66 protein-coding genes (2 of these 66 cut by a window edge) are annotated in these 57,671 nt (G+C 38.2%); 6 read left to right on the forward strand and 60 right to left on the reverse strand.

Features of this window, described 5'->3' with window-relative positions; translation table 11 throughout:
• From dinG to FXW34_RS09625, 11 genes are all read right to left on the reverse strand, one after another.
• Positions 1-2,219, reverse strand: partial view of an ATP-dependent DNA helicase DinG gene (gene dinG / locus FXW34_RS09575; protein ID WP_147533761.1) — the 5' portion only. 586 nt of this gene lie to the left of the window's left edge; 2,219 of the gene's 2,805 nt are visible here — the first part of the coding sequence; its start codon is at positions 2,217-2,219; its stop codon lies off the left edge, out of view.
• Positions 2,220-2,377: 158 nt separating this feature from the next.
• Positions 2,378-2,767, reverse strand: a complete 390-nt coding sequence (gene panD / locus FXW34_RS09580; protein WP_147533762.1) for an aspartate 1-decarboxylase — start codon at positions 2,765-2,767, stop codon at positions 2,378-2,380.
• Between the two features lie 29 nt (positions 2,768-2,796).
• Positions 2,797-3,642 carry a pantoate--beta-alanine ligase gene (panC, locus tag FXW34_RS09585; protein ID WP_147533763.1) on the reverse strand — a complete coding sequence of 282 codons (846 nt, stop codon included), beginning with the start codon at positions 3,640-3,642 and terminating at the stop codon, positions 2,797-2,799.
• Positions 3,642-4,478 carry a 3-methyl-2-oxobutanoate hydroxymethyltransferase gene (panB, locus tag FXW34_RS09590; protein WP_147533764.1) on the reverse strand — a complete coding sequence of 279 codons (837 nt, stop codon included), beginning with the start codon at positions 4,476-4,478 and terminating at the stop codon, positions 3,642-3,644. The genes panC and panB overlap by 1 nt, the downstream gene beginning before the upstream one ends.
• Positions 4,479-4,705: 227 nt before the next feature.
• Positions 4,706-5,692 (reverse strand): biotin--[acetyl-CoA-carboxylase] ligase, encoded by a 987-nt coding sequence (locus FXW34_RS09595; protein ID WP_147533765.1) that lies wholly within the window; start codon positions 5,690-5,692, stop codon positions 4,706-4,708.
• Entirely contained in the window at positions 5,677-6,876 is a 1,200-nt protein-coding gene (locus FXW34_RS09600; protein ID WP_246140957.1) for a CCA tRNA nucleotidyltransferase, read from the reverse strand. The genes FXW34_RS09595 and FXW34_RS09600 overlap by 16 nt, the downstream gene beginning before the upstream one ends.
• A 1-nt stretch (position 6,877) precedes the next feature.
• Positions 6,878-8,014 carry an N-acetyl-alpha-D-glucosaminyl L-malate synthase BshA gene (gene bshA / locus FXW34_RS09605; protein WP_147533767.1) on the reverse strand — a complete coding sequence of 379 codons (1,137 nt, stop codon included), beginning with the start codon at positions 8,012-8,014 and terminating at the stop codon, positions 6,878-6,880.
• Positions 8,011-8,763 (reverse strand): bacillithiol biosynthesis deacetylase BshB1, encoded by a 753-nt coding sequence (gene bshB1 / locus FXW34_RS09610; RefSeq protein WP_147533768.1) that lies wholly within the window; start codon positions 8,761-8,763, stop codon positions 8,011-8,013. Before bshB1 ends, bshA begins: the two co-directional genes overlap by 4 nt.
• On the reverse strand, positions 8,730-9,137 hold the full coding sequence (mgsA, locus tag FXW34_RS09615) for a methylglyoxal synthase (RefSeq protein ID WP_147533769.1): 408 nt from the start codon (positions 9,135-9,137) through the stop codon (positions 8,730-8,732). The genes bshB1 and mgsA overlap by 34 nt, the downstream gene beginning before the upstream one ends.
• A gap of 89 nt (positions 9,138-9,226) precedes the next feature.
• Positions 9,227-10,027: a 4-hydroxy-tetrahydrodipicolinate reductase gene (dapB, locus tag FXW34_RS09620; RefSeq protein WP_147533770.1), complete on the reverse strand. Its 801-nt coding sequence runs from the start codon at positions 10,025-10,027 to the stop codon at positions 9,227-9,229.
• Positions 10,020-10,376 carry a nucleotide pyrophosphohydrolase gene (locus FXW34_RS09625; RefSeq protein WP_147533771.1) on the reverse strand — a complete coding sequence of 119 codons (357 nt, stop codon included), beginning with the start codon at positions 10,374-10,376 and terminating at the stop codon, positions 10,020-10,022. Before FXW34_RS09625 ends, dapB begins: the two co-directional genes overlap by 8 nt.
• Positions 10,377-10,574: 198 nt before the next feature.
• On the opposite strand from FXW34_RS09625, the gene FXW34_RS09630 reads away from it, so the two are divergent.
• Complete coding sequence (locus FXW34_RS09630) at positions 10,575-11,447, forward strand: YitT family protein (RefSeq protein ID WP_147533772.1); 873 nt, start codon at positions 10,575-10,577, stop codon at positions 11,445-11,447.
• Between the two features lie 85 nt (positions 11,448-11,532).
• Here FXW34_RS09630 and ypjB read toward each other — a convergent pair whose 3' ends face one another.
• The 30 genes from ypjB to FXW34_RS09780 all read right to left on the reverse strand — a co-directional run bounded on the left by ypjB (position 11,533) and on the right by FXW34_RS09780 (position 38,013).
• A complete protein-coding gene (gene ypjB / locus FXW34_RS09635) occupies positions 11,533-12,327 on the reverse strand; it encodes a sporulation protein YpjB (RefSeq protein WP_147533773.1) in 795 nt (264 codons plus the stop codon).
• Between the two features lie 61 nt (positions 12,328-12,388).
• Positions 12,389-12,985, reverse strand: a complete 597-nt coding sequence (lhaT, locus tag FXW34_RS09640; RefSeq protein ID WP_147533774.1) for a lipoprotein heptaprenylglyceryl N-acetyltransferase LhaT — start codon at positions 12,983-12,985, stop codon at positions 12,389-12,391.
• 80 nt (positions 12,986-13,065) lie between these two features.
• Positions 13,066-13,833, reverse strand: a complete 768-nt coding sequence (locus tag FXW34_RS09645) for a menaquinol-cytochrome c reductase cytochrome b/c subunit (RefSeq protein WP_147533775.1) — start codon at positions 13,831-13,833, stop codon at positions 13,066-13,068.
• Between the two features lie 58 nt (positions 13,834-13,891).
• Positions 13,892-14,566 carry a menaquinol-cytochrome c reductase cytochrome b subunit gene (qcrB, locus tag FXW34_RS09650; protein ID WP_147533776.1) on the reverse strand — a complete coding sequence of 225 codons (675 nt, stop codon included), beginning with the start codon at positions 14,564-14,566 and terminating at the stop codon, positions 13,892-13,894.
• A gap of 15 nt (positions 14,567-14,581) precedes the next feature.
• Entirely contained in the window at positions 14,582-15,082 is a 501-nt protein-coding gene (locus tag FXW34_RS09655; RefSeq protein WP_147533777.1) for a Rieske (2Fe-2S) protein, read from the reverse strand.
• Positions 15,083-15,223: 141 nt separating this feature from the next.
• Complete coding sequence (locus tag FXW34_RS09660; protein WP_147533778.1) at positions 15,224-15,691, reverse strand: YpiF family protein; 468 nt, start codon at positions 15,689-15,691, stop codon at positions 15,224-15,226.
• A 144-nt stretch (positions 15,692-15,835) separates the two neighbouring features.
• On the reverse strand, positions 15,836-16,381 hold the full coding sequence (locus tag FXW34_RS09665; protein WP_147533779.1) for a ReoY family proteolytic degradation factor: 546 nt from the start codon (positions 16,379-16,381) through the stop codon (positions 15,836-15,838).
• Between the two features lie 52 nt (positions 16,382-16,433).
• Entirely contained in the window at positions 16,434-17,693 is a 1,260-nt protein-coding gene (locus FXW34_RS09670; protein WP_147533780.1) for a tetratricopeptide repeat protein, read from the reverse strand.
• A 17-nt stretch (positions 17,694-17,710) separates the two neighbouring features.
• Positions 17,711-18,607 carry a hypothetical protein gene (locus tag FXW34_RS09675; RefSeq protein WP_147533781.1) on the reverse strand — a complete coding sequence of 299 codons (897 nt, stop codon included), beginning with the start codon at positions 18,605-18,607 and terminating at the stop codon, positions 17,711-17,713.
• A gap of 382 nt (positions 18,608-18,989) precedes the next feature.
• A complete protein-coding gene (gene aroA, locus FXW34_RS09680) occupies positions 18,990-20,279 on the reverse strand; it encodes a 3-phosphoshikimate 1-carboxyvinyltransferase (RefSeq protein ID WP_147533782.1) in 1,290 nt (429 codons plus the stop codon).
• Between the two features lie 31 nt (positions 20,280-20,310).
• Entirely contained in the window at positions 20,311-21,417 is a 1,107-nt protein-coding gene (locus tag FXW34_RS09685; RefSeq protein WP_147533783.1) for a prephenate dehydrogenase, read from the reverse strand.
• A gap of 34 nt (positions 21,418-21,451) precedes the next feature.
• Positions 21,452-22,555 (reverse strand): histidinol-phosphate transaminase, encoded by a 1,104-nt coding sequence (gene hisC, locus FXW34_RS09690; protein WP_147533784.1) that lies wholly within the window; start codon positions 22,553-22,555, stop codon positions 21,452-21,454.
• 54 nt (positions 22,556-22,609) lie between these two features.
• A complete protein-coding gene (gene aroH, locus FXW34_RS09695; RefSeq protein ID WP_147533785.1) occupies positions 22,610-22,984 on the reverse strand; it encodes a chorismate mutase in 375 nt (124 codons plus the stop codon).
• Between the two features lie 20 nt (positions 22,985-23,004).
• Positions 23,005-24,075, reverse strand: coding sequence for a 3-dehydroquinate synthase (aroB, locus tag FXW34_RS09700; protein WP_147533786.1), 1,071 nt, complete (start codon positions 24,073-24,075; stop codon positions 23,005-23,007).
• A complete protein-coding gene (aroC, locus tag FXW34_RS09705; RefSeq protein ID WP_147533787.1) occupies positions 24,075-25,247 on the reverse strand; it encodes a chorismate synthase in 1,173 nt (390 codons plus the stop codon). The genes aroB and aroC overlap by 1 nt, the downstream gene beginning before the upstream one ends.
• 224 nt (positions 25,248-25,471) lie before the next feature.
• Complete coding sequence (gene ndk, locus FXW34_RS09710) at positions 25,472-25,918, reverse strand: nucleoside-diphosphate kinase (RefSeq protein WP_147533788.1); 447 nt, start codon at positions 25,916-25,918, stop codon at positions 25,472-25,474.
• Positions 25,919-26,009: 91 nt separating this feature from the next.
• Positions 26,010-26,972 (reverse strand): heptaprenyl diphosphate synthase component II, encoded by a 963-nt coding sequence (gene hepT, locus FXW34_RS09715; RefSeq protein WP_147533958.1) that lies wholly within the window; start codon positions 26,970-26,972, stop codon positions 26,010-26,012.
• A 75-nt stretch (positions 26,973-27,047) separates the two neighbouring features.
• Entirely contained in the window at positions 27,048-27,749 is a 702-nt protein-coding gene (locus FXW34_RS09720; protein ID WP_147533789.1) for a demethylmenaquinone methyltransferase, read from the reverse strand.
• A 3-nt stretch (positions 27,750-27,752) separates the two neighbouring features.
• Complete coding sequence (locus FXW34_RS09725) at positions 27,753-28,580, reverse strand: heptaprenyl diphosphate synthase component 1 (protein WP_147533790.1); 828 nt, start codon at positions 28,578-28,580, stop codon at positions 27,753-27,755.
• Between the two features lie 205 nt (positions 28,581-28,785).
• The gene (gene mtrB, locus FXW34_RS09730) at positions 28,786-29,022 is read right to left on the reverse strand and encodes a trp RNA-binding attenuation protein MtrB (RefSeq protein ID WP_147533791.1); all 237 of its coding nucleotides are present in this window, start codon (positions 29,020-29,022) and stop codon (positions 28,786-28,788) included.
• A 242-nt stretch (positions 29,023-29,264) separates the two neighbouring features.
• Entirely contained in the window at positions 29,265-29,537 is a 273-nt protein-coding gene (locus FXW34_RS09735) for an HU family DNA-binding protein (protein ID WP_147533792.1), read from the reverse strand.
• Positions 29,538-30,410: 873 nt separating this feature from the next.
• Positions 30,411-30,695 (reverse strand): hypothetical protein, encoded by a 285-nt coding sequence (locus FXW34_RS09740; RefSeq protein ID WP_342780700.1) that lies wholly within the window; start codon positions 30,693-30,695, stop codon positions 30,411-30,413.
• A 101-nt stretch (positions 30,696-30,796) separates the two neighbouring features.
• Complete coding sequence (spoIVA, locus tag FXW34_RS09745; protein ID WP_147533793.1) at positions 30,797-32,275, reverse strand: stage IV sporulation protein A; 1,479 nt, start codon at positions 32,273-32,275, stop codon at positions 30,797-30,799.
• Between the two features lie 281 nt (positions 32,276-32,556).
• The gene (locus FXW34_RS09750; protein WP_147533794.1) at positions 32,557-33,270 is read right to left on the reverse strand and encodes a hypothetical protein; all 714 of its coding nucleotides are present in this window, start codon (positions 33,268-33,270) and stop codon (positions 32,557-32,559) included.
• Between the two features lie 29 nt (positions 33,271-33,299).
• A complete protein-coding gene (locus FXW34_RS09755) occupies positions 33,300-33,497 on the reverse strand; it encodes a DUF2768 domain-containing protein (protein WP_147533795.1) in 198 nt (65 codons plus the stop codon).
• A gap of 295 nt (positions 33,498-33,792) precedes the next feature.
• Positions 33,793-34,854, reverse strand: a complete 1,062-nt coding sequence (locus FXW34_RS09760; RefSeq protein WP_147533796.1) for an NAD(P)H-dependent glycerol-3-phosphate dehydrogenase — start codon at positions 34,852-34,854, stop codon at positions 33,793-33,795.
• Between the two features lie 13 nt (positions 34,855-34,867).
• On the reverse strand, positions 34,868-36,178 hold the full coding sequence (gene der / locus FXW34_RS09765; protein WP_147533797.1) for a ribosome biogenesis GTPase Der: 1,311 nt from the start codon (positions 36,176-36,178) through the stop codon (positions 34,868-34,870).
• A 188-nt stretch (positions 36,179-36,366) separates the two neighbouring features.
• Entirely contained in the window at positions 36,367-36,552 is a 186-nt protein-coding gene (locus FXW34_RS09770; protein WP_147533798.1) for a capping complex subunit for YIEGIA, read from the reverse strand.
• Positions 36,539-37,447: a YIEGIA family protein gene (locus tag FXW34_RS09775; protein WP_147533799.1), complete on the reverse strand. Its 909-nt coding sequence runs from the start codon at positions 37,445-37,447 to the stop codon at positions 36,539-36,541. The genes FXW34_RS09770 and FXW34_RS09775 overlap by 14 nt, the downstream gene beginning before the upstream one ends.
• Positions 37,444-38,013: a YphA family membrane protein gene (locus FXW34_RS09780; RefSeq protein WP_425457420.1), complete on the reverse strand. Its 570-nt coding sequence runs from the start codon at positions 38,011-38,013 to the stop codon at positions 37,444-37,446. Before FXW34_RS09780 ends, FXW34_RS09775 begins: the two co-directional genes overlap by 4 nt.
• A 147-nt stretch (positions 38,014-38,160) precedes the next feature.
• Between FXW34_RS09780 and FXW34_RS09785 the strand changes: the two genes are divergently transcribed.
• Positions 38,161-38,316 (forward strand): YpzI family protein, encoded by a 156-nt coding sequence (locus tag FXW34_RS09785; protein WP_147533801.1) that lies wholly within the window; start codon positions 38,161-38,163, stop codon positions 38,314-38,316.
• Positions 38,317-38,445: 129 nt separating this feature from the next.
• Here FXW34_RS09785 and fni read toward each other — a convergent pair whose 3' ends face one another.
• The 14 genes from fni to FXW34_RS09855 all read right to left on the reverse strand — a co-directional run bounded on the left by fni (position 38,446) and on the right by FXW34_RS09855 (position 51,167).
• Positions 38,446-39,501: a type 2 isopentenyl-diphosphate Delta-isomerase gene (fni, locus tag FXW34_RS09790; RefSeq protein WP_147533802.1), complete on the reverse strand. Its 1,056-nt coding sequence runs from the start codon at positions 39,499-39,501 to the stop codon at positions 38,446-38,448.
• 12 nt (positions 39,502-39,513) lie between these two features.
• Positions 39,514-40,653 carry a 30S ribosomal protein S1 gene (gene rpsA / locus FXW34_RS09795; RefSeq protein WP_147533803.1) on the reverse strand — a complete coding sequence of 380 codons (1,140 nt, stop codon included), beginning with the start codon at positions 40,651-40,653 and terminating at the stop codon, positions 39,514-39,516.
• Positions 40,654-40,799: 146 nt separating this feature from the next.
• Entirely contained in the window at positions 40,800-41,381 is a 582-nt protein-coding gene (locus FXW34_RS09800) for a lysophospholipid acyltransferase family protein (RefSeq protein ID WP_147533804.1), read from the reverse strand.
• A 2-nt stretch (positions 41,382-41,383) separates the two neighbouring features.
• A complete protein-coding gene (gene cmk / locus FXW34_RS09805; RefSeq protein ID WP_147533805.1) occupies positions 41,384-42,058 on the reverse strand; it encodes a (d)CMP kinase in 675 nt (224 codons plus the stop codon).
• A gap of 140 nt (positions 42,059-42,198) precedes the next feature.
• A complete protein-coding gene (locus FXW34_RS09810) occupies positions 42,199-42,378 on the reverse strand; it encodes a YpfB family protein (RefSeq protein WP_147533806.1) in 180 nt (59 codons plus the stop codon).
• A gap of 102 nt (positions 42,379-42,480) precedes the next feature.
• A complete protein-coding gene (gene ypeB, locus FXW34_RS09815; protein WP_147533807.1) occupies positions 42,481-43,830 on the reverse strand; it encodes a germination protein YpeB in 1,350 nt (449 codons plus the stop codon).
• Between the two features lie 14 nt (positions 43,831-43,844).
• Complete coding sequence (locus FXW34_RS09820; RefSeq protein ID WP_147533808.1) at positions 43,845-45,086, reverse strand: cell wall hydrolase; 1,242 nt, start codon at positions 45,084-45,086, stop codon at positions 43,845-43,847.
• 110 nt (positions 45,087-45,196) lie between these two features.
• On the reverse strand, positions 45,197-45,925 hold the full coding sequence (gene prsW, locus FXW34_RS09825) for a glutamic-type intramembrane protease PrsW (RefSeq protein WP_147533809.1): 729 nt from the start codon (positions 45,923-45,925) through the stop codon (positions 45,197-45,199).
• Positions 45,926-46,042: 117 nt separating this feature from the next.
• Positions 46,043-47,014: a YpdA family putative bacillithiol disulfide reductase gene (locus FXW34_RS09830; protein WP_147533810.1), complete on the reverse strand. Its 972-nt coding sequence runs from the start codon at positions 47,012-47,014 to the stop codon at positions 46,043-46,045.
• Positions 47,015-47,165: 151 nt separating this feature from the next.
• Complete coding sequence (locus FXW34_RS09835) at positions 47,166-48,443, reverse strand: Glu/Leu/Phe/Val family dehydrogenase (RefSeq protein ID WP_147533811.1); 1,278 nt, start codon at positions 48,441-48,443, stop codon at positions 47,166-47,168.
• 208 nt (positions 48,444-48,651) lie between these two features.
• On the reverse strand, positions 48,652-49,230 hold the full coding sequence (locus FXW34_RS09840; RefSeq protein ID WP_147533812.1) for a genetic competence negative regulator: 579 nt from the start codon (positions 49,228-49,230) through the stop codon (positions 48,652-48,654).
• Positions 49,231-49,330: 100 nt separating this feature from the next.
• Positions 49,331-50,089 carry a metallophosphoesterase gene (locus FXW34_RS09845; RefSeq protein WP_147533813.1) on the reverse strand — a complete coding sequence of 253 codons (759 nt, stop codon included), beginning with the start codon at positions 50,087-50,089 and terminating at the stop codon, positions 49,331-49,333.
• Positions 50,090-50,097: 8 nt separating this feature from the next.
• Positions 50,098-50,478, reverse strand: a complete 381-nt coding sequence (locus FXW34_RS09850) for a hypothetical protein (RefSeq protein ID WP_147533814.1) — start codon at positions 50,476-50,478, stop codon at positions 50,098-50,100.
• Positions 50,479-50,534: 56 nt separating this feature from the next.
• Positions 50,535-51,167, reverse strand: coding sequence for a CBS domain-containing protein (locus FXW34_RS09855; RefSeq protein ID WP_147533815.1), 633 nt, complete (start codon positions 51,165-51,167; stop codon positions 50,535-50,537).
• Between the two features lie 226 nt (positions 51,168-51,393).
• Here FXW34_RS09855 and FXW34_RS09860 point away from each other — a divergent pair, with 226 nt between their 5' ends.
• The 3 genes from FXW34_RS09860 (at position 51,394) to FXW34_RS09870 (ending at position 52,880) form a co-directional block, all read left to right on the forward strand.
• Complete coding sequence (locus FXW34_RS09860) at positions 51,394-51,639, forward strand: spore coat associated protein CotJA (RefSeq protein ID WP_147533816.1); 246 nt, start codon at positions 51,394-51,396, stop codon at positions 51,637-51,639.
• The gene (locus FXW34_RS09865; RefSeq protein WP_147533817.1) at positions 51,620-51,880 is read left to right on the forward strand and encodes a spore coat protein CotJB; all 261 of its coding nucleotides are present in this window, start codon (positions 51,620-51,622) and stop codon (positions 51,878-51,880) included. The genes FXW34_RS09860 and FXW34_RS09865 overlap by 20 nt, the downstream gene beginning before the upstream one ends.
• A gap of 430 nt (positions 51,881-52,310) precedes the next feature.
• The gene (locus FXW34_RS09870; protein ID WP_147533818.1) at positions 52,311-52,880 is read left to right on the forward strand and encodes a manganese catalase family protein; all 570 of its coding nucleotides are present in this window, start codon (positions 52,311-52,313) and stop codon (positions 52,878-52,880) included.
• Positions 52,881-52,916: 36 nt separating this feature from the next.
• Here FXW34_RS09870 and FXW34_RS09875 read toward each other — a convergent pair whose 3' ends face one another.
• The 5 genes from FXW34_RS09875 to FXW34_RS09895 all read right to left on the reverse strand — a co-directional run bounded on the left by FXW34_RS09875 (position 52,917) and on the right by FXW34_RS09895 (position 57,354).
• Positions 52,917-53,375 carry a YpbF family protein gene (locus FXW34_RS09875; RefSeq protein ID WP_147533819.1) on the reverse strand — a complete coding sequence of 153 codons (459 nt, stop codon included), beginning with the start codon at positions 53,373-53,375 and terminating at the stop codon, positions 52,917-52,919.
• A 130-nt stretch (positions 53,376-53,505) separates the two neighbouring features.
• The gene (locus FXW34_RS09880; protein WP_187118903.1) at positions 53,506-54,189 is read right to left on the reverse strand and encodes a LysM peptidoglycan-binding domain-containing protein; all 684 of its coding nucleotides are present in this window, start codon (positions 54,187-54,189) and stop codon (positions 53,506-53,508) included.
• On the reverse strand, positions 54,182-54,790 hold the full coding sequence (locus FXW34_RS09885) for a CPBP family intramembrane glutamic endopeptidase (protein ID WP_147533821.1): 609 nt from the start codon (positions 54,788-54,790) through the stop codon (positions 54,182-54,184). The genes FXW34_RS09880 and FXW34_RS09885 overlap by 8 nt, the downstream gene beginning before the upstream one ends.
• 9 nt (positions 54,791-54,799) lie before the next feature.
• On the reverse strand, positions 54,800-56,299 hold the full coding sequence (locus tag FXW34_RS09890) for a RecQ family ATP-dependent DNA helicase (RefSeq protein WP_147533822.1): 1,500 nt from the start codon (positions 56,297-56,299) through the stop codon (positions 54,800-54,802).
• A complete protein-coding gene (locus FXW34_RS09895) occupies positions 56,296-57,354 on the reverse strand; it encodes a YpbB family protein (RefSeq protein WP_147533823.1) in 1,059 nt (352 codons plus the stop codon). The genes FXW34_RS09890 and FXW34_RS09895 overlap by 4 nt, the downstream gene beginning before the upstream one ends.
• Positions 57,355-57,641: 287 nt before the next feature.
• On the opposite strand from FXW34_RS09895, the gene FXW34_RS09900 reads away from it, so the two are divergent.
• A protein-coding gene (locus FXW34_RS09900; protein ID WP_147533824.1) for a ferredoxin crosses the window boundary here: on the forward strand, positions 57,642-57,671 show its start. Its footprint extends 219 nt past the window's final position; 30 of the gene's 249 nt are visible here — the first part of the coding sequence; the start codon lies at positions 57,642-57,644; its stop codon lies off the right edge, out of view.

Below are 57,671 nucleotides of genomic sequence, written 5' to 3' on the forward strand. Positions count from 1 at the left end.
TGCTGTGACACAGTATTGATTTCTGGTAAATCCTCTGGAATGATTAATTGAATTTGCTGTTCATAATCAAACGGAGATGGAATGACTCGATTTATCGTAGGCAATTGACTGATTCCAAGCTCACGTTCTATGTAGTCAAACTTATTCTTCACTGTTAATGTTGCAGAGGTCACGATGACTGATTTCTTTTTATTAAAAAAATGTTCTTGTAAATATTCACCGACACTTACAGGATAAGCATATATAGTCGTCGAATTTTGGACTGAACGCAAATCAAGTTCAATCCAGCGTACGTTTTGTTGAACTGGCATTAAAAATACTGTTTTTATAGCCTCGCGAAGCACATTTAGTTGCTCTAAAACAGCAACAGCCTCCTCGAGAATACCTTTTTGAATACTTGATAAGACAGCAGCTTTAGACTGAACTTCCTCGATAGCAGAAGAAAAATACTCTATGGCATCCTTCAATAAAAATGAAAACCGCTCTGCTTCGGTTATGAGCGCATTCCATTCCTTTCCGTCTTCATCACCTTTAATTCTCAATGAAACTCGATTATAGCTGGTCTGCATATTTCGCTGTTTGTGCTGCGAAAAAATCACAACAATTTTAAAGAATTCATCCATAACATATTGCAGTTCTCCGATAAGATTGTTTATTTCAAAGGAGTACTTTGTAGGAATCGATATATTCAAATCTCGTAAAAGGTGATTAAATCTAAAAAATAGTTGTTTCTGTTCAATTGACCCAATTTGACCAAATAATAATCGGCATGTCAAATAATCTATTGTCAAACCGAAATGCTTCCCTGCCGCCTTCTCAAAGTGATGGCCTTCATCGATTATACAATAATCATAAGGAGGAAGAACTGGTTTTTCAGCAACTAAATCTGACAGAAGGAGTGCATGGTTCGTTATGATTAGGTTTGCAACTTGTGCTTGTCGCTTAGCCTTTTGGTAAAAATCATAAGGGAGCCAATGCTTGGCGTTCATAAATAAGTCATGATCATGATTAATTTTATTCCAGAAAATATGACCGCCACTCGATAAATTCAGTTCGTCGACGTCACCCGTTTCTGTCTCTGTTAACCACACTAAAATTTGCATCTTTGTTAAAAGAGTATCGTAATTATCCTCTTCATCATGTAGGTTCTGCTCAAATTTAGCCAAATTTAGATAATGGTTCCTCCCCTTTAATAAACAGGAATTTACTGCTGTCGGGAACATTCTTTTTAAGAGGGGAATGTCCTTTGTCATGAGCTGATGTTGTAGCTGGGTTGAAAGCGTACTGACAATAACTTTACCATTTGTTTGCTTTGAAAAAATCGCAGCAGGGATTAAGTAAGCAAGAGATTTGCCTACTCCAGTTCCAGCTTCAATCACAGCATGCTTTTCGTTGGTCAAAGCTTCAAATACTGTATCCATCATCGCAAACTGCCCACCACGTCTTTCATAAGCAGAAAAAGCATTTTTTAGGAGTTCTTCTTTCGCTAACTCAGTAACAGGATATGAAAATTCAGTGGTCGTTTGTTCTGAAACATGGTCTTCCTCTGATCTTTTTAGGGCTAAGCCACGATAGATTTCAAGCTGTGAAGGTAAATACTCAACCTTTTGTTGCTTCGTAATCGTGATATCTTCAAGAAACATTTGAATATCACTTTTTAAACCACCAGACAGTTTTGCCAATTGGGTTATTGTTACACGCGGAAAAGCCTCTATACGTGTTAGCAGCTTAAGAAAAAGCTCTGCCGTTACATAGGCATCGCTATCAGCTTGATGTGGTCGATCATGCTGTAGGCCTTCCTGTAGGGCTAAATCGTTTAATTTATAGCTATCGGCTGTAGGGTACAAAATTCGAGCAAGTTCAACTGTATCGAGAACAGGTCCGAAGAAACCTTTACACCCTGCTTCAAGTAATTCTTCCTGTAAAAAAGACAAATCAAATAACACATTATGAGCCACAAAGTATCCATTTTCTAAGATGTCAGACACCTTTTGCGCTATTTTACAGAATTCAGGGGCATCTGATACCATTTCATCATTAAGTCCCGTAAGTTCTTCAATAAATGTTGGGATTTTTTGTTGAGGATTGATCAGAGAAGAAAATTGCTCTGTAATTTTTCCATCTTCGATGACAACCGCTGCAAATTGAATAATTTTATCGCCACGTTTTGGTGAATTCCCAGTTGTTTCTAAATCCACCACAACATATTTATTTACCATGTAATACACCTCAAACCTTCATTCAAAACCAACGGTATCATACTTATGGAAAAATCAAAAGAACATCTATTATCTTTTTTCCACAAATCTAACACCCTTAAACTAACTTTCTCAGCTATTCGGCTATTGCATAAGAAAAACCCCCTAAAAAGTGGGGGTTATACGTTCATAACAGTAGCTTCAGGCTCTGCATTTATCATTTCAACAATTTGATTATACTCATTCATAATTGCAACCTTAGGCTTGTGATCTTTAACTTTCTCTTCTGAAACGAGTACATAAGAGATAATAATTACTACATCCCCTTCGTGAACAAGTCGAGCTGCAGCACCATTTAAACAAACAACTCCACTGCCTCTTTGACCTGGGATGATATAGGTTTCAAAACGCGCACCATTATTATTATTTACAATTGCCACTTTTTCGTTTGGAAGCATGCCAACAGCGTCTAAAATATCTTCGTCAATCGTAATGCTACCCACATAATTTAAATTTGCTTCAGTAACACGAGCACGATGGATTTTTCCGTTCATCATTGTGCGAAACATAATTTTCCCCCTATTTGGACCCTTTAGTCCTATAATTGAATAATAAGATTGTCGATTAAGCGGACTTTGCTAAAGCGAACTGCTACCGCTATAATGATCTTTCCATTTACTTGTTCAATCACCTTTAGTTCTGGATAGGAATAGATTTCAATGTAATCGACAATTCCATCTGTATTTTCATTAATATGTGATTCAACGATTTTAACAAGTGAATCCGGATCCTTTTCCCCCGTATCAATCGCTCGTTCTGCTATTTTTAACGCTTGATAGATGGCCGGTGCCTGTTTTCTTTCTTCAGGTAATAAGTTCACATTACGCGAGCTTTTAGCTAATCCATCTTCCTCACGTACTGTTGGAACAGGAACGATTTCTATCGGAAAGTTATAGTCATTTACTAAACCATCGACTACTGCCACCTGTTGAGCATCCTTCAAACCAAAATAAACGCGATTAGGTAACACAATATTAAAAAGCTTTGTCAATACTGTAGCCACTCCGTCAAAATGCCCAGGTCTTGATGTTCCACATAACACATCGGTTCGATCTTTAACGACTGCAATAACCGATGGCTTAGTTGGATACATTTCCTCTGCAGCTGGGTGGAATATATAATCAACCCCGTGATTGACTGCCACTTGCTTGTCTCGCTCAAAATCACGCGGATAAGAGGCGAAATCTTCTTTCGGACCGAATTGAAGCGGGTTGACAAATATGCTTAAAACAACCACATCGTTTTCTTTTCTAGCCTGATCCATTAATGATGCATGTCCCTCATGTAAATAGCCCATTGTTGGCACGAAACCAATCGTTTTTCCTGCTGCCTTTTCCTTGAAGAGATCCGTTCGCAAATCACTTATTTTAGTATAAACCTTCATCACTTGCCTCCATATAAGCCGACTAGTTCCTCTTGCTTCATTGTAAAGCTATGTTTCTCAGTAGGGAACAAGCCAATTTTAACCTCTGTAACATACGAATTGATTCCTAAAGTCATCAATTCGTTGCTATCAGCGTATTGTTTAACAAATTTAGGTGCACGATCCACTCCGAAATTAACAACATCATGAAAGACAAGAACTTGTCCATCACAGTCAATGCCAGCTCCAATTCCAATCGTTGGTATCGTTATACGTTGTTGAATCTCTTTTGCTAATTGCTTTGGTACACATTCCAGCACAACTGCAAATGCTCCCGCTTCTTCGCACTTAAGAGCGTCTTCAATGAGCTTTTGGGCCTGCTTAGCATCTTTACCCTGAACTTTATAACCACCAAGAACCCCTACTGACTGAGGTGTCAATCCTAAATGGGCAACAACTGGTACACCAGCGTTTGTAAGAGCTTGTATTCCTTCAAGAACGAAAGTATCTGCACCTTCAATTTTAACTGCATGAGCACCCGTTTCCTGTAGCAGTCTTGCTCCATTCACCAACGTGTCTTTCCTGGATAAATGATAACTCATAAAAGGCATGTCCACTACAATAAAAGTGTCCCCCGCGCCTCTTTTTACTGCTTTTGTATGATGAATCATATCCTCCATAGTTACAGGAATCGTAGAATCATAGCCTAATACTACCATTCCTAATGAATCTCCTACAAGGATCATGTCAACGCCTGCTTTTTCGGCAATTTTTGCTTGTGGATAATCATAAGCAGTTAGCATGACAATCTTTTCATTAGTTGCTTTCATTTTCAAAAAATCTGTCGTTTGCTTCATCATCTTTCCTCCATTTCTTTGGAAAGAGGAGACAAAACAATAAAAAATCCTTCTTATGGCAGAAGGATTGTATAAGCGTGTTTTGTTTGTTTTATCCCTCTGTCCTGGTCCGTTATGGATCTAGGCAGATATCCATTATTAAAATATAATTGATAAATTGGTGCAGTTCTTTCGATACTACCCAAAAAGATTATATCAGAAGTATATTAAGTTTGGCTACAAATTTCTTAATTTTCTGAGAGATCAATGTCAGCTGAGTAAACATGATGTATTTTACCAGCCTCATCCTCAATTAGCAAGACACCATCTTCCGTAATACCTAAAGCTTTACCACGAATATTTTCATTAATCGTTCTAGCGATAATCGTTTTTCCTATGCTAATCGCGTAGCTTTCCCAAAGTAGCTTAATCGGAGTAAAGCCATCCTCCAAGTATAACAAATAAAGCTTCTCAAAATTGGAAAGGACACTTCGAATCATTTGTGCTCTTGATATTTTTTCTCCAGATTCAATCGCCAATGATGTGGCAATATCACGAAGTTCTTCAGGGTAATCCGTTAACTGTTGATTCACATTTATCCCCACTCCGATTATGATGGCAAAAATTTGGTCAGCTTCTGCTTGAAGTTCAGTCAGAATTCCAGTCACCTTTTTGCCGTGAAGTAATATATCATTTGGCCATTTAATTTCTGGAGATAGCTTTGTAACCTCTTCAATCGCTCTTACCACAGCTACGGCGGTAATCAAAGTAAGCTGCGGTGCCTTTTGGATAGGAATATTCGGTCGTAAGATCATACTCATCCATACACCTGTATATTTAGGTGAATGCCAAGCTCTGTTCATTCTCCCCCGACCTGTTAATTGCTCTTCCGCTATAACTACAGTACCTTCAGGTGCATTTTCATAAGAAAGTGTTTTAGCAATTTTTTGCGTTGAATCAACACTTTCCTGATAATGGATGTTTTGACCAAGAAATTTTGTCGTTAAACCTAACCGAACTTCATCGGCAGAAATTTGATCAGGCGTCTTTATGATGCGGTAACCTTTTCTTTGAATCGCTTCCAGTTCAAAACCATGTTTACGCAACTCTTCAATATGCTTCCAAACTGCAGTTCTGGAGCAGCCGATTAAATCAGCTAAATATTGACCTGAAAGATAATCACCGTTCGCTTCAGTAAAGGCATCAAGTAGCTTTTTTCTCACCTCAGATTGCATAAATTCACCCACTCCCTTATTTTTACTTGTTCATTTTCTAATCTACCCTCAAGAATTTCTTCCTCTATTTTCGTTAACGTTTCCTTAATCCAGGGACCTGGTGGCCTATTCAACAGCTTCATTAAATCTGTACCAGTTATGTTCAATTCCTGTTTTGATTTTATTGGCAAAGAATGATAGCGTTTTAGCAAGTTATTTATGTCTGCTTCTGTATTTTTACCTTGTAAAACGTTAAAAACTCTCTCTGAATTTATCATGTAAGATTTTCCGGCTGCGTACAATGCTTGATTGTCCCAGTTATTTTCTAATCGGAAACACAGCCAGTGTACTATCTGTCTGATATCACGGATTTTTTTACCTGGTAGTTTCCAGCTTCTTAAAAAAGATTCCAAACTGCTTGACTCTATTTCAATTAAATGTACTAACAAGGTCCACATTTCATCTATTGATAATTCATGATTATCAAATTGTGCAACACGATCTATTCTTTTATGATAAGTCTTTAACACCGGTAAATAGTAATCTAAATTCGTCATACACAAGAATTGAAGCGCTTCATTACGATTATTACCTACCAAAAGCTTCTCAAACTCAGCACATTTTCTTTCCACAGCAATATGGGTTAATAAATGACCCATATTTTCAAGTGCCTTAAAACACTCGTCATCTAAGCTAAATGAAAGCTGACTAACAAAGCGAATTGCCCGCATCATTCTTAAAGCATCTTCTGTAAACCGATCCTCGGCTCTGCCTACTGTAACTATTTTCCGTTCAGAAATGGCTTTTCTACCAAAGAATGGATCAATGATTGCACCGTCTTTATTCATCGCCATGGCATTCATCGTAAAATCACGACGCTTTAGATCCTCATTTAGCGAACGTATAAATTGTACTTCATCTGGTCTTCGAAAATCCTTATAGCTCGTTTCCGTGCGAAAGGTGGTAATTTCATAGCTGCAACCATGATAAAGGACTAGAACCGTACCATGTTCAATCCCTACATCTACAGTATGAGGAAATATTTGTTTAATTTCTGCTGGCGTTGCCGATGAGGCTATATCCACATCTGAAATTGGCCGATTGAGCAGGTGGTCTCTTACTGCGCCACCAACAAAATAAGCTTCATATCCGGCATCTTCAATTTTAGTTAGTATAGGAAGCGCGTTTCTAAATAAAGGATTCACATTATTCACCATGCTCTAACAAACTATAGTATATATCTTCATATTGAGACACTATTTGTTCTGCAGCAAATTTCGTCTTTGCTGTTTTCATAGCGTTTTCTGAAAACTGCTGATGGAGTTCATCATTACATAGAAGCTCTACCGCTTGTTTGGCACACATTTCTATATCACCTAATTCACATAGGAAACCATTTTCACCGGCGATTATCACTTCAGGAATCCCACCAACATTTGTCCCTATGCACGGAACACCACATGCCATCGCTTCTAGTGCTACTAGACCAAAGCTTTCTTTTTCAGACAACAACAGCATTAAATCACTGATAGAATATAGCTCTTCTAAATTTTCCTGTTTCCCCAAAAAACAAACCTTTTCGCGAATTCCCAATGAACAGACAAGCTTAGAGACTACTGACATTTCCGGACCGTCTCCTACTAACAGGAGCCGTGCTGGAATTTTATCAGCAATTTTAGAAAATGCCATCACAACATCTGGAACCCGTTTAACCGAACGAAAATTCGACACGTGTATGACGACTTTTTCTTCATCACGGATGTTAAATTCATCACGTAAATGCTGAGAATCCGTCTTTTGATAAACCCTTGTATCAATAAAATTATAAACCGGATGAATATATTGATTGGGATGCAATAATTCATTCGTTTGTGAAATCAATGCATTTGACACAGCCGTGACGTAATCTGATTTTTCAATTCCAAATTTTATCGCATTTGAAAGCGATGGGTCATGTCCTAAGACAGTAATATCCGTCCCATGCAACGTGGTCACAATCTTTAAATCTCGCTCACACATTTGCTTGGCAAGGATGCCACACACTGCGTGTGGAATAGCATAGTGTACATGTAAAAGATCAAGTTCCTCCATGTTAGCTACCTCTGCCATTTTACTCGCAAGCGCAATATCATATGGTGGATATTGGAACACAGAGTACTCATTTACATCCACCTGATGATACGATATATTGTGATACATTTTTTTTAAACGAAAGGGCATACTCGAGGAAATAAAATGGATCGTATGTCCTCGTTCAGCTAACATTTTCCCAAGTTCTGTGGCCACCACACCCGACCCTCCGATGGTCGGATAGCAGGTGATGCCAATCTTTAATTTTTTCATTGCTGTTCCCCTAACAAGTCATAATCAACTAGGAATGGTCGTTTAACCTTAAAACCTTCGGCATAGCGAATTCCAACCTCTTTACCAAAAAGCCTTTCCCTCGCTTCAACCGATTCAATATATCCGTTTACAAGCGGGGTATCGACGGTGTCAGTACTTCGTTCAAATTGACTTTGATAAGTTTCTAGGGAGGCGCGCTTTTTATCAAAAAACTCTGATATATTAATAACGAAATCCGGTTTATGAAAACCATTTATCATGTAAAAATAAAGATTATTTGGTTTATGAGCTGGATATTTGCATTCAAAATAGAAATTTCTTATTCCCGCAGAAAAAACCGCCTCTTCAATAAGGCGGGCACAATTTCCATGATCAGGATGACGATCATCAAAATATGGCGCAAAAACTAGCTTTGGTCGAAAATAACGAATCACTTCGACCACCTTTTTCATACTTTCATCATTAATATAAATGCCACGATCAGGAAGGTCTAACGTCTTTCTGATGTGCACGCCTAAGACATTTGCCGCTGCTTTCGCTTCAATCAGACGCCGTTCAACTGTTCCATTCGAAGAAAGCTCAGCTTTTGTCAGGTCACATATTCCAATTGTCTTTCCTTGTGCTGCATATTTCGCTATTGTTCCTGCCATTCCAATTTCAACATCATCTGCATGGGCACCAAATGCTAATATATCTAGATGAATATTTTGTTGGTTTATGATCGGCTTTCGTTGACTATTTTTCTCCATTCCATATCGCCCCGCTCTAATCCTTTAATTAGTACTTCTGCAGTCCCCATATTGGTAGCAAGTGGCACAGAGTATACATCACAAAGTCGAACAAGCGCCTTTACATCAGGTTCATGTGGCTGCGCAGTGAGCGGGTCTCTGAAAAAGAAGACCATATCCATTTTGTTCTTTGCAATTAACGCTCCTACCTCTTGATCTCCACCGAATGGACCAGATTGAAATCTTTCTACATCAAGGCCTGTCGCCTCCATCACTCTCAATCCTGTAGTTCCTGTTCCAAATAAGGTATGCTTCGCAAAAATGGCTTCATATGCTATTACAAATCTGACAAGATCATCTTTTTTCTTATCGTGTGCGATTAAGGCAATATTCATTACCGGATTCCCCATTCTTTATTTATTGGCCGATAAAGAAGACATGTTGATTTCCACTGCAATCAACCATATTCTTTAGCTCAAAAAAATTATTCAATTATGTTTTCTAAACCATAAACCAGTGTTTCAAGGTTCATGACTGTGTCAACTGCAAGTTTTACTCCTGACATAAATGAAGCGCGATTGTAGGAATCATGACGAATCGTCAACGTTTGTCCCTCTGAACCGAATAATACCTGTTGATGGGCAATTAGACCTGGTAAGCGCACGGAATGAATATGCATCCCGTCAAAATTAGCTCCTCTAGCACCTTGAATCGTTTCCTTTTCATTATGATGACCCTGCTGCTTTTCTTCTCTTACTTCGCTAATCATTTGTGCAGTTTTTACTGCAGTACCTGATGGGGCATCTAATTTTTGATCATGATGAAGTTCAATAATTTCAACATCTTGGAAGTATTTTGCCGCTAGCTTCGAAAACTTCATCATTAACACTGCACCGACCGCGAAGTTTGGTGCGATAATGCAGCCTAGTTCTTTTTCCTTACAAAGATCATCTAATTCTGCTAAATCATCCACTGAAAAACCAGTTGTCCCGACTACAGGCCGTACTCCATATTGAAGTGCTGTTTTTGTATGGTACATTCCAACCTCGGGTGTGGTTAGGTCAATTAAAACATCTGGTTTGTGCTCTTGGAAACATTGCTCGATATTATCGTAAATGGGTGTTTCAAGTCCAGTAAATCCATCAAGTTCAGCTAATGTTTTTCCACTGTGCTTATGGTCAATAACAGCTACTAATTGATAATTCTCAGTGCGAGCAACAAGCTGCACTGCTTCTCTTCCCATTCGTCCACGCGGACCTGCAACAACAATCTTAATATTACTCATTACCTTTGTTCTCCTCTTCCTTATGTATGGTTGTCCAACGATTTTTATCGCGGGTTTTAAACTTATTCATAACTATGTTATGTGCTTGTTCTAAATCAATATTTAGAGAATTAGCAAAACAAATTAATACAAAGAGCATGTCCCCTAATTCTTCTTCAATTTCTTTTTCTTCTTCCGTAACTTTTTTAGGTTTTTCTCCATAGTAATGATTGACCTCTCTGGCTAGCTCTCCAAGCTCTTCCGATAGTCTAGCAAGCATCGCGAGCGGGCTGAAATAACCTTCTTTAAACTGAGTTATATAGGCATCGACCTCTGCCTGAAGCTCTCTCACTGTTTTGTCGTTTTGCATGCGTATAAATCCCCCTATATAAACAGAAAATTCTCATACCATTCTTAATGTTAGCTAAAACTTATTCTATTTACAAATCTTATTTTCTCATAAAAAGTGAGGTTTATAAAATGAAATGGTAGTATAACTGTTAGAAGTTATATTTTTATAATGAAAATGCTTTTCTAAGATAAAAATAATAAGCGTGGAGGAATGAAGATGTTTTTAGGACCTAAGTTAAGAAATATTATTTTTATTATGCTTGGCGCTGCTATATATTCTTTCGGGATCGTTCATTTTAATATGCAAAACAATCTTGCTGAAGGCGGGTTTACCGGTATTACTTTAATGCTATACTTCATGCTGAAGTGGGATCCATCCTACACTAATTTAATCTTGAATATCCCGTTATTTTTCGTCGGCTGGAAACTGCTTGGTCGCTCAACGTTATTGTATACGATTATCGGAACGCTAGCTGTTTCTTTATTTTTATGGATTTTTCAACGCTATCAAATTCAAATGCCATTAAAGGATGATTTAACATTGGCTTCTCTTTTTGCTGGGGTATCAATTGGGGCAGGCTTAGGGATTATTTTCCGCTATGGAGGAACAACTGGCGGAGTTGATATTATCGCTCGACTTGTTTATAAATTTGTTGGCTGGAGTATGGGAAAAACAATGTTTCTCTTTGATGCTTGCGTCATTATCCTATCGCTGATTACATACTTAAATTATAAAGAAGCGATGTACACTTTAGTTGTCGTATTTGTCGGAGCAAAGGTCATTGATTTTATGCAAGAGGGTGCTTATTCAGCTAGAGGAGCAATGATTATTTCAGAATTAAACAGCCAAATTGCCGACAAAATCATGGCCGAAATGGAGCGTGGTGTCACAGTCCTACACGGTCACGGATCTTTTACCAAAAGTGAACGCGAGGTCCTTTATTGCGTTGTTGGAAAGAACGAAATCGTTCGCTTAAAAAACTTAATTACCGCAATTGATCCACATGCCTTCGTTTCAGTAGGTATTGTCCACGACGTATTAGGAGAGGGCTTCACATTAGATGAAAACAAAATGCCAATAGAACACTAATCCAAGTAAAATCATACTATTTACAAAAAAACCTGCACGATACCACGTTCGGTAACTGAGCAGGTTTTTTTTGTACTTTAATCATTCATTCTTTAAGCTTTGTTGGTCGATTTTTCTCTTGCTCCCGGTCCCCTTGATATTTTCTCCATCCAACATAAGACAATGTAAGAATGATGATACTCCCCGTTGAAATAATCACCCACCACAGACTCGGATCGGCTTCATCTTCTTGTCTATTATCAAAAATCGATTGCAAATCACTACCAACCTCATCTAATTCTTGCTGGTTATCTGAATGCGAAAGGACTTTTGGACGATAATGGTCTATATAACTAACCTTCGCATCCAAGCTTTGGATTTGCTGCTTAGGAATATCAATTTTTAGACTAGGATAAATCATATTATATAAGGTCAAAAACGAATTGAAGCTTTCATGAAAATTTTCATTGTCACCGCTATGCGCAGCTTCTTTTGCATTTTTAAAAACCGACATAATTGGCTCTTCCATTTCAGTCCATAACGGTTGTTGTCCGGAAGAAATAGCGTCAATGACTAGTCGAAATGTCGTTACCCGATTCATCTTTTCGGCATGTGGAATATCGTTATTTCTAGTGGCTTCAAGCGCATCCTGAAAGGCGACGGTAATAATTCGTAGGTCATCTTTGGAAAATAGAGCTTCCTTTTCTATATTTGCTAAATATTGGTGAGAAAAATATTGCAGTAACTTTTCAGCATCCTCGTAGCGGTGTAATTTTACCATTTCGAGTGCTTCATCTGAAATATTATCTAATGGCGCAATTGTCGAGGGTGGCTCTGCATTTGCTGTAATAGTACTCATTAGAAATACGGCTATATACACTATCAGTAATTTTACTTTCATTATTGTCCCTCCTCAACTACTAATATAATGTATGTGAGGATGGACAAGGATAGACCACTTTTTATTTGGTGATGTCTAATTTAAAATGCCCTTTTCTTAAACATAAATAATAGGTGATTCCTAAAGAGAAAATACTTAACCAAAATGTGAAATATCCTATTTCAGCCATGTAATTGTCCAAGGTATGATATCGAGGCATCATTTTAAATACATAATCAATTATCTCATTGTGAACGACCCAAACTCCTGTGACAACTAAATGCCATGGTTTTAATCGGTAAAAAGGAGCGTACAGCACACCTTGGATTGCCATAGCAAAATGTGAAAGCATTAGCATATATCCAACCGCATCTAATTGTCCGTTGATGATACCAACCAATAAATTCATTACTACTGCCCATACACCGTACTTTACTAAAGTAACAATGGCAAGTGCCTCAAATATAGGCCAATTTTTCTTAAGTAGTAATGCGATTAAAACAAATACAAAGAAAAGGCTTGCAGTTGGACTGTCTGGGACAAATGGCAAGAAGATTGTCGGTGTGTCCGCAAGCTGCCAGCCATACCATATGTATCCATAAATCGTACCAATGATATTAATAATTAAAAGTAACCAAAGTATTTTCCTATTTGCCAATAACGCATAGATGTAACCCATCTTACACCACCTTTCTTTCTACAATAATACCGTTTTTTTTATGCAAAAAAAAGCTGACGAATAACCGTCAGCTTTTTTACTTATTTGCTTTTTAATTCAGAGATAAACTCTGAAAGCTGTTTAAGTTCTTCGTCAGTACCTTTGAACATACCAGCAGGCATAGTAGCTTGTCCATTTTTAGCGATATCTGCGATTTTTTCTGGATCTAAACCGGAATCAACCAGCGCTGGTGCTGCTGCACCACCTTGTAGGTTATCTCCGTGACAGTTAACACAGCCTTGATCCTGATAAACTTTATAGCCATCAGATTCTTTGTCAAACTCAGCTTCAGCAACGATTTGCCCTTGAGCTTTCGCAGCTTCCCAGTCATGATTAACAACTGATTCCCAAGTAAGATAGAAAATTGATGAAATTGCTAGCAACATAAACGCTGTTGCTAATGGACGTTTTGATGGGCGGCGTTGTGGACCGCGGTCAATAAATGGAGCCAATAATAGGCCTCCGAATGCTAATCCAGGAATAACCATTGCACCAATAATGGTGTACGGACCTGATGCATAAGTGTATTTTAATAATTGATACAAGAATAAGAAATACCAGTCTGGTAATGGAATATAACCTGTATCTGTTGGATCTGCAATCCGTTCAAGCGGTGAAGGATGAGCAATGGTTAAGCATAAATATCCAACTAAGAAAACAGCACCTACCATCCATTCCTTTAATAGAAAGTTTGGCCAAAACGCTTCCGTTTTACCAGGGTATTCCGAATAATCCTTCGGAACATTAGGTTTACGTTCTGTAGAGACACGAGAGTCACCTACGAACTTCATACCTTTTCCACGATGCATTGTGCAATCCCCCTCCTTTAACCATATGATTAAAGCCGTATAAATAACTAATTATTTTTTATAGTGGACCTGAGATACCTTGCTTACGAATCATCATAAAGTGAGCAGCCATTAAACCAAATAGGGCAGCTGGTAAGAAGAATACGTGAATCGCAAAGAAACGAGTTAATGTTTGAGCACCAACGATATCAGGGTGACCTGACATTAATGTTTTAATATAAGGCCCGATCAATGGAATTGAATCCATGATTTGAAGTGTTACTTTTGTCGCAAACAGCGCTTTCATATCCCATGGTAATAGGTATCCTGTTAAGCCTAGTCCAAGCATAACAAAGAAAATTAAAACCCCTACAACCCAGTTTAATTCACGCGGTTTTTTATAAGCTCCTTGGAAGAACACACGAAGAGTATGTAAGAACATCATGACAATAACTAAGCTGGCGCCCCAGTGATGCATTCCACGGACGATTTGTCCAAAAGCAACCTCGTTTTGTAAATAATAAACTGATTCCCATGCATTTTTTATATCTGGAACATAATACATGGTTAAAAACATACCTGACAGAATTTGAATAACAGTGATAAAGAACGTTAGACCACCGAAGCAGTAAACAAAGGCAGAAAAATGATGTGCCGGATTTACGTGTTCTGGAACTTCATGGTCAGCAATATCGCGCCATAAAGGCGTAATGTCTAAACGTTCATCTACCCAATCGTAAATTTTGTTTAACAATGGTTACGCCTCCTTTTAGGCTCTTGGTTTGGCTTTACCTAGTTGTAGGTAGCCGTCTTTTTCTTTATATGGGTATACATCAAGCGGTGCCATTGGCGGAGTTCCCGGTATGTTCGTACCGTCCTTCTCATAGCGTCCGTTGTGACATGGACAGAAGAACTCATCCGGTCTTGCTTTGTCGCCTGCCCAACCAACTGTACAGCCTAAATGCTTACAAACTGGTGAAAGTGCAACAATTTCCCCTTTGTCATCCTTATACACCCAAGCGGTATTTGTTACTTCAGATACGTACCATGCATCCTTTTGTTCAAAACTAAAGTCAACACGGACTGGTTCTGATGTGATTTCAGAAACTTTTTGCTTTGTTGCAATAAAATCTCCTCCAGCGTTTGCTGCTAATACAGGATCAACGGCAAAGCGAACCATTGGCATTAACATCCCCGCTGCCATAAATCCTCCTACTCCTGTAAGAGTGTAGTTCAAGAATTGACGTCTTGAAACTCGATTCTTGCTCATGCTTATCCCCCCCCCTTGTAACAATGTAAGTTCACGAGACAAATAAACCAAAAATATAAAACTAGGACATAACCATATTATATCAATCTTGTGACAAAATCAACAACAAGCTTGGCGGAATCTGTCTAACTTTCAAAATATTTATTCATTTTTGTTCCACTTCTCAGTAAACATCATAAGCAACTGTTTTACCTGACTTTCAACAACCGACACCTTTTGCGCTTCTTGCATCGTTTCCATCGGGATGGCTGGCAACCAAATCACCGAACCGCTCAAACGAGATTCCACCGATTTCCATAAATAATCTGAAGTTAAGTAAAAAACATGACTGAATCCGTTTTCTAATAGTTTAGATTCCCATTTTAACAAATCCTCAAGCAACTTCTCCTCTACCTCTTCCTTTAAATAAGCATGGCCAGGAAATAAAAAAATCCTCCCTTTAAATTGCCTTTCCAACTGACCAGAAAGCAAAGTGATAAATTCGCTCATACCTGCTGCTTGTCCCATCTCTCCACTGTTAAACGTTACTGGTAATAGCGGAATAACTGCCGTATCAACATATTCCTTCGCTTTCTGAAAGATTTCGACATCTTCTGGGTTCCATTTCACAAATACCCCTCCTGTTCCTTTACTAAAAAAACTTTTTGAATAAAAAACACACAACATAAATTAACCATACCTTAATTGGCATGATTTCATATACCATTTATACGGTAAACAAAACAGCTTGCTTTTGCAAGCAAGCTGTTCCCATTAACTCTTATTTAAATTCTTTAATTCTTCTGTTAAGACAAGAAACGCTCCTGAATCATGGTGATCTAAAGCAGAATCAATTTGCTTGAGAAGCTTTTCTTCCCGAAAACGTTTGATGCTTTCCTCCAAAAAACGCTCAGCAAGAAGACGGTCTGTCTCACTAATCTGGGTATTCTTTGGCATAAACGGATTATCTTCTTGCACAGCTGCATATTGATGTACTTGGTTGGATGCATGAAAATTTAATTGAATATAGATTTCTTCTTCCCGATTTAAGCGAATGTCATGAAAAGACTTTTCTGCGTCAGTAGTCATGACGTTTTCTTTGTAAAATCGGAAAGGGACCTCGTCAACACAATGTGTTGACATAATGAGCCCTCTTGGACAAAACTGTGCTTGATCAACAAAATGGACTTTTTCCATTAATTGATCATGGCTCATTAAATAATTCAATATCCACACACATTCTCTTCTTTTAAGCTGGTAATGGTTTAAAAACCAACGAATAAAATCCTTTTTCTCGTTGACAGATACAGGGGTCGTCATGGTTGCTTCCCTCCTCTGTTAATACACCATATTTTTTACTGCTAATAACTTATTAGTCCGTAAAACGCTCAACTAGCTCAAGGTACTCTGTATTTGTTGGATCATATTTAAGTAATTGATTAAAAATTTCGACAGCGTCAGCACTTTTTCCTTCTTCTATCAAAAAATAACCAAAATCCTTCAAAAATTCTTCGTGATCCTTAAAATAAGTATATGCAAGTTGATATTTGTTTAATGCTTCAGAATACAGCTCCAAGTGCTGGTAAGAAACTGCAGTATCCCAAAGGAGCTGCGGCTCCACCTCGTGATTTAATTCAACCTGACTAGCTAGCTCTATGACTTCCTCATAACGCTCTTGTAACAGAAGAAGCTTGTTCAAGGTTAGCACAGCTTCTGTAAAGCCTGGATCTAGGGCAATTGCTTCACGAATAAGATTTTCTGCCTCTTCCTCATTCCCAAGCTTCAGTGCGAGTTTACCCCCATAATAAAATAAATCCTTATTATACTCGTCCATTCTGATTCCATTCTTAATTGTCTCAAAGCTCTTATTCAGTTCCTCTTCTCGTTCGTACGCTTTTGCTAGCATTAAATACAACGAATGATACTCTGGGTCGAGTTCCTTTAACTGTTCAAATTTCTCAATCGCCGTTTTATTTGCATCTGCTTGATAAGCTGTTAAAGCATAACCAAACAAAGTATTTATTTCGAGCTTTTCGTTCAATGCCCGTTCATAATGTGGCAGGGCTTCCTCAAATAAACCACTTGCACTAAGCATTTCAGCCAAACGCTGATGCATTTGTACTCCAGCAATCTCCTTCGTCCCATTGGCGAGGACACGTTCGTAACTATCAATTGCTTCAGAAAACTTCCCGAGTTCCCCGTATAATTCCGCTAATGCAAAATCAATTACTTCTTCATTTGGTAATAAATTTTTAGCTATTATTAATTTTTGCTCACTTACCTCAAATAATCCGTTCATTTGATATAAATCTGCTAACAATAACAGAGATTGAGGATACGCCTCATCATCAACATCAATCTTTTCCAGGAGGAGCATTGCCTCTTCTTCTTGTCCAATTTCCATGTGAATCTCTGCCAGTTGAATCATTAATTCTCCTTCATCTGGAAAACTTTCTAGTAAATCCTGATAAAGCTCCGCTGCTTCTTCTAAAAAGCCTAACCGATTTAACTCTTCAGCAAGGTCAAACTTTTCCTCTGGAGTTCCATTTTCCAGTAGTCTTTTGAAATGTTGAATAGCTTCATTTTGATGACCGTTTTCTAATAGAGAGACGATTTTATTAACTGTATCCATGAAATAATCCTTTCAAACTAAAATGAATAAAACGACGGCTTGGTGACTTTTACTTGCTCTCCAAAACCAGAGCGAAAGTGAGTTTTGTCGGCAGCACGTATAATACTACCCTTATGCACCGTTATTACCAATCTATGACTATGATAATGAAACATATCCAATTCTTCAACCTGTACGCTTTCTGGCTCCATCATATACATATTATAGCTCAATTCCGCACCATGAAGCAGGTTTGCTTTCACTGGGAAAATACCGATTTTCGCCAAATCAGTTCTAGGAATTGGCTGTCGAGCTTTTATTTCATCAGAAAATGAGGGGAGCTTCTCACTCACAGTGATTTTTTTCCAAGCTTCACTTACAGCTAATCGTTCTTTTTGTTCGACTTCAAAAACCGGTATTATGGGACAATTGTAAGGAAATAAGGCCTCACGAATCCAGCCCCAGGGAATCGTTCCTAGCTCCTCGCGATTTTTGATTCTCACGAAGATTGCCGGAATCTTCTCTTTTTTACATATTCGTATAAACGATGGGGTTAATAATCGCACCGGAATTTTTACTGCGACAAAAAAGTCAATTGGACTAGTGTTTAAATGTGCAAGCTTCCGCTTCATTTGCTGATAAAAATCTGATTCATATTCAATTGAAGCAGTTGTTAAAATGGTCGTACAGCCCTTCAAGATGAACCGATTAAGAAAATACTGTTTTACTTCCTGAAATGGTTTATTTTCCGGAAGCTGCTGATCAAAAAAAACATACGTGGGTGTCATGATAAATGAACTTGCATCCATTCTCATGTAGGTGAGCTTTTTAACCGAAGTAAGACGTGAGGCGATTTTATCCTGTTTAATTAAAAAAGCTGCCTTTGTAAACGTTTTATTATCCAACACATGGACATTTTCAATAATATAGGTCATAAAACCACCCTCTTTTAAAAACGGTCTTATGACAAGCTATGAACAAAAACAAAAAATATGTATTTATCTTTTCAAAAAGACTCTATTGGAAACCATTTTTAGCGGACATCCTAGCCGTTATTTGTGTCAAAAACAGGATTCTCAAGGTGGAAGCGGACACTGAGTCCTCTATTTGCCTAAATAACTGTTTAACTTTCACGATTTTGGCCAAATTAGGTATCTGGTGTCCGCAAAAGGTTGTATTCGATTGTTTTTTCTACAAATAAGGTCATCTGTGTCCGCTCGAAATTATTCCAAATCCTCCGCGGATCATAACCTAAAAGCTAAGAAGCAAAAAAGAGGTGCCCCTAAAGTTATAGTTTTGGGACACCCTTCGTGAAGATTACTTTAATAGCTTATTTAAGTCATCAAAAAACTGCGGATACGATACAGAAATGGCTTCTGCATCCTCTAGTGTTACTTCACCGTTGGATATTAGTGCTGCAACAGCTAACATCATTCCAATTCGATGATCTCCGTGACTTGAAACTTGGCCTGAGCCGAGTGGAGTTCCGCCATAAATAATCATTCCATCCTCAGTTGCTTCAATTGAAGCGCCAAGCTTAGTCAATTCTGCAACAACAGTATCAATCCGGTTCGTTTCTTTGACCTTCAGCTCGTGAGCATCTTTAATAACAGTTGTGCCCTTTGCTTGAGTTGCAAGTAATGCAAGGATTGGTATTTCATCAATAAGGCGTGGAATCATCTCGCCTTCAATCGTTGTTCCGACCAAGTCAGATGTCTTAATCGTTAAATCCCCGGTAGGTTCAAATTGCTCATTTTCATTCATTTGTATCGTTAAATCAGCACCCATTTGCTTCATCACGTCTACAATACCTGTCCGAGTCGGATTTAAACCAACATTTTTTAAAAGGATTTCACTATTTTGCACAATCGCTCCTGCCACCATAAAAAATGCTGCAGACGAAATATCTCCTGGTACATTCACATGGCTTGCCGTTAACTCCTGTCCTCCATTAATAGAAACAGTGAGACCATCATTTTCTACCTTCCCACCAAATTGGCGAATCATTCGTTCCGTATGATCTCTCGATTTAGCAGGCTCATGAATAACTGTAGTTCCAGTTGCCTGCATGCCTGCAAATAATATCGATGATTTAACTTGAGCGCTAGCCACTGGTAAAGTGTATTCAATACCAGTTAATTCACCACCACGAATGGAAATAGGAGTATACTCTCCTGCTTTTTTCCCATCAATCTTTGCGCCCATTAATGTTAGGGGCTTTACTACCCTTGTCATTGGACGTTTGCCAATTGAATGGTCACCAATTAAAACATTATGAAATGGACGACCAGAGAGAATGCCCATTAATAGTCGGATGGTTGTGCCAGAATTACCGACATCTAAAACCTCGGATGGTTCAATTAGGCCCTCAAGACCATTTCCATAAATCGTAACTTTATCCACTTCTTGTTCAATCGAAACGCCTAATTTACGAAAGCATGAAATTGTACTTAAGCAATCATCGCCCAACAAAAAGTTGGTCACTGTCGTTTTTCCCTTAGCAATTGATCCAAACATAACTGCACGGTGTGAAATGGACTTATCTCCAGGGATTTGGATTTCTCCTGATAAACCAGTTGCTTTAGTTTGTAATTGAATTTTTCCCATCTTATCACCCCTATATCAAGAAAGTTTTTCATTAAGGTCCTACAGAAGTATCAAAAATTGTATACTTTTTTATACAATCGTCTGCTCGCTCTCGATCTTCCTCAGTTTGAAAGCTGATTACTAAAATTCCATAAACCTCTTCGCGAGTCTCACGAATTCGAATATTAGTAATACTGATATTTTCCTTGGCCAAATAACCTGTAATTTCCGAAATAACCCCTGGATAATCAGGAATATCAACAAACAGATCGTAGAAGGCTGGGATTGCCCCCTTATCTTTAATTGGCATTTCATCTCGGAATTGTTTAGCACTTAAAAAATATTGATAGATAGCTTCGCCATTTTCACTTTCTAGCATTGTTGTAACTTTCTGCATTTCTTCAATCCAGTCATGAAAAATATCAATAAGGACAAGTTTATTATGTAAAAGGATATCTCGCCACATTTCAGGACTGCTAGAGGCGATTCTTGTAATATCACGAAAACCTCCGGCCGCAAGTCTAGTAACAAGCTGCTGCTCTTGGCTTGATCGCTCAGCCTGATGGACCAAAGATGCAGCAATGATATGTGGAAAATGACTAATGACACCTGTCATATAGTCGTGTTCCTCTGGTGATACGATTAAAAACTTAGCTTTTGTTCCTGACAACCAGGCTTTTAAAGTAGCAATCTCCCTTTGACCAACATCAGAATCTGGAGTTAACAAATAAAACGCGTTTTCAAAGAGAATTTCCTTCGCCGCAGTTACACCACTCTTATGTGACCCAGCCATTGGATGACCACCAATAAAGGTTATACCCTTCTCAGTCAAACACTTGGCCGCTTGGACCACTTTCGCTTTTGTACTTCCTGCATCAGTAATAATCACATTGTTTTTTAATGACATCTCTGCAAACGACTTAATAATATTTTCTGCTTCCTTTACAGGAGTCGCAATAACGATTAAATCAGCTTGCTCCGCTTCATGTCTGATATCCTCAGTCGTCTCATCGACAACCCCGAGCATTTTTGCTAATTTTTTTTGATGCTCACAAACATCAAATCCAATTATAGTTGATTCCCCATGTGTACGTTTAATAGAAAGAGCCAGGGATCCACCGATCAACCCCAGCCCAATAACAAATACACGGCCTCTCAAACAGACCACCGCCTTATAATCCCTTTTCCTTTTCCTATCTAACCTGTTGAGATTTTAGTTCCAACAGCTTTTTCATTTCTGCCATAACGCCCTCATTTTGCTCTTTAGAACCTACGGTTACCCTTACCGCTGTTGGAAATCCAAGTGCTTTACCAGAACGAACAATATAGCCATGTTCCATCAAGTACTGGAATACTTCATTTCCGTCTAAGTTAAAATCAATTAAAATAAAGTTTCCTTGTGAAGGAAAGTAATTTAAGCCTTGTTCTTGGCAAAATTGATAAAACTGCTCAAGGCCTGCTTGATTCTTCTGCTTACATTCTTCGATAAATTCTTGGTCTTCAATCGCACTAACAGCAGCAATCTGCGCTAAAGTATTAACGTTAAAAGGTTCCCTTACCGGTTCAAGCGCAGAAATCACCTCTGGATTTGCCACACCGTAGCCCACACGTAAAGATGCCAAGCCATATATTTTCGAGAAGGTTCTTAACACAATCAAATTCTTAAATTTATCCAATAACGTAATTGAATTAATATAATCATCTGCTGTCACATATTCAAAATAAGCCTCGTCTAATACAACTAACACATTTTCAGGAACTTGCTCAATAAAGCTCACTAAGCGATTCCCTGGAATATAGACACCAGATGGATTGTTTGGAGTACACACCCATACCACTTTTGTTTGAGAATCTATCGCTTTAAGCATATTGTCTAAATCGTGTTCTCCATTCACTAAAGGAATCTCACGGGATTCTGCACCTTCAATTACAGCATTATGCTTATACTGAGAGAATGAAGGAGTCGCCATTACAGTGTTCGTCCCTGGTGTTAATAGTGAGCGGGAAATGATTTGGATAATATTATCGGAGCCATTTCCAAAAATCAATTGATTTTCATTAACCCGCAAATGCTTTGCCATTGCTGCTCGTAAATATGTGGCATGGCCATCTGGATAAATTTCTAATGCTTGCACTGATTTTTGAAGGGCTTCTACCACTTTTTTTGAACAGCCATATGGATTTTCGTTTGAAGCTAGCTTGACAATATTATCTAAGCCATATTCTCGTTTTACTGCATCCGTTGATTTTCCTGGCTGATATGGCGGTAGGTCCAATATTTGTTCCTTCCATTGCATTTCTTTCACCCCAATTAATAATTCAAAATCATTCTTTTCAAATACCGTTGAATTCTAAGCTTGATTTGATGTACTCAAATCAGGACGCAATACTTCAGCGCCTTCTAAGTAAACATGCATAATATCTTCCTGAGCAGTATTTGTATTCACGTGCATCATAACCCGAATGCACTTCTTTAAGGAATCTGGCACAGGAATTTCTTGCATACACATAACCGGAACGTATCTCCAGCCTTCGATTAATCGAACCGCTTTGGCTGGAAATGCAGCTTTAAGGTCATTTGTAACAGTAAAGAGAATTGAAGCAACCTGGTCTGCCGTAATCTGGTTCTCTTCAATCATTTGTCTAATTAACTTTTCAGTAGCTGAGACTAACTCCGCTTCATTGTCCTCTTTAACCGTGATGGCCCCTCTCACCCCGCGGATCATCTAAATTTCCCCCTTTATTTCTAGAACTCAGATAAACTCTTTAATAATTGTTCATCTGAAATTTCGTGTAAACATGGTACCCCTAATTGTTCTAATAATACAAAACGAGCTTTTTGTCCGACTGATTTTTTATCTTGCTTCATTCTTGTTAGAAGTTTTTCTGGGATTAACCCTTCGGGCAAGGTCACTTGATATCCTATTCTCTCGAGCCATAACTTGAACTCTTCTTCATTGAACTTCAATCCAGTGAATTGTTTACTCAGCTTTAACGCAAAGACCATCCCGATTACAACCGCTTCACCATGACTCATTTCGCCGTATCCACATTCCGCTTCAATCGCGTGACCAAGTGTGTGACCAAAATTTAAAAAGGCCCTAACCCCTGTTTCCTTTTCGTCCTGTGATACGATGTCGCCTTTTATTTCAATTCCGCGAACAAGCGAATATTGAAGAATCTCGCCACTTATATGACTTAATTCACTTACATTGTCTCGCAGCCAGTCATAAAACTTAGCATCTTGGATTAATGCGTGCTTAATTACCTCTGCAAATCCCGAACGAATTTCACGATTAGGTAAACTTCCTAAATAGTCTAAATCATAAAACACAGCTTCCGGTTGGTGAAATGCACCTATCATATTTTTTCCCAATGGGTGATTGATGGCCACTTTTCCGCCAACCGCGCTATCATGAGCTAAAATCGTGGTAGGGACTTGGATAAAAGCTATGCCACGCATATAGCTAGCTGCCACAAATCCAGATAAATCACCCACTACCCCTCCCCCAAAGGAGACGATTAATGATTTACGATCTAACTTTTGTTCAAGTGCATAAGTTAAACAATCATAGAAATGATTAAAAGACTTAGCACTTTCACCACTTGGAACTATAAAGGAGGCCGTTTCAAAACTAGTGAGTTGGGATTTTAGCGAATTCAAATAAAGCTCCCCAACTGTTTGGTCCGAAATAATTAATATAGAAGAAAGCTTTGGAAAGCTTTCTTCAATAAAGGCTTTAAGACCAGAGATTACACCCGAACCAATGTAAACAGGATATTGTTTCGAGTTGGTTTGGATTATCACTGTTTCCATTAAAATTCCCTCGCATATTCTCGATACTCTCGAACCTGCTCAGCTAATTTATCAAAACGATCAGCGTAGAATTGTTCAATAATTGCGGATGCCAATTCCCAAGCAACAGCGCTCTCAGCTACTACTGCTGCGGCTGGTACTGCACAGCTGTCAGATCGTTCAATACTCGCAGAGAACGGTTCTTTTGTTTCTATATCAACACTTTGTAACGGCTTGTAAAGCGTTGGAATTGGCTTCATAACCCCACGAACAACGATCGGTTGTCCAGTTGTCATTCCGCCTTCAAAACCACCTAAGCGATTCGTTCTCCTAGAATATCCTTCTTCTTGATTCCAGATAATTTCGTCATGAACTTCACTGCCTGGTTTTCTCGCTGCTTCAAAACCGATACCGAATTCAACACCTTTAAATGCATTAATACTAACGATTGCTGAGGCAACCTTAGCATCCAATTTACGGTCATAATGGACATAGCTTCCTACACCTGAAGGCATTCCTTCAACAACAACTTCTACAATTCCACCAATGGAATCTCCATTTTGTTTTGCATCATCAATTGCTTGCATCATTTCTTTTTCAGCAACAGGATCAACGCAACGAACAGGTGATAGTTCGGTTTTCTCTTGAAGCTCGGCAATTGATTGATAGTTAATATTAGTTGCTTTTACTCCTCCAATTTCAATTACATGAGAAGCAATTTCAATCCCGAGTAGAGCAAGTAATTTTTTAGCAACAGCGCCTGCAGCAACACGAACCGTTGTTTCACGCGCTGAAGATCGTTCTAATACATTTCTCATATCCCGATGACCGTATTTTAATGCACCGTTTAAATCAGCATGTCCAGGTCTTGGTCTTGAGATTTGTCTTTTTACTTCTTGTTCATCTTCTGGTTCTAACGGTGCTTGTCCCATAATTTTCGTCCAATGCTTCCAATCATTATTTTCCACAACTAAAGCAATTGGTGAACCAAGCGTTGCACCGTGTCGAACACCAGACATAATTTCGACAGTATCCTTCTCAATTTGCATTCTGCGGCCACGACCGTGACCTTTTTGCCTACGTTGCAGTTCAACATTAATATCTTCTGCAACAAGTGGCATTCCGGCTGGAACACCCTCAATAATCGTGGTTAATTGGGGGCCATGTGACTCCCCGGCTGTTAAATATCTCATTACACTTTCCTCCTTCAACTCATTAAAGGATTATGTCTCAATATAACATACGACATAAAAAATAAAAATACAAAAATTTAAAAATTATGAAATTTGATTTTACAATAGTATTTATTGTAGCACGAACAAGTTCATCCTGTAAAAGAACAACATAACAATTCACATTTAGCTGTAAACGTATACAAAAAAAGCACTTGTATTGACTACAAGTGCTAAGATGCGGATTAATAAATCCAATCGTTCATTAGTTTACCGTACTCTACTAATTCAGCCTCATTAAAGAACAAGCCGATTTCACGTACTGCACTTTCAGGTGAATCAGAGCCATGAATAATATTTTTCCCAACCGTTACACCGAAATCACCGCGAATTGTTCCAGGTAGAGCATCTTTCGGATTTGTTGAACCCATCATTTGACGAGCTGTCGCAATGACATTTTCACCTTGCCAAACCATTGCAAAAACTGGTCCTGAAGTAATGAAATCTACTAGTTCGCCAAAGAACGGGCGCTCCTTATGCTCACCATAGTGCTCTTCAGCAAGCTCAACAGGTATACTCATTAGCTTTGCACCCGCTAATTGAAATCCTTTTTTTTCAAAACGTGAAACAATTTCACCAATTAAGTTACGTTGAACCCCATCAGGTTTAACCATTAAAAAAGTCTTTTCCATTAAATTCACTCCTAGACACTTATGTATAGTGGATTGCAGAACATCAAGCAATCCATGAAAATAGTAACATTGTTTGAAAAAATTCGCAATATTAGAATTTTCGCTTACCTATGTTCAAGGCAATTTCTCTTAAAACTTTTTTAGCTTTATTTCTAGGAAGTTCCTCTAAAATCATCAGTGCTTTATCCAAATATCGATCACTAAGAGCAAGTGAGCGGGAGATAGCATCTGAACTTTTTACCAATTCAATGATTCGTTCGATATCCTTCTGCTCAGTGTTTTCGTGTACTTTAATAATTTCTTGCCTTGTTTCCCAATTCTCCATTGCATAGAGAACAGGTAGGGTAATATTACCTTGATGAAGGTCCCCCCCAGCAGGCTTACCAAGTTCTTTTTCCGTAGAGGTAAAGTCAAGCACATCATCAATAATTTGAAATGACATTCCTACATAATAGCCAAATTGGAATAGCTTTTTATGGAGTTTTTCCTCTACATTTGCTGCTACTGCACCAAGTTGACAGCTTGCAGCAATTAGCAAGGCTGTTTTACGCTTAATTCTTCGTAAATAATCTCGCAAATTTTGCTCATAGCGGTATTTGTCTTTTATTTGCTCAATTTCACCAAGACAAAGCTCCACCATAGTGTTAGACAATATTTTATGGGCAACCGGGTTATTAATATCTGTCATTAACTCCAAGGCACGCGCAAAAATATAATCACCTGTGTACATAGCAATCCGATTGTCCCACTTAGCCTTAATCGTTTGCTTTCCACGGCGCAGCTCAGCATTATCGATGACATCATCGTGTACTAAGCTTGCGGTATGAATTAGTTCTAAGGTCACTGCAACATTTTTGATTACGTTAATGTCATAGTCACCAAACCTCCCGGCAAGTAAAACGAATACAGGTCTGATTCGTTTTCCTCCCGCTTTTAACAAATGCAGGGATGCTTGGCGCAATAAAGGTGCTTGAGCGTTAATTGTCTCCTCAAGCTCTTTTTCAATAACATTCAAATCCGAGCTCAAAAATGAATACATTAATTTATATTTCATCATTTTGTATTCACCAGCTTTGAATCTATCTATTTTAATATCGCTTTACTAAACATTATTTAAAAACACTAATGCCTATTTCTCGCCAATATGTACGGCCGCAACTCCACCGCTGTATGGCTTGAAACGAACATTTTTAAAGCCTGCATCCTCAAACATTTTTTTCAATTCAACCATACCAGGGAAATCTCGGGCTGATTCCTGTAGCCAGGAATACTCTTTATAGCTTTTTGCGAAGATTCTTCCAAATAACGGCATAATGAAGCGGAAATAGAAAAAGTATAGCTGTTTAAATCCAAACATAGTTGGTTGTGAGGTTTCTAAACAAACGGCAATTCCACCAGGTTTAAGCACACGACGCATTTCTTTCAACACCTGTAAGTAATCCGGAACATTTCTAAGCCCAAAGCCTATCGTAACGTAATCAAAGCGATTGTCTTCAAACGGAAGCTCCATCGCATTTCCATGAATAAGTGTAACATGAGTCAAATTGAGGTTTTTAACTTTCTCCTCGCCTATTTTTAGCATGTTTTTACTAAAATCTAGGCCGACAACTTCACCTGTCGATCCGACAGCGTCAGCCATCGCAATAGTCCAATCAGCAGTACCACAACAAACATCTAGTGCTGCTTTTCCTTTTTGGACATTCATTCGTTTCATTGTATCTTTACGCCAGCGTTTATGCTGCTGAAAGCTAATAACTGAATTCATCTTGTCGTAGTTTCCATAAATTTTTTCGAATACCTTATGGACACGTTCTTCCTTTGATTGCTGCATTTATTACCCTTCTTCCACAAAAGTTTTTACCACGGCTTGATGCTCGTCCTTCAACGCTTGAATCCGCATAAGAAGCAGTTTATTTATATTTGGTAGCTTCTTCGCGAGCTTATTCACCAACTCAATGCTTTGGCTAATAGACTGATCGAAAAACTGGACGATATTATTGTGCAATTCATCCGATAATTCTTTTCCACGTTGTTCTTGATACAGAAACGTTTTCTTTACTGCTTCTGAACTAACTGACGTTCCAGTTGTCAAAAATCGTTCTCTCTCAAGCAACAATCTCTTCGCCAATAAAAAGACCTCAGTAAATTCATTCCAATTGGAAATTTGGAAAAAGTCAGCAAGCTTCACATAGAGAGATCCTTCAATCTTCCTCAGGTTATCTAGAATTTGTTTAGTACTATTTTGGTAATTGTGTTCATGGAGAAATATTTTTTGTTCATTTATTTCTTTAATACTGTTAGACAATTCCCGGATTAACTGAATATTGTTTACGCTTGCAAGATGCTTATAATATAACCCGCTAAAATAATCCCCAGCCAATACAGTTAACTGTTGGCCTTTTAAGTCATCCTCAATAGAATCTATTTGAACTTGGTCATGAGTATCAAGGGCTAATTGGATTAACAAGGTTGCCGTTATGTATGTTTGTTTTTCATAATCAGGTAAATTTAGCTGATCAAACATTGAAAGGAGCAATAAGATTTTATCCTCATCAAAGAAAGGCGTCTGAATATTTTTTATTAAAAAAGGATGGAAGGCTCTTTGTCCGACAAGCTCTTTCATCTCAGCTAATCTTGATTGAATATCATGCAAAATAATCACCCTTGTTTCCCCAAAAGTATATAAATTAAACTCCTTAGCATAGGAGGTACAGTCAAAATAAATAGATAATTGCCTAAATGAATATCAATTCGTTATTATGAAACTCAAATCAAAGCAGTCACAATTATAACATAAAAGCAATACCGTTGGGCATACATATTATATAAAAAAACCTTCTCCACAGTACCCCTATTGAAAAAACTTCTTACTTTTTTGTTTCGCTTTCAACTTCACCATAACACGTCATTATTTTAGCATTCCCTCTAATTTTGATTGCTGAAGTATGCTCGGTAAATTGGGCAATTAATACTTCTCCACGATCCAGTTTTTCAGAATGATGAAATCTTGTATCTGTTCCACGAGTTAAACCAATCACATTAACTCCATCCTCATTTGCTTTTATCACGATATATTCCCCATTAAGCGAATTTTTTCTTTCCAATTCGCATCACCCCCTGCATATTGTCATGACGACCAAACACACAACCATACAAATCTTTATTTCATTTATCGACAAGATTGTAATTAGTTACATATTAGCATATCCATTTTATCACAAGCAAAGGCGACAAGTTTCGAGTTTTGCGCAATTTTTTATTACACTTTAGGCTTCTACGAAAAAAGACCGCGGGATTTCCAGCGGTCTTTCCAGCTTAAGCATTCGCTCAAGGCAAGTTTATGTAATTATTTAACTGCATCTTTAAGCGCTTTGCCTGGTTTGAAAGCAGGAACTTTACTTGCAGCGATTTCGATTTCATCCCCAGTTTGCGGGTTACGTCCTTTACGAGCAGCGCGTTCACGAACTTCAAAGTTTCCAAAACCGATTAATTGTACTTTATCACCGTTTTTTAGTGCTTCAAGAATAGTATCAAAAACAGCATCAACTGCTTTTGTTGCATCTTTCTTAGAAAGTTCACTAGCCTCAGCCACTGCACTGATTAGTTCTGTTTTGTTCATGCTTTTCACCTCCTCCCGAAAGTGGTTGATTCAGTAAAAATAGGATACTACCTACATTTCTAAACAATATTGCAGAATTTTATACGTCATGATGAATATTTATTTGTCTATGTTCTTTATATTAAGAAAATAGATAAAAAACAATAAAAAGCGTCAAGAACCCTTTACTGATAAGGTTTTACGCTACCATAACGCTAATTCTGTTAAAAGATTATCACAATCAATACCGCTAATCAAGCAGAATCCGCGAAATAATGGGAATCTTTTCATGTTCTGAAACATAATTGTAATAACTTTTTCTACTTTTTCCTATTTACAAGTCAATTTCGATGTTTTTTTGAAATAAAGGCTTAAAAAATCCTTAGTTGATTTTCACTCTTAGCAAAGCGGGCACGTAGAGATTGTCTACGTGCCCAAATCCGAGGTTGAAACACCAAATTGGGCACGTAGAGCTTGTCTACGCCCAAATCCGAGGTTGAAACACCAAATTGGGCACGTAGAGACTGTCTTCGTGTCCGAATCCGAGACCAAAACACAAATCCGGGCACGTAGAGACTGTCTTCGTGTCCGAATCCGAGACCAAAACACAAATCCGGGCACATAGAGACTGTCTTCGTGTCCGAATCCGAGACCAAAACACAAATCCGGGCACGTAGAGACTGTCTTCGTGTCCGAATCCGAGACCAAAACACAAATCCGGGCACATAGAGACTGTCTTCGTGCCCGAATCCGGGGTTGAAACACAAAATTGGGCACGTAAAACCTGTCTACGTGCCCGAATCCGAGGTTGAAAATCGAGTAGAGGGAAAATAAGTGATTATTTTCTCCCCTCTCTCTCACACCACCGTACGTACGGGTTCCGTATACGGCGGTTCAATTTATATTACAGTGTGTACTTTTAGATAATGGTCTAAAGCAGAAGGGAGCCACCTCTGCTTTGGTCTTTTGTTTGAGATTGCTCTTTGGACAACTTTTGATAATCCAATGTACCTTAGCCCTCTTCCACAAAAAGGTAATACTTTTGCTTCTTCCTCTAGAATACCTAGCTGAATTAACGATTTGATTTGATTTGTTCTTCGGTACCTTCCATTGCTTCCGTATGATGACTCTAATTCTAGAGCGAAGCTTCTTATCTATCTCATTCATTGCTGTTTTCATATTTGAGTTTCCAAAGTAGTTAACCCACCCAAATATGACTATGCCTGGCACACCCACAAAAAAGACTGACACGAAGTCAGTCTTTGTATATTTTCACTTATTTATAAAATAATCGCGATGAGCCCACCTGAGCCTTCGTTGATGATTCTTTCAAGCGTTTCCTTAAGCTTGTATCTTGCATTCTCTGGCATCAAGGATAATTTGGCTTGAATTCCCTCACGAACGATAGAACTTAAGCTTCTTCCGAAAATATCAGAATTCCAAATGGATAGCGGATCATCTTCGAAATCCTGCATTAAATAACGAACTAATTCTTCACTCTGTTTTTCTGTACCGATTATTGGGGCAAACTCCGATTCCACATCGACCTTAATCATATGAATCGATGGAGCGACAGCCTTAAGACGCACACCGAACCTTGAGCCTTGGCGAATAATTTCTGGTTCATCAAGACTCATATCAGCTAGCGACGGTGCTGCTATACCATAGCCCGTTTGCTTCACCATTTTTAACGCCTCGGAAACCTGATCATATTCCGTTTTCGCATGGGCAAAGTCCTGCATTAGTTCAAGTAGGTGGTCCTTTCCGCGTATTTCTACTCCGACAATTTCCTTTAAGACCTCATCATACAAATCATCTGGTGCATAAAGGTCAATTTCTGCTACCCCTTGCCCCATTTCGATTCCCGCTAGACCAGCTTTATCGATAAACTCAAAATCACTAAATTGGTTTACGACTCGATCAACATCTCTTAATCTCTTAATATCTTTTACCGTTTCCTTTACAGCTTCTTGATAGCTTTCGCGAAGCCAGTGGCTTTCCTTGAGGACCATTACCCAGCTCGGTAAATTCACATTCACCTCTAAAACAGGGAACTCATATAATGCTTCACGTAATACGTTTAACACATCTGATTCCCGCATGCTCTCTACACTCATAGCCAGCACTGGGATATCATATTTTTCAGCTAATTCCGCTCGCAATGCCTCTGTATTTGGATGATGTGGTTGTGCACTGTTCACCACAATAATAAATGGCTTTCCAACTTCCTTCAGCTCATCAATTACACGTTCTTCAGCTTCAATGTAATTAGCACGCGGTATTTCACCGATTGTTCCATCAGTTGTAATGACCACACCGATAGTGGAATGTTCCTGAATTACCTTTCTCGTCCCAATTTCCGCTGCTTCATGGAACGGAATAGGCTCTTCGTACCAAGGTGTCGTAATCATGCGTGGACCATTTTCATCCTCATATCCCTTTGCACCTGGTACAGTATATCCAACGCAATCAACGAGACGGATATTGACTTCAAGACCTTCGTCAACATGAACGGAGGAGGCTTGATTAGGGACAAATTTTGGTTCAGTTGTCATAATCGTTTTTCCGGCAGCACTTTGAGGGAGTTCGTCTTGGGTACGGGCACGTTCAGCTTCGCTTCTAATATTCGGCAGCACGACTAGTTCCATAAATTTTTTGATAAAGGTTGATTTTCCCGTACGCACAGCTCCTACTACGCCTAGGTAAATGTCGCCGCCAGTCCGCTCGGCGATATCTTTAAAAATATCTATCTTTTCCAAGTGATCCCCTCCTGAATCTTGAGTTAGTGGGATAAGACTATCCTGTTCGTTTCCTGTTAGGTATTATAAGACAATATATATTTATGATGTTGTCCTACCATCTTATGACTGTTTTGTTTATTTTTTTACCTCCTTGCCTTAAAACTTATCAATAGTAGTCATTTTTTACGTCTGTAATTTTTAAAGCACAGGATTTCAAAAATAAAAAACCCTTCTCCTACAATATATTTTGTAGAAAAAGGGTTATGACTATTTTATCTAGTTAAAGGCTTTTGCTTGTCCTATTTTTTTTCAAGGAAAATGGGATCTTTGGTTTTCTCATCAATGGTGTACGGTACCGAATAAGCTGGTACAAAATGAGAGTTCTTTACAAGCAAGTCCCTAATATCATCGCCCTGTTTGTATGAGTGCTCACTCTTTTGAAGGAGCTCGTACAAATCGGTCCGATAATCCACAAAAATTTCTGCGTTTCCATCCACAATTAACGGTAGATTTTTCTGAGTAAACGGACTAACTACGAATGGTTCTTCCTTATAACCAAGCTTTTTATAATCCATAGTAAACAGATTATCAGCTATTTTTTCCTTAAATGGCGGGTAGCCTTGTGATTGTATTCTAATTTTCACTTCACGAATTGTTTCCGCCATTCTAACATCCAAAAGTTTAACCGTTGGATCATTTTCAACATCCACTAGAACATATTGAAAAACTCCACCGCTTTCAAAGGCATTCCCAGGTGGTTCAGCGATATATTGTGGTGCAATTTTCTTAAAATCAATCGGATATTTTTGATAAATAGGCGTGTCCGCTTCTTTCGTTTTAATAGGTAAAATCCCATTATTCGCTTCACGGAATTGATTGATTGCCGATTGCACGGCTTTAATTTGATCCTCATACGGTATTTTATTTTGTGCCAGTTCTTCCTCAGGATACATACATGCAGATAATAGAATGCTAACAAACATGATAAGGAAAAAAGGGATGATCTTTTTCATTTTCTCATTCCTTACAAATATGTATTTTTTTATTCAGTTGGTCCACTTAATACAACAAACAAGATAATTAGTCCAGATAAAATCATTAATCCATAGGCAAGCACAGCTGTGATAAATTTAAAAGCCCCTTTAAGCTTAAAACGACTAAGATAAATAAACCCCAGTGACAAAAACATAAAACCCATTCCGGCTAACGAAATCCACATTTTTATTAACGACTGTGACATTTTCCACACTCCTTCATTCGAAATGTATTATATCACACGAATTTAATAAAAAAATAATATTTCGACTTTTTTTGATATTGAAATACACGTTTTCGATATTTCCCACCAATAAACCAAGCGAAAATAAGAGAAATTTAGTGATTATAGTCAAAAAAATACTGAAGTAAAGATGGGGCATTATCTTTACTTCAGTTTATTTGACTAAAACACCCAAACACCGGTTCAAATTACCAGTTGCTTCGTTGCATTGTATGCAAAGAAGGCTAATAAGTATCGTCGAAATGCCTATAAATCATTAATTAATTGTATCTGTTGTTCTTTCACCTAAAATATTGACCAGATCTTCCATTTCATTAGTTTTCATTCGACCCATTAAAGATTCAACCCCGGCTTTAGGATTAACGCCATTAAACAGTACATCATATAAAATATTCGTTATCGGCATACTTACATCATATTTTTTTGAAAGCTGATAAGCCGCTTTTGTCGTACGTACACCTTCGACCACCATGCCCATATTATCCAATACTTCTTCTAAGCTTTGGCCTTTACCCAGCATATTGCCGGCGCGCCAATTTCGTGAATGGACGCTTGTACAAGTTACAATTAAATCACCAATCCCAGCTAAACCAGAAAAAGTTAATGGATTGGCGCCCATTTTTGTACCGAGCCTAGCTATTTCTGCTAGCCCCCTTGTCATTAATGCCGCTTTTGCATTATCACCAAAACCAAGCCCATCAGAAATACCTGCAGCAAGAGCGATAATATTTTTTAACGCACCACCAATTTCAACACCAACAATGTCAGGATTAGTATAAACGCGAAAATTGTGATTGATAAACAAATCTTGGATGGCTTCGGCTGCAACCATATTTTTTGATGTTACAGCGACAGTTGTTGGGTGTCGTAAACTAACCTCTTCAGCATGACTTGGCCCGGATAATACCACAACATCCATTAAGAGTGATTCAGGCATTTCCTGTTCGATAATTTCTGAGATTCTTAACAGCGAATCAGGTTCAATTCCTTTACTTACATGAACAATCGTAAATGGTTCAGGATTACATGCAACCATTTTTCTAATTACTTCTCTGATCGCTTTTGTTGGAACAGCTAGAACGATAATTTCCAGACCCGTTAATGCTTCCGCAAGTGATGAGTATCCCTTAATCGCAACGGGAAGTTCGATGTCAGGAAGATATTTTTTATTGGAATGGGTTTGATTGATTTCGTCTATTTGGTCTGCGTTATGGCCCCAAAGACGTACCTCATGACCATTATCGGCGAGCACAATTGCCAGGGCCGTTCCCCAGCTTCCAGCCCCAATAACCGCAACCTTTTCTTGTTTTCGGTTCATTCATATCCCTCCGTTACTTTCTTTCTCTCGGATAGATTTTAATAGGTGTTCCTTCAAAACCAAACGCGTCGCGAATGCGGTTTTCAAGAAAACGCTCATATGAAAAATGCATTAATTCAGGTTCATTTACAAAAACCACAAAGGTTGGCGGCTTAACCGATACCTGTGTTGTGTAATATATTTTAAGTCGTCTTCCTTTGTCCGTCGGTGTAGGATTCATTGCTACGGCATCCATGATGACATCATTTAATACGGTAGTTGGTACACGCTTGGAGTGATTTTCACTTGCGACATCAATCATCGGAATAAGTGTATGAATTCGCTTTTTCGTTTTTGCGGAAAGGAAAACGATTGGTGCATAATCTAAAAATAGAAAATGCTCACGAATTTTTTGCTCAAATTCCTTCATCGTTTTCTCATCTTTTTCAACCGCATCCCACTTATTCACTACAATAACTACTGCACGACCCGCTTCATGAGCATATCCTGCAATCTTCTTATCTTGATCAATGATTCCTTCTTCTGCATTAATGACAACAAGAACTACATCTGAGCGTTCAATCGCACGCAATGCTCTAAGTACACTATATTTTTCTGTTGTCTCATACACTTTACCTTTTTTACGCATTCCTGCTGTGTCAATAATGATGTACCGTTGACCGTTAACAGTCACATCGGAGTCAATCGCGTCTCTTGTCGTTCCAGCAATGTCACTGACAATGACCCGCTCTTCACCTAACATCGCATTTACAAGTGAGGATTTCCCGACATTTGGACGACCAATTAAGCTAAACTTAATGACATCATCACCATATTCCTTGTCCTTTGTGTTTGGAAAATGCCTTGCTGCTTCATCGAGCAAATCGCCAAGACCTAAACCGTGTGAACCGGAAATCGGAATCGGCTCCCCGAAACCTAATGCATAGAAATCATAGATTTGGTCTCTCATTTCCGGGTTGTCCACTTTATTAACAGCGAGCACCACAGGTTTTTTTGACTTATAGAGGATTTTAGCAACCTCTTCATCAGCAGCAGTGACACCTTCTCTACCATTAGTGATAAAAATAATGACGTCAGCTTCATCAATCGCGATTTCAGCCTGCTGGCGAATTTGCTCAAGAAACGGCTCATCACCAAGATCAATTCCACCTGTATCAATAATATTAAAATCATGAGTTAACCATTCTGCTGAGCTATAAATACGGTCACGCGTAACACCTGGAATATCTTCAACAATTGAAATTCGTTCACCAACAATACGATTAAATATCGTTGATTTGCCAACATTCGGGCGCCCAACAATGGCTACAACTGGTTTTACCAAAAAAACCACCCTTTCTTTTCCTTGCCTAAAAACATTATGACAAATTATAAAATAGTTTCCAAATTTATTGTAGTTAAGATTAACTTCTCTAATAAGATAAGAAAAGAACCCTTCTACATGAGAAGGGTCTAACTATAATAGTTTATCAAAGGAAAAACTTCCTAGCAATCATAATCTTGGATTCACCGTTAATGTTTAACAATGATAATTAATTCCTCAGAGAGCGCATGAGCAATTCCATCTAGAATTGCCTCAAGATTTGCGCCGATATTCTCCATCTCTTCTTTCGTTTCACACTGAAATACATTCGTACCAATCGGAATTTTATTTATATTGGTTGTCACTACAGCTAATATGTATTTATCTATTGTCATGTTCCGAACCCCCTGGTGATTTCACCTTTTTCCTTTCAGTTGGCATTCGAATGGCATTCTCGAGTGTTGGCACTGCACCAATAATTTTTATAGCTTTATCGATATCCTTTTCCTGAGGCAGAACAAATACTCCGATTCTACCGTCATCCAGGTCTCTTTTAGCTAACGGAACTAATGCAGGAGTACCTGAGTCACGGTAAACTCCAAGAGCTGTTGAAACATCATGCAGGATGGCCTGTCGTTGACCTAAATTCGCAATCGTTGCTCGGGCATCAAAGGTTTTTGGTGTTAAAATAAAGCCCATTCCGTATCTTAATACTTCCTCCTGACGTTTCGGCAAGCCAATATTCATGATATAAATATTATCCACATACAATCCAGCACCATCAAACCTCGGTTTTTTGTATTCAATTTCGACGATGTCTCTGATTTTTCCACCTGACATTAATGAGCGAGATAGAAACAATGCGGCAATACCAGCTAGCAATCCAACCCATACATTCATAAACAAATAACCCATGGTTGAGACTAACGAAGTGAAAATCACAAGATAATTTCTACTTTCAAATGCAATCGCAATACCTTCAATATAGGTAGCACCACGCGGAACCATTTCATAACGGTCTAATTCTGTTAATGTATTGCGCTCCATATTACGAACTTCACGAAATTGACTTGCGGCAATTGTTAAGAAGGTAATTGCCGTAAACTCCTCTTCGAGAATAGATGGAATTGCAACAGTTCCTAGCCCCGCCGCAATAAACCCAAGCGCAACGTGAATTATTTTCCCATGTAAGTAAGTTGGATATTGTCGGTAATCCGTCCTCAGCATATAAATTCTAGTTAAGGTGCCAATCATAACACCAAAAGCTACCGGTAAGGTGTATTCATTCATGTTGATTTATGTTTCCCCCTTGTTTGCGAGTCTAAATACTGATCGAGATTCATCATAATCGCTTCAGCAAAACTCCAAATAAATAAAACCATGAAACATGCAGCTAACACATCAAAAAATCGTTCTGTACCGACTGAATAACCAATTCCAATATTTCGTAAAACTAACGAGTACATAAAGTCACCTTGAATCAAACCAATAACGAGTATGTAAACTCGGTTCCAATTTTTCTGGTGTAGCAGCACACACACATAGCTTAGGATTACTCCAAGTAACCAAGTCCGGTCCAGCAACACCCAAACTGGATCATATAGCTCAAATAATAAAAAACTGGCGTAAGACATCATGATGATATATGAACAAATAAGCGTGTATAATAACGATAATTTTTTTAGTTTTACGATATGTATGATGGCAAAAAAATACAGAAAAACAAGCGCTATACTTGCTTGAAATCCTAATACAGTCAATTTGTATGGCTCGAGTATAATCGTTACCAATATACAAAACGAAAGGCTTAAACGGTATTTTTCCGTTTTTTTTACGAAAAACGTTGTGAAAATCAAAAAAAAACCAAGCTACCCAATAAAAAAGCAATCCTTCGATTGACACTCCCTCCTAACATTTCCATTATTGGTCATGTTTATGTACTTCATTCACAAATGCATGAAACTTTTAAGATTGATTCATGTTAAGAGAAGGAGGTGGATTAAATGGGTAAGGACCGCCAAGAAAAAAAGATGAGGGCAAGAAACCGGTCGGGGCCAGATCGTGATCAAGCGCTTCATTATCCTGGGTCAACCAAGCTATCTAGCCCAGAAGAGGCTAGAAAATTGAATGATTCCAAATATAGTTTGGAAAATGAATGAAGGCGAAAAGCGGATGTGACTCGAGCTCTCCTAGCCACTTAGGCTAGACAAATTCTAAACACGAAAAAAAGCTCGTCGATATCTCGACGAGCTTTCTTCTTCATCAATAAATGTAAGGTCAGCCGACTCTTAACCGCGTTGGCTGTATTGCTTTGTGTCCATTCCACGTTCGGTAAGCCAATGATGAGTTTCACCACGCATCACAAGTGGTACTGCTTGCAGCTCCGCGACTGTTTTTGCACCAAGCGCAGTCATAATTACCGCAAGTTCCTGATGGAAATGGGTCACCTCATCAATTAATGGCTCAACTCCCTGTTCTAACAATATTTTGAGAAAACGCCCTGCTATACCTACCGCATTTGCTCCCAATGCAATCGCTTTAGCTACATCAAGACTCGTCCGTATACCTCCCGAGCCAATAATAGCCGTATTCTCCCGACCGCATTTTGCTTCAACAATGGACGCCGCAGTGGGAATTCCCCATTCATTAAAAAATGAAAGAGGTTGTTGATTGCGTCGTTCATTTTCGATTTTTGCAAAATTAGTCCCACCAAAACCTCCAACATCTACAGCAGATACACCGATTGATGCCAAGGCTTTCACGGTTTCACGACTCATGCCAAAGCCAACTTCTTTCACAATTACTGGGATGCCGATTGAATTTATTATTGCTTCGATTCTTGATAGTGCACCACTAAAATTCCTATCACCTTCAGGCATAGTTAATTCTTGAATAGCATTCACATGAATTTGCAGGGCATTAGCTTCAATTAAATCGACAGCTTGTTTCGCCTGCTCAACCGTAGCTTCCCAACCTAGGTTCCCAAAAATAATCCCTTTTGGATTAACTTTTCTAACCACGCGAAAGCTCTCCTGCTCCCGTTTATCCTTTAATGCTGCCATCTGTGAGCCAACCGCCATCGCTAGATTCATTTCATTTGCCACATGTGCTAAATGCTGATTGATATCGTAAGTTCGAGGACCCCCGCCACCCGTCATTGCATTTATAAAAATTGGTGAACTTAGCAAAAGTTCACCAATTTTTGTGGAAATATTAATTTGATCTAGACTTGTGTTAGGAAGACTACGATGAACAAAAGCGATATCCTCAAAACTATTTTGTCTTTTGTTAGCTGTTGTTAACGCCAAACGGATATGATCCCATTTTCGTTCAGATCTAGTCACGTATTATCACCATTAGTTTTTAAGATTCTTTAACTTATCGCCGATCATTTCGCCAAGCTGGAAGCCCTTTGATTCTTCAGGTAATTCATAATCAACAATTTCTTCAACTTCTTTTTCAAGTAACTCTTTAATACTTAAAGAAAGACGTTGATCTTGCTCATTAACTTCAAGAACCTTCACATTAACCTCTTGACCCTCTTTCAATACTTCATGCGGAGTGCCAATATGTTTATGAGCAATTTGCGAAATGTGAACTAAGCCTTCCACTCCTGGGAATACTTCAACAAATGCACCATAACTTACGAGTCTTTTGACGATACCTGTTAACGTACTACCTTTAGGCGCACGGCCAGCAATATCCGCCCATGGTCCAGGTAATGTGTCCTTAATCGATAATGAAATTCGATCATGGTCACGATCAACGCTTAATACTTTAACTTGGACCTTTTGTCCTTCTTCCACTACATCAGTTGGTTTATCTACATGTTGGTGTGATAATTGCGAAATATGCACCAATCCGTCTACGCCACCAATATCAACAAATGCACCGAAATCAGTGATTCTTTGTACAGTACCTTCTAGAATTTGACCAGCTTCAAGTGATTCCACTAAGCTTTGCTTTTGTTTTACCTTTTGCTCCTCAACAACTGCACGATGAGAAAGAATTAGGCGATTTTTTTCTTTATCAAGCTCAACGATTTTAAAGGATAAGGTTTTACCCTTGTAATCAGAAAAATCTTCTACGAAGAATGATTCTACTAATGATGCAGGAACAAAGCCGCGTACACCTAAGTCAACGACTAGTCCGCCCTTTACCACGTCTTTTATTTCAGCTTCGAACACTTCTCCGCTATTAAATTTTGCTTCTAATTCATCCCATGCTTTTTCAGCATCTACTTTACGTTTAGATAAAATTAAGGCGTCTTCTTCAACCTTAGTAACTACTAATTCTAATTCATCGCCTTCTGCCACAGCATCAGACGCTTTTTCTACATGGAGGCTGGAAAGTTCACTAATTGGAATGATTCCATCCAATTTACTGTTTTGGATATTTACAATAACCTGTTTTTCTTCCACTTTTGTTACTTGGCCTGTTACCTTGTCTCCAACTTCAAAATTTGAAACTTCGACTTGATTCATATCTTCTACCATATGTACTCCTCCTTAATCCAATGACTGCTTGAAAGTAGTATAGAATGTGACTAAAGTCATCACCATAAATACAGGCTAAAATTATCTGAAAAAAAGCCCTTTTATCTAACTTCTTATAAATAGGTTTATTTGTCAAGCAAAGAAGCCTACTTATAGGTAATAATCAAGTTTTGAATTGCCTTCATAATAAGCTCAGTTGTTTCATCTGCCGAAATTTTATTTCTTCGTGCTTGTGATAAATCAAGCGGATCACCAAACACCACTTTAATCCTTTTAAATGGCTTATAAGGACCAATAATAGCGCATGGAACAACAACTGCACTTGTCCTTAATGCAAAAAAGCCAGCACCTGCCAAGCCCTTACCAAGCTCTCCAGTTTTACTGCGGGTTCCTTCTGGAAAGAGGCCTAATACATGGCCTTCTTTTAGGATAGAAAGCCCTTTACGTAATGCCTCTCGATCGCTTAATCCACGTTTAACTGGAAACGCATAAACCTTCCTTACAATTTTTCCAAGTATCGGAACAGAAAACAATTCTTCCTTTGCCATATAATGAACAGGACGCGGAGCATTTATTCCAACAATAATCGGATCAAAGGCATGAATATGATTAGCACATAACAATACCCCACCTTGTGTTGGAAAGTTCTCTCTGCCAATAACTTTGTATCGATAAATCGGCGCAAGTGCCAAATTACAGACAGATCGAGCAAATGCGTAAAAGGTCAAGTTTATCGTATCCTTTCATTGGCTAAAGCCAAAATCTCTTCCACTACCTGTTCAATTGACAAGGATGTTGTATCCAGTTCAAAAGCATCGTCCGCTTTTTTTAGCGGTGCGGCTTCCCGCTCAGAGTCGAGCTTATCTCTAAGTTGAATTTCATCCTTTAACTGATTCAAATCAGAAGGGAAACCTTTGGAAAGATTTTCGTTGTGGCGACGCAATGCTCTTTCTTCAACACTAGCTAATAAAAAAACTTTAACCTCTGCGTGAGGAAGCACATGAGTCCCAATATCTCTTCCATCCATTACCACTCCACCTTCAGTTGCAAACTGCTGTTGGCGAGCGACCATTTCTTTACGCACAAGCGGATGCTTGGCAACAATTGATACTGAATTGGTTACTTCTGAAGTTCGAATGTCAGACGTAACATCTTGATCATCCAGATAGACGAGTTGACCAGATTCGCCTGGCAACAAGTTTATATTCGTGTCCATTAAAATCGTCAATAAAGCATCTTCATTTTGAAGGTCTGCCTGTTCTTTAATCGATTTTAAGGTTAAGGCGCGATACATTGCACCTGTGTCAATATAGATATAAGAAAGTTTTTCTGCTACTATTTTTGCAACTGTGCTTTTACCCGCTGCTGCAGGTCCATCAATTGCAATTGAAATCTTTTTAGTCATAATGCCTCCATAAGCTGTACCATATTAAATATACACCTATATATTTTACCACAATTCATATTAAATCTAAGAAATAATTATTTTATTTTCAGAATGATTATGCAAAAAAAAACAGGGTTTCCCCGCTGTAAAACGAGAAGTTAACGCCCGTTAAACGTCTCGAGTATTTCTGAAAAATTATCTTCAGATACCCCTTCATAGCGCGCAAGCTGATGGAGCTCGGGCAAAACCTCAAATTTATGAAAAATAAATTGGCTTAATAGTAAAAATACAAATTGGATTACAATTAGCTTAATCAGAATTCTTTCAACTGTTTTCATATTCATCACCCATTTCGATTTATATGGCTATTACTATTGTTAATGGTTTGAACAATTTTATTCTGACATACGTAAAAAAAGGAAAAGCATAATCGCTTTTCCTTATACAACATCCTCATAGATTGGTTCTGCATTTTTTAACTTCTCGACCTTTTCTTCCATACCACTCTCGGAATTAATATAAATTCGGTAAGTATCCTCACCTAAAGTACCAAGAAATTCGTAGCATAATACTTCCTGTTTAACATCATTTAACACGATTGCTAAGCGATCTTCCATCACTTTTAAGTTTGGATTTATTTTATCTCTAGCGTCCTCTACTGTTAGCTTTGGCTTAGGAATTTCTCTGGTATGATGTGATTTTAAATAATCATTTGCTGAGAAACCTATCAACTGACCATTGTCCAATGCAACCTTGACTCTTATTGAATCAGGGTAAATTCGGACGTCATCTTGTTTACTTACAAAAGTAAAAGCTCCAATATTATCATATTGAGCACTTTCAAATAAATCCAAGTCCTCAAAACCATTTTGCTTTAAAAATTCGATTGCTTTATTGGTTGCATCATTTAAACTAATTTTTTGGGCATCAACATCTCTAGATGTAATAAACCAAATTGGGTATCCACCTTTTTTGGTTACATCCATATTAGCTTCTTGACGGCTCTTCTTATCTAAAAGAGATATGCTATAAAAACCATAATCTGAATCCTTTCCACTGCTTTCAACTTTCACCTGAACATCATTGGTAAAACCAGCATATTTCTTTGCTGTTGCAATTGCATCCTGTTTTGAAACTGTTTTTCCTTTCAAACGCTTAAAGTTTTCATCTTTTTTCTGCATGTTAATAAACGCTGGTCCAAAGTCTGTTTCGGAATAACCATCAACAGTGTTTTCAACTGTTTTAAATCCATCAATAATGGTGTTATCAGCACTTTCTTTACCGGTTGCAAGAGCCATTTCGACATCCATCCAACGCAAGTTGTTCTTTAAAACGAGGTGCTGGACCTCCCTCAACTCATCTTGAATTTCCGCTGATTGCTTATATAAACCTTGCAGGGCTGCATACTCTTTATCATTTAAAGGTTCTTTTTCTAAGTCTCTAATTGCAGTTTGATAGCTAAAATCTCCGATTTGAGCTAAAAATTCTTCTGTTTTATTAAAGGGCAAAAGCGTTAACGGTAGCTGCCCAACATCGCTATGCGCCTGTGAGGTAAGACGCCAAACCTCCGCTAGCGCAGGCGATAGAGATTGCCTTGAATTCATCGCTAACGTTGTACCGATTTTGTCATGCAATAAATCGACGTTATAGACCAGTTCATGGAAGGCTCTTTGGTAATTATTTTCTGCGTTTAACAAAATTGCATTTTTTTCGCGATGCTCCTGATATCCCCAATAAGCTGTTCCGGCAATTCCTAATGATAATACAGCAATAAATATTCCTCTAAGCAACTCGATTCACCTCACTATTTACAAAATATGTGTTTTCCAATTTTTTTAATTTGCGGTCGCGACCAAATCCATCCATTTGTTGCTGTATCTGGATTAAAATAATAAATCGCTTCACCAGTAGGGTCATAACCATTGATCGCATCCAATACCGCCTTTTTGGCCTGTTCATTTGGCGTTAACCAAATCTGTCCATCCGCTACTGCAGTAAAAGCACCTGGTTCAAAGATTACTCCTGAAACAGTGTTTGGGAAATTAGCACTATTAATTCGATTTAATATAACGGCAGCTACAGCAACCTGACCGACATATGGTTCCCCGCGAGATTCTCCGTAAACAGCATTGGCAAGAAGATTAATATCATTTTGCGAGAAGCCATTTGGCGTGTTTGCTGCAGTTGGTTTCGTCGGCTGTTGTTTTTGCTGCGCAGGTGCCTGCGCATTTTGCTGTGGTGTTGCCTGTGTTTTTGGCTGTGCTGGTGCAGCCTGCTTTTGCTGTGCTGGCGTTTGAGCCTTTGGTTGTGCTGGTGCAGCCTGCTTTTGCTGCGGTGTTGCCTGCTTTTGCTGCGGTGTTGCCTGTGTTCTTGGTTTTGTTGGTGCCTGTGTTTTTGGTTGCGCTGGTGCAGCTTGCTTTTGTTGTGCTGGTATCTGTGCATTTTGCTGCGGTGTTGCTTGTGTTCTCGGCTGAGTTGGTGCCTGTGTTTTTGGTTGCGCTGGTGCAGCTTGCTTTTGCTGCGCTGGCGCTTGAGCTTTTGGTTGTGCTTGTGGGGCTTGCTTTTGCTGTACTGGTGCTTGAGCCTTCGGTTGTGCTGGTGCTTGAGCCTTCGGTTGTGCTGGCGCTTGAGTCTTTGGTTTGGCTGGTGCAGATTGTTTGCTTAAATCCACCCCACCATAATGGCTAAATTTATTACCTTTATCGATATTGCTGTTAACAAACTTTTTATCATATTTTGTTTTACTAACAAGCTTTGCTTTCGTTTCTTTTCCTGCTAAACCGTCAATCGGTAAACCAAATTCATATTGGAAATTTCGTAATGCCCAGTATGTTTTCCAGTCAAATACCCCATCAATACGCCCATTATAAAAGCCGATATATTGCAATCTTGATTGTAGTTCAACAACATCCTCTCCTGTAGCACCTCGTTGAATGACCTGCTCAGTAAATGCCTTAACTTCATTGTCTTTCCCTTGAAAAAGAACAATTTGCAATAAAACCAGTGCAAAAATGAGTGATTTTATCAAAACCAAGTTTATTCTCATTGAAGTTACCCCCAGATGAAATCTTTTCTTAACCCTATTTTTCGTAGAGACTGGGTTTTTATGCAAAAAACTAAATAAGAAGTTATGAAACAACGACAACAAAAAAAGGATTAATCGTGGTGATCAATCCTTTGAAATATATTATTATTTGTTGAAAACTCGGTGTTAGTGATTTGAACTTCACTTTGATAGTGAATTGTGCTTAATAGATGAGCCTTTTTTACTTTTCTTAAGCCTAGCCACCATAAGAAAATCATAAATGGAACCATCACCATAAGCCACTTTTGCTGAATCAGTAGAATATAATCATAAATTCCGTGCAGAAGAAACGGAATAATTAATGACAATCCTAACCATTTACGCTTTGACTGTAACGTAAATTTCCCTTTGCCAATATAAAATCCCATAATAACCCCAAATAAAGCGTGACTTGATACCGGTAAAAACGCACGACCAAGTGCATGCTCTAAGCCATTAGCTAATAAGAAAACGATATTTTCTGCGGTTGCAAATCCCAGTGAAACAGATGCTCCATATACAATTCCATCATACGGCTCATCAAATGCTACATGCTGATACACAGTATAAATTAAGATAAACCATTTAAAAAATTCTTCTAAAAAACCTGTCAGCACAAACGCATTAATAAACTCTGATTGGCCGATATTTTCCGCGGCAAATATATATTGGATAAAGGCGAGAGGAAACACTAAAATTGCGCCAAACAAAAAAGTTTTTAGCACAACTGAAAAGGGCTCTGACCCATATTGATCTTTTAAATAAAAATAGCTTAATAACGCTGCACCAGGAGCGATTCCAGCAGATAGTATTCCAAGCATGAGGTGCCCTCATTTCTACCCATTTCCTCCATCGTAACATGGATGAATAAGAATGAAAAATACTTCTTTATGGAATTACGGACATTCTGTTTGTCGCAAATAATGATTTTACAAGAATCAGTCTTCATTTCGCTTTGCTAATATAGCATCAGCGATTTGTCCACCATGGAAGCGTCCATTTTCGATAAATATTTCATTTGCATTATTTCCAGCAGCAATTACACCAGCAATAAACACGCCGGGAACATTGGTTTCCATTGTTTCAGCATTAAAAGTTGGACGACCGGTTTCATGTTCAATGGTAATTCCGATTTTTTCCAAGAAATGATGATCTGGATGATAGCCTGTCATCGCAAAAACAAAATCATTGCTTACCGCTTTTTCTTCCCCAGCTTTTGTGTAAATGACTTTATCTTGTGTAATTTCTTTAATATGAGAATTGAATTCCATTGTAATTTTCCCATGTCTGATTAAAGAATCAAATTCGGGTAAAATCCACGGTTTTATGCTAGAAGAATACTCCCGCCCTCGATATATTACTGTAACTCTTGCTCCAGCTTTCACTAGCTCAATCGCAGCATCAACACTTGAGTTTTTCCCTCCAACCACAATAACATCCTTATCAAAGTATGGATGTGCTTCTTTAAAATAATGAAATACCTTAGGTAAGTCCTCTCCAGGTACATTCATATAATTTGGATGGTCATAATATCCAGTTGCAACTACAACATAAGATGCTAAATATTCCCGTTTATCGGTCACAACCACGAAATGATTTTCGTCTTTTGCAATCGTTTGAACCCTTTCATAAGCATTAATGCGCAATTGTTTACGGTTCACTACTTCACGATAATAGACGAGGGCCTGATTCCTTCTCGGTTTGTAGTCTTCTGTAATAAATGGTACATCTCCAACTTCTAGCTTTTCACTTGTGCTAAAGAAAGTTTGATGAGTAGGATAGTGATAAATTGAATTAACCACATTCCCTTTCTCAATGATAAGTGGATTCATTCCGATTTCCTTTAATGAAATTGCTGTGGCTAACCCACATGGTCCTGCCCCAATAATAATGACGTCTTCCTGTTGCATAACTGCAACTCACTCCCCTTAAAAAAAGAATCTCCTATTTTCGATAGGAGATTGCTTATTATTATTCAACGAGAACGATAAATGAATTTAACTTGTCCGGTTAAAAAGCATTCATCACTCGGAACTACCTAATAAACAGCAAGCAAATAAGCTAGATCCAGCCTCTGAACCTGCTTGCTTCAGCCATTTTTCTAACTCCTACCATGTAAGCTGCTAATCTCATATCAACACGCCGAGTTTGGGCGGTTTCGTAAATATTGTTAAAAGATTTCACCATAACCTTTTCGAGTTTTTCTCCTACTTCCTCTTCACTCCAGTAATAGCCCTGATTATTTTGAACCCATTCAAAATATGAAACCGTTACGCCTCCAGCAGATGCTAGTACATCGGGAACGAGTAAAATGTCGCGATCAGATAAGATTTGTGTTGCCTCAAGTGTCGTAGGTCCATTTGCTGCCTCAACGACAATCCTCGCTTTTATATTATGGGCATTTTCTTCAGTGATTTGATTTTCGATTGCTGCCGGAACTAGAATATCGCAATCTAGCTCAAGTAATTCTTTATTTGTAATCGTATTGCTGAATAATTTTGTCACCGTACCAAAACTGTCACGTCGATCCAGTAAGTAGTCGATATCTAAACCATCTGGGTCATGAAGTGCACCGTAAGCATCCGAAATACCAATTATCTTAGCTCCCGCATCATGCATAAATTTAGATAAGTAACTACCGGCATTACCAAAGCCTTGAACCACGACACGTGCCCCATCAAGATTAATACCTTTCCGTTTAGCAGCTTCACGAATACAAATCGTTACACCTTTTGCCGTCGCGGACTCTCTTCCGTGTGAACCACCTAAAACAAGCGGTTTACCGGTAATAAAGCCAGGTGAATTAAACCCATCAATTCGACTATATTCATCCATCATCCAAGCCATAATTTGTGAATTGGTAAACACATCTGGAGCAGGGATATCTTTTGTAGGTCCAACAATCTGACTAATCGCTCGAACATAGCCACGGCTTAACCGCTCAAGCTCACGGAAGGACATATCTCGTGGGTCACATACAATACCACCTTTTCCGCCTCCATATGGTAAATCGACAATTCCACACTTTAAGCTCATCCAAATAGACAATGCTTTTACTTCTCGCTCCGTAACGTGGGGGTGAAAGCGAATCCCCCCCTTTGTAGGTCCGACTGAGTCATTATGTTGTGCACGATATCCGGTAAATATTTTAACAGAACCATCATCCATACGAATTGGAATTTTAACCGTCATCATCCGCAATGGTTCCTTTAATAGCTCATAAACCTCACTTGGATAACCTAATTTCTCTAATGCTTTATGAATGACTGTTTGTGTAGATGTTAATACATCATGTTTCTCGCCTGTTTCTCTACTACCAGGACCTTTCTCGGCTACCATTAATAAACCTCCTAAATATCACTTTAGCGTAGGTATCCGCTCAATATACAAGAGTATACACCTAAAAATGATTTATGCAAGAATGAATCCTTTTAGTTTTTACCCTATGCACAACTGTTTTTTTAACGTTAATATTCTACTGAGAATTTATCATTTTCTTTATGTTTGCCCACAATCATAAACAAAAAAGAGGCAAACTGCCCCATAATTAGAAATAATCCACTATTGTTTCAATTGTCTTGTCTTGGATGATCAATTTACCATACTCAATTAATCGATGAATACTAAGGAGAGACGGGTCTCCATACTCCGCTAATACAGAAATAAGTCTATTTTTACTTTCTGCTTCAATTTCTTCAAACAAAAGGTAATATTTTTCATTCATTGAATAAAGGCTTCCGCCGAATATTTCCATCGTGGTGAATCGTTTCGATAATTGAATCACTTCTTCAATCGAAGTAAATTCAAATAGTACTTCATTACTGTCTTCAATTGTTACCTGCATTTCAATAAAAACATCCTCAAGCGATTCTTCATCCTGGTTAGATTCCTCCATTGTCAAAATCATAACCATTCCTTGTGCTTGAAGCGAATAGATTTCTACAGCAATCGTTCCTTGAAACTCCATCCCGAATTCCTCGTTTGCTTCTGCAAGCATATCATGGAATAGTTGATTCCATTTTAAGGAATCAATCCATATATCATCCTTCGATAAGCCTCGATCATACAAATCATCGGTAGTTAGAAAAAATTTTATTTTATTGTACGTTAATCTTTCCAAACGCATGACGCAGCCCCCTGCCGTGAACAAAAGCTCTTATGTTAATGTATGTAATATTTTATAGAAGGTGATTTGTTTTAGTGAGGCACTTAGATGTCTATTATTATTAATAATAAAGGGAAAATAGATGCGTTTGCGCCTTGGCGCCGAGTCTAAGCGGAAGAGCTGTCGTGCCATACCCGTTGCTGACAAAAAGCAGTGTTTTTCCGAATTTTTTCATTCCACCTTTTTCATATAGTCCAAAACCTAGAAATCTAATTTGTCCACCATGCGTATGACCAGATAAAACTAAATCAATCTGATGATCATCTCTAATGGACTCAATAATCTTAGGATTATGGCTAATCAAAAGGCGAATTCCCGAATTACCAGCCGTACTTACTGCACTTTCTAAATCCGGGCTTCCCTCGGCAAGATCGTCTATGCCAATTAAATGAATGCTTGCTCCATCCAAAGTCTTATACAACACTGATGTGTTATTTAATATCGTGACTCCAAACTCCGTTAACAATGTTTCAAGCTTACCAATATTTGCCTCGTAGTCATTGTTCCCCCTGACAAAATAAACTGGACCAAGACTCGAAAGCTTTTCAAGATTCCTTCGTATTCTTGAAAAGGGGACTTTTCCTTCGGTTAAATCACCTCCTATAATCACAATATCTGTATTTCCAGATAGTTCATCAATAATTTTTTCTGCAATCATTCTACGATGAATATCTGAAATAAAAAAAATACGTGTTTTTCGTGAATTTGCTGGTTTATCGAAATGTAAATGATGCTCTAGTATCCGATTCGAGAAAGCTTCTTTTACCATATATAAAAGGAAAAGAATTGCAACACCGAACAAACTGCAAACAATAATCATAAATCCTCCTACAGCGTCTTTTCCTTCCGAAAGTCAAATGAAATCATCCCATAAACAACTGAAAAACAAATAAGCGCTAGTGTCTGCCAAAACCCTTCTTTTAATAAAAATAAATAAATGAAAACTACGGAAACACTTAAGCATTGTTGGAAACTGGGTACATTTCTTCGTTTAAGCGCTTCAATAAATGTTGTCATAAGCCCCTTAATAATATTTCCATTCACAATTATTCCTAATATAAACATAATGCATGCTGCAAAAAATTCAAGCGGATTAAAAACAAATGAAACAAAAAGCTCAGATGCATCAATTGGAAAAGTTAACGGCAACCATTTAATCATGAGGAGTCCACAAAAATAACCAACCAAAAGTTGAAATATCATCTTCATTGAAAAAATCCCTCCTATAAATTATATGAAGGGATATAAATTATAACTATTCTTTTTTAATCCTCATGAATGGACAGGACCCTGAACCCTGAATCCTCAAGTTTCTTAATAAATTTATCCAGATTAGTTGTTTTTTCAATCTTCATGACAATTCTACGGACTAGTTGATCATTTTCATCAAAAGTAACCACAGAAATGATCCTTTCATGATACGCATGGGCAATTTCTGCTAAGCGGGCAAGCCTACCTTCTGATTCAGCTGATGTAAACGCTATTCGTATCCCTGGACGCCTCATCCCAAATGCACTTTGAAATTGGTCTAGGACATCCGCCCTTGTAACAATTCCCATAAAGCGCTTTTTATCATTGAGGACCACGATTAATGGGAAGTCTTTCAATTCCAATAGCGTAGATTCAAACCGCTCTGTTCCGGTTAAATATTTTTCCTGAAAAGACACTCTTTCACAAGCCTTCGTTTGTTGCAAATAGTTTTCTTTTTCAAGCTCAGAATTAAAAAACCCTTGGTAAATATTAAATCTGGTTACCACTCCGATATATTCGTCGCCTTTTAAAACAGGAATGCCATCTATTTGATGACTTTCCATCTTTTCTAATGTGCATTGTAAAGAATCATCGCTGTTAACAGTAATGCATTTATGCTTTGGAATCATAATACTTTTTACGAACATTCTAAACACCTTCCTTTATACAGTATCAGAAGTGCCAATTACTATTATAATTATCAAACCAGATTTTATCATCCAAGGATGTGTTAAAAATCATAATTGGACAAAAATGAATCAAATTATCCTGTTCATGATTAGCTATCTTGACGCATACAATTAATTGTCGCGATTACTACCATATTTTTTCAAACCTACTTTGCGAAACTACTTTTTCAAGGAGGTCTAGAAGATGTCTACACCAATGAAAAAATGGCACCCATATGTCAGTCCATTTGACCCTTGCCCTCCAATAAAAGTGAAATCATATTCTACACCACCCAATCTCTACATGGGATTTCAGCCACCCAATTTACCACAATTCTCGGCTATGGAGGCATTGAGAGCAGGAACACTTTGGAAAGCATTTTATGACCCATGGTACGGCCCATATGAACGACCAAAGGGGGTGCACCGCGATGAAACAGCTACCTCCTGAATATTACCAATTATTAGAGCAGCTTCAGGCAGTTGATTTCGTTCTTGTGGAATTAACTCTGTATTTAGACACTCATCCACAAGATGCAGAAGCGATTAATCAATTTAACCAATGCGCCAAGGAGCGAAAACGTTTAAAGAAGGTTTTTGAAGGACAGTTCGGTCCACTTCAACAATTCGGAAACAGCTTTTCTGGCTACCCATGGAACTGGAACGACCCACCATGGCCTTGGCAGGTTTAAAAGCGGAAGCGGCTCGCTCAGCCCCGACAAGCGCTGGAGGGCAAGCCGATGAAGTCGTCTTTTTGACTTCAACGGTTTGACCGAAGCGACTCGAGGGGCTAGCCGCTGCAGCTGGATAGGTTTAAAAGCGGAAGGCGCTCGGTTATCGGGCGACAGGCTTAAGACGAGCCGGCCTGAAGGTCGCATTTTACCTTCTGGACGGATTGGCTTAAGACCCCGAGCCGATGGCGCCTGCAGCTAGATAGGTTTAAAAGCGGAAGGCGCCCGGTTATCGGCGACAGGCTTAAGACGAGCCGGCCTGAAGGTCGCATTTTACCTTCTGGACGGATTGGCTTAAGACCCCGAGCCGATGGCGCCTGCAGCTAGATAGGTTTAAAAGCGGAAGCGGATCGGTCAGGGTAACAGGATTTTGAATGGGGAGGTAAGTGCGATGTGGATATATGAAAAAAAGCTGCAATATCCAGTTCGTGTTAGTACTTGTAATCCAAAGCTAGCCAAGTTTTTAATCGAACAGTATGGCGGTGCGGATGGAGAATTAGCGGCAGCACTACGTTATTTAAATCAGCGCTACACCATCCCAGATAAAGTAATCGGTCTATTAACTGACATAGGAACCGAAGAGTTCGCGCATTTGGAAATGATTGCCACGATGGTGTATAAGCTCACCAAGGATGCCACTCCAGCTCAGATGATTGCTGCAGGGTTAGACGGCCACTATGCTAATCATGACAAGGCATTGTTTTATCACAATGCAGCAGGGGTTCCATGGACTGCAACTTATATCCAAGCAAAAGGAGACCCAATAGCTGATTTATACGAAGATATCGCAGCCGAAGAAAAGGCTCGTGCAACCTATCAATGGATCATCAATATGAGCGATGATCCTGATTTAAATGATGGCTTACGATTCCTACGCGAAAGAGAAATCATTCACTCCCAAAGATTCCGTGAAGCTGTGGAAATACTTAAAGAAGAACAAGGTAAAAAGCAGTTCTTTTAAGCTGTATCGAGGCTGGAAAAAACAAACTATCCAGCCTCACTTTTTTTCATGAAATAAATTGATATCATAGTTTTTCTTCATCATTTCAAAAACTAGATGGCGGTTGCTCCATGCCTCTTCTTTTCTCCATAAATCCTTACTTTTATCAATAATTTCACATCTTAATGCGTGAAATTCCTTCTCTGCCTTGTCCCGTTTATTCCTAAATAAATTCATCAAGCCATATGAACCTACAGTCAAAATTAAGAACAGTAAATTTAACTTATGATCAACAAATGCGGAAAACATCCTTGCAAACGAATAGGAGTATGGACCTACAACGACATAGTATAAATATACCATATAACAAAAAAGCAAAAACAATGTGATTGACATAACGAACAGATGCTTTTGTTTTAATTGGTCATATTTTTGCTTCCGCTTAATTACATTCTGTAATATTTGTCTGGTTGCCGGATCTGTACGTTCATCCAGATTTAGAACTGACTCTCCCATTGCCATCCCTCCATCTTCCATACATTGTATGAACTTGTCCGGAAATTATGAGCAATATTATCAGCACATAGACTTTCTTAAAAATAAAAATACTCCAACAGGTTCTATCCTTGTTGGAGTATTTGATATGTTATTGAGGAATGATTAACTTTTGGCCTACACGAATATTTTCATTCGGGAGGTTATTAGCTTGTTTAATTTTTTGGATACCTGATTTAGCATTCGGAGCACCGTAGTATTTCTTCGCAATACTATAGAGTGTATCTTTTGCTTGTACCGTATGCTCACGTATTGTCTGCTCGACTGGTTGCTCAATTGGTTGTTCAACTGGTTGTTCAACTGGTTGTTCAACTTGCTGTTCTACTGGTTGATTTACTATAGGTTCACTTGGTGGTGTCTCCTCTTCTTTCTGTTCAGTCTCTGGCTGGTTTTCGACAATATTAGAATCTTGATCCTTTGAAGCTGCCTCGGCAGCCTTTTCCTTCGCCTTAGATTTCTTATTCTCATCATTATCGATCGATATCGTTTCATAACCACCTTTATCTTCAATGACCGTTGTTTTCGTTGTTTTAGGAAAAATATCTTCTCTATTTGTATAAATCACAAAAATGGCAATAGGCAATAATATAAAAAAGGCAACTTGTACTCGAATCCATGGAATATTAATCTTTTTTTTCTTTTTAGCCCGTCGTTCGCGATGTAATTCACTCCGAGGCGGTAAGTTCTCAGGTTTTACTTGCTCCTGAACGGTAGCGCGGCCAACTCTTCTTCTGGTGCTCTCTGTTTTTTGTCGGTATGGATCTTCTCTATTCATGAACATCTCTTCCTGTTCTCTCTAATTTATCATGTTTGATGCGAATCATTAATCCTAAAAGAAAATCAATAAGAAAATGCATTAAAATGGTTACTGATAAATTATTTGTTACTTCATAGATATAACCAATAAAAAAACTTAGGATGATAATATTTAACAATAGAAACCAATTAAATAAATAACGATAATGAATTGCGGCAAAAATAATACTTGAGAAAATTAGTCCAAAATGAGTTTGAATAACTCCTCGGAACAAAATTTCTTCACTAAAGGAGACAATTCCAGCAATAATTGCAATGTGGATGAACGAACGATTCTGGAATATTCGTTCATTTAACCCACCATCGAAATAAAGATGTTCCGGCAATACTTTAGTCAAAATCGTATCAATAACGACGACAATCACACCAGCGATACCACCGAGTAATAGAACATTAGCATCATTCCAATTGAATAGCTGGTAAAACTCTTGAAAATTATCAAATAAAATGGTGCCAAGAATAATAGCTACAACCAATAATAGCAATTGGGTTAAATATAAATGAAATAATAATTCTCGCTCAGAGAGCTCCTTTATCAAATCAGTATAACGATTTTTCATTATTTTGTCTCACTCATTTAACAAAAAATTTGACAAATATTGCTTCCAATCAAAACTTTCGATTGGTAAGTTTCGATTACCTTCAGAAAGTCCATCTTCAGTGCGGAAATCCTCAAGATTAAGCCCACAAATATCACAGCAATTCTTCCGTGTTCCAACCATGTGTGTATCTTCTTTAAAATAAGAAAGGATCTCGTTTCTTCGGCAGGTTTCTGAATGAATAAACCTTGTCATTGAAATAATATTTGCTCTTTTTACCATAATACGATTGTCAACATAGTCGCATAAAGCCTTAAATGGGGCATTGATATGATTTGTCGAAGCCATTTGTAGGAATTCAGCTATAATTCTCCATTGTGTTTCAGTGAATCCAGCGTAGGTTTTCCAGTTTTCACTATCTTGAAAAACCGACTCGATATGACCATTTGTAACAGAAGCTAAATAGTCAATTTGCTCCATTGAAGGTAACTCTGTCTCAGCTAAATTAAACGCCATCGCTTCATCACCCGGTGAATACAGCAAAATCGCAACACTTCTATCGCCATCACGTCCGGCTCGTCCTATTTCCTGTATATATGCTTCAAGCTGTAATGGCATATGATAATGAATAACAAAACGAATATTTTCCTTATTAACACCCATTCCAAACGCACTAGTCGCACAAATAACATCGAGTTGACCATGCAAAAATTGCTGCTGAATTAAAATCCGCTGCTCCTGTTCCATCCCACCATGATAGGCCATTACATTAACACCACTATTTGTATGTAAATATGACGCTACCTGTTCAGCTAGCCGTTTACTTGAAAAATAAATAATTCCCGGTCCCGTTAATCTCTCAACTAATTGTTGAACTCGCTCAAGTTTTTCAACCTGATCGCTTACCTTTTCAATTGATATTGAAATATTAGGTCGATCTACGGAATAAACAATTTCGTAACATTGATCGAGTTCTAGCGATTTCTTTATATCTTGTCTAACCTCGGCAGTTGCTGTAGCGGTTAGCGCCAAAGTTACAGGCTTTCCCAACCTTGACCTTATCTCGCCTAGTTTTAAATAGTCGGGACGAAAATCATAACCCCATTGTGAGATACAGTGGGCCTCATCAATAACAAATAGCGATATCTTTTGTTGGACTAAAACATACATAATTGGCTCATACCGCAGCATTTCTGGTGAAATAAACAAGTATTTATAATAACCGATATTTTTTAAGACTGTTTTCCGTTGCTGTGGAGATAAAAAGGAATTAATCGCAATCACCCTTTTTTCTCCCTTCATTTTCATTTGCTCGACTTGGTCCTGCATGAGTGACAGTAATGGCGAAACAACAAGGATTAGACCATCAAGTATATAGCCGGGCAATTGATAACATAATGACTTCCCGGTGCCAGTTGGTAGCATCGCAAGTGTATTTTGACCTGATAAGACCGAGGAAATTACTTCTTCCTGACCTACACGAAACGAATCATAGTGAAATTGTTTTTTTAATATATTGGTTAATATCATTTTGCATCACCAAATTTAGCCAAAACCAATCTAATTTCAAAATAATTAATACCATTTGTAAGTTCCCTTATTCGCTTTAACTGTTTTGAATTTGATTGTTCAGCCGCAAGCATGATCATTTTTTGTTTTTCAACTGGAACTATTTCAGTTATATCGAACATTTTATCAATGAGTGCAATTTCAACGATATGGTCTTCAATCGTACTCAACTTTAGATTTCTTGCTGAAGCAATTTCTCCGATAGTGTATCCCCTTTTTAGGAATGAGTATGTTTTACTAGTTGACAGTGTAAATGAAGCTGGCTGACTCAAATCCACCAAAATATTGTTTAATAAAGGAAATTCATCTGGGAACTCCTTAATCTTTTTAATCATAAAATGAAGCAAATTCAAAAATTGTATGTGATAATGAGTGTCCTCCATATGAAAAAAATCTGCTGCTTGCTTACTTGTGAGTCCATATGTTTGATAACCTGACAACCGAATGATGAATATCTCAGGTGATAGCTTGGAATCTTTTTCGAAACAGCGGCAGATTTCACCATATAGCTGTCTGGATAGTTCAAGCTTGCTAGCAGTTGATTGTTGGATTGTTTTTTTAAGCCAGGCTTGCGTTTCCGGCTTGCGTTGAACCGGTATATATTCTGTTTGGCAGTGGATTAAGTTTGAACATACTTGGACGAATAGGGATAGTCTTTCCCAAAAAACGGAGGTCAAAGAATGGTAGGTCCATCCATTTAAATAGGCTGGAAAAGGTTTTTCTTCCAATTCCTTTGCTAATACCCATTCTCCTTCATCTGTCAAAAGATAAACATGTTCATTAGTTTGCTGTACCAGTCCTGCTTTTTCAGCTGCTTTTAGTCTGTCAAGAAAATCATTGCGCGTTAATGAAGAAAAGGTTTGAAATAGCTTTGTTAATTGAAACAAATGTGCGTCTTGAATCGTTTGCGATGATTTTTTTCCGTTAAGCAGATGAAATACTGAAAATACAGTTCGATCCTTATTAATTTGTTTTAAGCAGTAAAATATAACCGTTTCAAGGTACGTGACGGACATTTCTTCTCCTTCCAATGGCAGCTTCATTACACAGGAACGAAATTAGTATTTTAATAAAACAAAAACGAGTTTTATTCTCTATTTATTTTAACATGAATAATCTCGCTCCGTTACAGCAATTTAATATCAAAGACGTTCTACGTTTTTTTCTTTACAGATTCAGAATTCAATTTTAATTTACTATTGAAAAGTTGCCTTCACACCTTTAAAATAAAGAAGGGAACGCTTTCCATTCTTGGAATGGAAAAAATATTAATTTTCGTTGAACTATTTGGGAGGTATTTTTCATGGCAAAATACACTATTGTTGACAAAGAA

Origin of the sequence: Bacillus marasmi (assembly GCF_902168435.1) — a bacterium.
Lineage (GTDB): Bacteria > Bacillota > Bacilli > Bacillales > Cytobacillaceae > Bacillus_BU > Bacillus_BU marasmi.

Coding starts and splice junctions, on each gene's coding strand:
- FXW34_RS09675 (WP_147533781.1), bottom strand. CDS start 18,607: ATGACCTATATTATTGAAAATGTCCATGTGTTGGATAATAAAACGTTT.
- FXW34_RS09860 (WP_147533816.1), top strand. CDS start 51,394: ATGTCTACACCAATGAAAAAATGGCACCCATATGTCAGTCCATTTGAC.
- FXW34_RS09755 (WP_147533795.1), bottom strand. CDS start 33,497: ATGTCACAGTCGTTAATAAAAATGTGGATTTCGTTAGCCGGAATGGGT.
- hisC (WP_147533784.1), bottom strand. CDS start 22,555: ATGCAATGGAAGGAACAAATATTGGACCTACCGCCATATCAGCCAGGA.
- lhaT (WP_147533774.1), bottom strand. CDS start 12,985: ATGGGTTACATCTATGCGTTATTGGCAAATAGGAAAATACTTTGGTTA.
- FXW34_RS09630 (WP_147533772.1), top strand. CDS start 10,575: ATGTTTTTAGGACCTAAGTTAAGAAATATTATTTTTATTATGCTTGGC.
- bshA (WP_147533767.1), bottom strand. CDS start 8,014: ATGAAAAAATTAAAGATTGGCATCACCTGCTATCCGACCATCGGAGGG.
- ndk (WP_147533788.1), bottom strand. CDS start 25,918: ATGGAAAAGACTTTTTTAATGGTTAAACCTGATGGGGTTCAACGTAAC.
- FXW34_RS09785 (WP_147533801.1), top strand. CDS start 38,161: ATGGGTAAGGACCGCCAAGAAAAAAAGATGAGGGCAAGAAACCGGTCG.
- panC (WP_147533763.1), bottom strand. CDS start 3,642: ATGAAGGTTTATACTAAAATAAGTGATTTGCGAACGGATCTCTTCAAG.
- FXW34_RS09865 (WP_147533817.1), top strand. CDS start 51,620: ATGAAACAGCTACCTCCTGAATATTACCAATTATTAGAGCAGCTTCAG.
- FXW34_RS09835 (WP_147533811.1), bottom strand. CDS start 48,443: ATGGTAGCCGAGAAAGGTCCTGGTAGTAGAGAAACAGGCGAGAAACAT.
- panD (WP_147533762.1), bottom strand. CDS start 2,767: ATGTTTCGCACAATGATGAACGGAAAAATCCATCGTGCTCGTGTTACT.
- cmk (WP_147533805.1), bottom strand. CDS start 42,058: ATGACTAAAAAGATTTCAATTGCAATTGATGGACCTGCAGCAGCGGGT.
- FXW34_RS09875 (WP_147533819.1), bottom strand. CDS start 53,375: ATGGGAGAGTCAGTTCTAAATCTGGATGAACGTACAGATCCGGCAACC.
- FXW34_RS09895 (WP_147533823.1), bottom strand. CDS start 57,354: ATGTCCGTCACGTACCTTGAAACGGTTATATTTTACTGCTTAAAACAA.
- FXW34_RS09770 (WP_147533798.1), bottom strand. CDS start 36,552: ATGACAATAGATAAATACATATTAGCTGTAGTGACAACCAATATAAAT.
- FXW34_RS09735 (WP_147533792.1), bottom strand. CDS start 29,537: ATGAACAAAACAGAACTAATCAGTGCAGTGGCTGAGGCTAGTGAACTT.
- FXW34_RS09750 (WP_147533794.1), bottom strand. CDS start 33,270: ATGAAAAAGATCATCCCTTTTTTCCTTATCATGTTTGTTAGCATTCTA.
- aroH (WP_147533785.1), bottom strand. CDS start 22,984: ATGATCCGCGGGGTGAGAGGGGCCATCACGGTTAAAGAGGACAATGAA.
- aroA (WP_147533782.1), bottom strand. CDS start 20,279: ATGGGAAAAATTCAATTACAAACTAAAGCAACTGGTTTATCAGGAGAA.
- FXW34_RS09840 (WP_147533812.1), bottom strand. CDS start 49,230: ATGCGTTTGGAAAGATTAACGTACAATAAAATAAAATTTTTTCTAACT.
- FXW34_RS09665 (WP_147533779.1), bottom strand. CDS start 16,381: ATGACGACCCCTGTATCTGTCAACGAGAAAAAGGATTTTATTCGTTGG.
- FXW34_RS09880 (WP_187118903.1), bottom strand. CDS start 54,189: ATGAATAGAGAAGATCCATACCGACAAAAAACAGAGAGCACCAGAAGA.
- hepT (WP_147533958.1), bottom strand. CDS start 26,972: ATGAAATATAAATTAATGTATTCATTTTTGAGCTCGGATTTGAATGTT.
- FXW34_RS09885 (WP_147533821.1), bottom strand. CDS start 54,790: ATGAAAAATCGTTATACTGATTTGATAAAGGAGCTCTCTGAGCGAGAA.
- FXW34_RS09820 (WP_147533808.1), bottom strand. CDS start 45,086: ATGAGAATAAACTTGGTTTTGATAAAATCACTCATTTTTGCACTGGTT.
- rpsA (WP_147533803.1), bottom strand. CDS start 40,653: ATGGTAGAAGATATGAATCAAGTCGAAGTTTCAAATTTTGAAGTTGGA.
- prsW (WP_147533809.1), bottom strand. CDS start 45,925: ATGCTTGGAATACTATCTGCTGGAATCGCTCCTGGTGCAGCGTTATTA.
- aroB (WP_147533786.1), bottom strand. CDS start 24,075: ATGGAAACAGTGATAATCCAAACCAACTCGAAACAATATCCTGTTTAC.
- FXW34_RS09595 (WP_147533765.1), bottom strand. CDS start 5,692: ATGCAATCTGAGGTGAGAAAAAAGCTACTTGATGCCTTTACTGAAGCG.
- FXW34_RS09625 (WP_147533771.1), bottom strand. CDS start 10,376: ATGCAAAACGACAAAACAGTGAGAGAGCTTCAGGCAGAGGTCGATGCC.
- FXW34_RS09810 (WP_147533806.1), bottom strand. CDS start 42,378: ATGAAAACAGTTGAAAGAATTCTGATTAAGCTAATTGTAATCCAATTT.
- panB (WP_147533764.1), bottom strand. CDS start 4,478: ATGAAGCAAACGACAGATTTTTTGAAAATGAAAGCAACTAATGAAAAG.
- FXW34_RS09890 (WP_147533822.1), bottom strand. CDS start 56,299: ATGATATTAACCAATATATTAAAAAAACAATTTCACTATGATTCGTTT.
- FXW34_RS09855 (WP_147533815.1), bottom strand. CDS start 51,167: ATGTTCGTAAAAAGTATTATGATTCCAAAGCATAAATGCATTACTGTT.
- FXW34_RS09845 (WP_147533813.1), bottom strand. CDS start 50,089: ATGATTATTGTTTGCAGTTTGTTCGGTGTTGCAATTCTTTTCCTTTTA.
- ypjB (WP_147533773.1), bottom strand. CDS start 12,327: ATGAAAGTAAAATTACTGATAGTGTATATAGCCGTATTTCTAATGAGT.
- FXW34_RS09775 (WP_147533799.1), bottom strand. CDS start 37,447: ATGAATGAATACACCTTACCGGTAGCTTTTGGTGTTATGATTGGCACC.
- FXW34_RS09655 (WP_147533777.1), bottom strand. CDS start 15,082: ATGAGCAAGAATCGAGTTTCAAGACGTCAATTCTTGAACTACACTCTT.
- dapB (WP_147533770.1), bottom strand. CDS start 10,027: ATGAGTAATATTAAGATTGTTGTTGCAGGTCCGCGTGGACGAATGGGA.
- mgsA (WP_147533769.1), bottom strand. CDS start 9,137: ATGAATATTGCCTTAATCGCACACGATAAGAAAAAAGATGATCTTGTC.
- FXW34_RS09740 (WP_342780700.1), bottom strand. CDS start 30,695: ATGAAAACAGCAATGAATGAGATAGATAAGAAGCTTCGCTCTAGAATT.
- FXW34_RS09850 (WP_147533814.1), bottom strand. CDS start 50,478: ATGAAGATGATATTTCAACTTTTGGTTGGTTATTTTTGTGGACTCCTC.
- FXW34_RS09760 (WP_147533796.1), bottom strand. CDS start 34,854: ATGAACCGAAAACAAGAAAAGGTTGCGGTTATTGGGGCTGGAAGCTGG.
- aroC (WP_147533787.1), bottom strand. CDS start 25,247: ATGAGATATTTAACAGCCGGGGAGTCACATGGCCCCCAATTAACCACG.
- FXW34_RS09645 (WP_147533775.1), bottom strand. CDS start 13,833: ATGCATCGTGGAAAAGGTATGAAGTTCGTAGGTGACTCTCGTGTCTCT.
- FXW34_RS09670 (WP_147533780.1), bottom strand. CDS start 17,693: ATGGATACAGTTAATAAAATCGTCTCTCTATTAGAAAACGGTCATCAA.
- FXW34_RS09870 (WP_147533818.1), top strand. CDS start 52,311: ATGTGGATATATGAAAAAAAGCTGCAATATCCAGTTCGTGTTAGTACT.
- FXW34_RS09830 (WP_147533810.1), bottom strand. CDS start 47,014: ATGCAACAGGAAGACGTCATTATTATTGGGGCAGGACCATGTGGGTTA.
- FXW34_RS09720 (WP_147533789.1), bottom strand. CDS start 27,749: ATGCAGCAATCAAAGGAAGAACGTGTCCATAAGGTATTCGAAAAAATT.
- bshB1 (WP_147533768.1), bottom strand. CDS start 8,763: ATGGAGAAAAATAGTCAACGAAAGCCGATCATAAACCAACAAAATATT.